The sequence below is a fragment of the Methylobacterium aquaticum genome (assembly GCF_016804325.1).
Lineage (GTDB): Bacteria > Pseudomonadota > Alphaproteobacteria > Rhizobiales > Beijerinckiaceae > Methylobacterium > Methylobacterium aquaticum_C.
This window is the reverse complement of record NZ_CP043627.1, coordinates 1,200,001-1,256,781: the sequence shown is the minus strand read 5'-3', so window position 1 is coordinate 1,256,781 and position 56,781 is coordinate 1,200,001. Positions and strand designations below refer to the sequence as shown.

45 protein-coding genes and 3 pseudogenes (2 of these 48 cut by a window edge) are annotated in these 56,781 nt (G+C 71.0%); 23 read left to right on the top strand and 25 right to left on the bottom strand.

Annotated elements, in window-relative coordinates; all coding sequences use genetic code 11:
* A pseudogene (locus tag F1D61_RS33890) lies at positions 1–665 on the top strand (ATP-binding protein); its annotated part reaches 694 nt to the left of the window's first position; the annotation flags it as partial.
* Positions 666–834: 169 nt separating this feature from the next.
* On the opposite strand, the gene F1D61_RS05505 reads toward F1D61_RS33890, so the two are convergent.
* Positions 835–1,554: a GntR family transcriptional regulator gene (locus F1D61_RS05505; RefSeq protein WP_203156838.1), complete on the bottom strand. Its 720-nt coding sequence runs from the start codon at positions 1,552–1,554 to the stop codon at positions 835–837.
* A gap of 151 nt (positions 1,555–1,705) precedes the next feature.
* Between F1D61_RS05505 and F1D61_RS05500 the strand changes: the two genes are divergently transcribed.
* The 3 genes from F1D61_RS05500 (at position 1,706) to F1D61_RS05490 (ending at position 6,690) form a co-directional block, all read left to right on the top strand.
* Entirely contained in the window at positions 1,706–2,758 is a 1,053-nt protein-coding gene (locus F1D61_RS05500; RefSeq protein WP_246775725.1) for a TRAP transporter substrate-binding protein, read from the top strand.
* A gap of 266 nt (positions 2,759–3,024) precedes the next feature.
* Positions 3,025–4,587: a class I adenylate-forming enzyme family protein gene (locus F1D61_RS05495; protein WP_203156837.1), complete on the top strand. Its 1,563-nt coding sequence runs from the start codon at positions 3,025–3,027 to the stop codon at positions 4,585–4,587.
* Between the two features lie 363 nt (positions 4,588–4,950).
* Positions 4,951–6,690, top strand: a complete 1,740-nt coding sequence (locus F1D61_RS05490) for a thiamine pyrophosphate-binding protein (protein WP_203156836.1) — start codon at positions 4,951–4,953, stop codon at positions 6,688–6,690.
* Between the two features lie 373 nt (positions 6,691–7,063).
* On the opposite strand, the gene F1D61_RS05485 is transcribed toward F1D61_RS05490, so the two are convergent.
* Positions 7,064–7,582 (bottom strand): GcrA family cell cycle regulator, encoded by a 519-nt coding sequence (locus F1D61_RS05485; protein WP_203156835.1) that lies wholly within the window; start codon positions 7,580–7,582, stop codon positions 7,064–7,066.
* A 529-nt stretch (positions 7,583–8,111) separates the two neighbouring features.
* Between F1D61_RS05485 and F1D61_RS05480 the strand changes: the two genes are divergently transcribed.
* Positions 8,112–8,966, top strand: coding sequence for a cell envelope integrity EipB family protein (locus tag F1D61_RS05480; protein WP_203156834.1), 855 nt, complete (start codon positions 8,112–8,114; stop codon positions 8,964–8,966).
* Between the two features lie 248 nt (positions 8,967–9,214).
* On the opposite strand, the gene F1D61_RS05475 is transcribed toward F1D61_RS05480, so the two are convergent.
* Positions 9,215–10,549, bottom strand: a complete 1,335-nt coding sequence (locus tag F1D61_RS05475; protein ID WP_203156833.1) for a DNA polymerase IV — start codon at positions 10,547–10,549, stop codon at positions 9,215–9,217.
* Positions 10,546–10,854, bottom strand: a complete 309-nt coding sequence (locus tag F1D61_RS05470; RefSeq protein WP_246775724.1) for a DUF3572 family protein — start codon at positions 10,852–10,854, stop codon at positions 10,546–10,548. Before F1D61_RS05470 ends, F1D61_RS05475 begins: the two co-directional genes overlap by 4 nt.
* A gap of 136 nt (positions 10,855–10,990) precedes the next feature.
* On the opposite strand from F1D61_RS05470, the gene F1D61_RS05465 reads away from it, so the two are divergent.
* On the top strand, positions 10,991–11,371 hold the full coding sequence (locus tag F1D61_RS05465) for a response regulator (RefSeq protein WP_203156831.1): 381 nt from the start codon (positions 10,991–10,993) through the stop codon (positions 11,369–11,371).
* A gap of 30 nt (positions 11,372–11,401) precedes the next feature.
* On the top strand, positions 11,402–12,766 hold the full coding sequence (locus F1D61_RS05460) for a PleD family two-component system response regulator (protein WP_203156830.1): 1,365 nt from the start codon (positions 11,402–11,404) through the stop codon (positions 12,764–12,766).
* Between the two features lie 231 nt (positions 12,767–12,997).
* On the opposite strand, the gene mtnA is transcribed toward F1D61_RS05460, so the two are convergent.
* The 3 genes from mtnA to F1D61_RS05445 form a co-directional block, all read right to left on the bottom strand.
* Positions 12,998–14,095, bottom strand: a complete 1,098-nt coding sequence (gene mtnA / locus F1D61_RS05455) for an S-methyl-5-thioribose-1-phosphate isomerase (RefSeq protein WP_203156829.1) — start codon at positions 14,093–14,095, stop codon at positions 12,998–13,000.
* Between the two features lie 82 nt (positions 14,096–14,177).
* A complete protein-coding gene (gene serA, locus F1D61_RS05450) occupies positions 14,178–15,776 on the bottom strand; it encodes a phosphoglycerate dehydrogenase (protein ID WP_203156828.1) in 1,599 nt (532 codons plus the stop codon).
* Between the two features lie 437 nt (positions 15,777–16,213).
* Positions 16,214–17,386 carry a phosphoserine transaminase gene (locus tag F1D61_RS05445; protein ID WP_203156827.1) on the bottom strand — a complete coding sequence of 391 codons (1,173 nt, stop codon included), beginning with the start codon at positions 17,384–17,386 and terminating at the stop codon, positions 16,214–16,216.
* Between the two features lie 169 nt (positions 17,387–17,555).
* On the opposite strand from F1D61_RS05445, the gene F1D61_RS05440 reads away from it, so the two are divergent.
* Positions 17,556–18,260, top strand: coding sequence for an ABC transporter permease (locus F1D61_RS05440; protein WP_203156826.1), 705 nt, complete (start codon positions 17,556–17,558; stop codon positions 18,258–18,260).
* A gap of 1 nt (position 18,261) precedes the next feature.
* Here F1D61_RS05440 and F1D61_RS05435 read toward each other — a convergent pair whose 3' ends face one another.
* From F1D61_RS05435 to F1D61_RS05415, 5 genes are all read right to left on the bottom strand, one after another.
* Positions 18,262–19,113, bottom strand: coding sequence for a substrate-binding domain-containing protein (locus F1D61_RS05435; protein WP_432443210.1), 852 nt, complete (start codon positions 19,111–19,113; stop codon positions 18,262–18,264).
* 79 nt (positions 19,114–19,192) lie between these two features.
* On the bottom strand, positions 19,193–19,459 hold the full coding sequence (locus F1D61_RS05430) for a hypothetical protein (RefSeq protein ID WP_203156824.1): 267 nt from the start codon (positions 19,457–19,459) through the stop codon (positions 19,193–19,195).
* Entirely contained in the window at positions 19,446–20,240 is a 795-nt protein-coding gene (locus F1D61_RS05425) for a Crp/Fnr family transcriptional regulator (RefSeq protein WP_203156823.1), read from the bottom strand. The genes F1D61_RS05430 and F1D61_RS05425 overlap by 14 nt, the downstream gene beginning before the upstream one ends.
* Positions 20,241–20,375: 135 nt before the next feature.
* Positions 20,376–21,107, bottom strand: a complete 732-nt coding sequence (gene trmD, locus F1D61_RS05420; protein ID WP_203156822.1) for a tRNA (guanosine(37)-N1)-methyltransferase TrmD — start codon at positions 21,105–21,107, stop codon at positions 20,376–20,378.
* A 170-nt stretch (positions 21,108–21,277) separates the two neighbouring features.
* The gene (locus F1D61_RS05415) at positions 21,278–22,663 is read right to left on the bottom strand and encodes a deoxyribodipyrimidine photo-lyase (protein ID WP_203156821.1); all 1,386 of its coding nucleotides are present in this window, start codon (positions 22,661–22,663) and stop codon (positions 21,278–21,280) included.
* Positions 22,664–23,042: 379 nt separating this feature from the next.
* Here F1D61_RS05415 and F1D61_RS05410 point away from each other — a divergent pair, with 379 nt between their 5' ends.
* Entirely contained in the window at positions 23,043–23,234 is a 192-nt protein-coding gene (locus tag F1D61_RS05410; protein WP_048429329.1) for a hypothetical protein, read from the top strand.
* 72 nt (positions 23,235–23,306) lie between these two features.
* Here F1D61_RS05410 and F1D61_RS05405 read toward each other — a convergent pair whose 3' ends face one another.
* A complete protein-coding gene (locus F1D61_RS05405; RefSeq protein ID WP_203156820.1) occupies positions 23,307–24,392 on the bottom strand; it encodes a TRAP transporter substrate-binding protein in 1,086 nt (361 codons plus the stop codon).
* Positions 24,393–24,626: 234 nt separating this feature from the next.
* On the opposite strand from F1D61_RS05405, the gene F1D61_RS05400 reads away from it, so the two are divergent.
* Positions 24,627–25,208: a tyrosine phosphatase family protein gene (locus F1D61_RS05400; protein ID WP_203156819.1), complete on the top strand. Its 582-nt coding sequence runs from the start codon at positions 24,627–24,629 to the stop codon at positions 25,206–25,208.
* A 250-nt stretch (positions 25,209–25,458) separates the two neighbouring features.
* Here the strand turns inward: F1D61_RS05400 and F1D61_RS05395 are convergent.
* Positions 25,459–26,540, bottom strand: a protein-coding gene (locus F1D61_RS05395) for an IS630 family transposase (RefSeq protein ID WP_203152705.1) whose coding sequence is annotated in 2 segments (ribosomal slippage) — positions 25,459–26,048 and positions 26,048–26,540 — 1,083 coding nt in all. Because the reading frame shifts where the segments join, the coding sequence is not laid out codon by codon here.
* A gap of 120 nt (positions 26,541–26,660) precedes the next feature.
* Positions 26,661–29,153 carry an ATP-dependent helicase HrpB gene (hrpB, locus tag F1D61_RS05390; protein ID WP_203156818.1) on the bottom strand — a complete coding sequence of 831 codons (2,493 nt, stop codon included), beginning with the start codon at positions 29,151–29,153 and terminating at the stop codon, positions 26,661–26,663.
* A gap of 203 nt (positions 29,154–29,356) precedes the next feature.
* Between hrpB and F1D61_RS05385 the strand changes: the two genes are divergently transcribed.
* The 4 genes from F1D61_RS05385 (at position 29,357) to F1D61_RS05370 (ending at position 32,227) form a co-directional block, all read left to right on the top strand.
* Positions 29,357–29,653 (top strand): hypothetical protein, encoded by a 297-nt coding sequence (locus F1D61_RS05385; RefSeq protein ID WP_203156817.1) that lies wholly within the window; start codon positions 29,357–29,359, stop codon positions 29,651–29,653.
* A 206-nt stretch (positions 29,654–29,859) separates the two neighbouring features.
* Positions 29,860–30,360, top strand: coding sequence for a YbaK/EbsC family protein (locus tag F1D61_RS05380; RefSeq protein ID WP_203156816.1), 501 nt, complete (start codon positions 29,860–29,862; stop codon positions 30,358–30,360).
* A 130-nt stretch (positions 30,361–30,490) separates the two neighbouring features.
* A complete protein-coding gene (corA, locus tag F1D61_RS05375; protein ID WP_203156815.1) occupies positions 30,491–31,486 on the top strand; it encodes a magnesium/cobalt transporter CorA in 996 nt (331 codons plus the stop codon).
* A 12-nt stretch (positions 31,487–31,498) separates the two neighbouring features.
* Positions 31,499–32,227 carry an SOS response-associated peptidase gene (locus tag F1D61_RS05370; protein WP_203156814.1) on the top strand — a complete coding sequence of 243 codons (729 nt, stop codon included), beginning with the start codon at positions 31,499–31,501 and terminating at the stop codon, positions 32,225–32,227.
* A gap of 82 nt (positions 32,228–32,309) precedes the next feature.
* On the opposite strand, the gene F1D61_RS05365 is transcribed toward F1D61_RS05370, so the two are convergent.
* From F1D61_RS05365 to F1D61_RS05350, 4 genes and pseudogenes are all read right to left on the bottom strand, one after another.
* On the bottom strand, positions 32,310–32,606 hold the full coding sequence (locus tag F1D61_RS05365) for a helix-turn-helix domain-containing protein (protein WP_203156813.1): 297 nt from the start codon (positions 32,604–32,606) through the stop codon (positions 32,310–32,312).
* On the bottom strand, positions 32,606–32,860 hold the full coding sequence (locus F1D61_RS05360; protein ID WP_246775723.1) for a type II toxin-antitoxin system RelE/ParE family toxin: 255 nt from the start codon (positions 32,858–32,860) through the stop codon (positions 32,606–32,608). The genes F1D61_RS05365 and F1D61_RS05360 overlap by 1 nt, the downstream gene beginning before the upstream one ends.
* Positions 32,861–33,228: 368 nt before the next feature.
* Positions 33,229–34,082 (bottom strand): annotated as a pseudogene (locus F1D61_RS05355) (prephenate dehydratase).
* Between the two features lie 22 nt (positions 34,083–34,104).
* Positions 34,105–34,848 carry a 3-deoxy-manno-octulosonate cytidylyltransferase gene (locus F1D61_RS05350; protein ID WP_203156812.1) on the bottom strand — a complete coding sequence of 248 codons (744 nt, stop codon included), beginning with the start codon at positions 34,846–34,848 and terminating at the stop codon, positions 34,105–34,107.
* 310 nt (positions 34,849–35,158) lie between these two features.
* Between F1D61_RS05350 and F1D61_RS05345 the strand changes: the two genes are divergently transcribed.
* The 4 genes from F1D61_RS05345 to F1D61_RS05330 all read left to right on the top strand — a co-directional run bounded on the left by F1D61_RS05345 (position 35,159) and on the right by F1D61_RS05330 (position 40,714).
* Positions 35,159–35,698, top strand: coding sequence for a c-type cytochrome (locus F1D61_RS05345; RefSeq protein WP_203156811.1), 540 nt, complete (start codon positions 35,159–35,161; stop codon positions 35,696–35,698).
* A gap of 153 nt (positions 35,699–35,851) precedes the next feature.
* On the top strand, positions 35,852–37,762 hold the full coding sequence (locus tag F1D61_RS05340; RefSeq protein ID WP_203156810.1) for an extracellular solute-binding protein: 1,911 nt from the start codon (positions 35,852–35,854) through the stop codon (positions 37,760–37,762).
* Positions 37,759–39,603, top strand: a complete 1,845-nt coding sequence (locus tag F1D61_RS05335; RefSeq protein WP_203156809.1) for an extracellular solute-binding protein — start codon at positions 37,759–37,761, stop codon at positions 39,601–39,603. The genes F1D61_RS05340 and F1D61_RS05335 overlap by 4 nt, the downstream gene beginning before the upstream one ends.
* A gap of 4 nt (positions 39,604–39,607) precedes the next feature.
* Positions 39,608–40,714, top strand: a complete 1,107-nt coding sequence (locus F1D61_RS05330; protein WP_203156808.1) for a microcin C ABC transporter permease YejB — start codon at positions 39,608–39,610, stop codon at positions 40,712–40,714.
* Between the two features lie 218 nt (positions 40,715–40,932).
* On the opposite strand, the gene grpE is transcribed toward F1D61_RS05330, so the two are convergent.
* Positions 40,933–41,529: a nucleotide exchange factor GrpE gene (gene grpE, locus F1D61_RS05325; RefSeq protein ID WP_203156807.1), complete on the bottom strand. Its 597-nt coding sequence runs from the start codon at positions 41,527–41,529 to the stop codon at positions 40,933–40,935.
* A 58-nt stretch (positions 41,530–41,587) separates the two neighbouring features.
* Positions 41,588–44,425, bottom strand: a complete 2,838-nt coding sequence (locus F1D61_RS05320) for a [protein-PII] uridylyltransferase (protein ID WP_203156806.1) — start codon at positions 44,423–44,425, stop codon at positions 41,588–41,590.
* Between the two features lie 250 nt (positions 44,426–44,675).
* Between F1D61_RS05320 and F1D61_RS05315 the strand changes: the two genes are divergently transcribed.
* The 4 genes from F1D61_RS05315 to F1D61_RS05300 all read left to right on the top strand — a co-directional run bounded on the left by F1D61_RS05315 (position 44,676) and on the right by F1D61_RS05300 (position 48,091).
* Positions 44,676–45,662: an aliphatic sulfonate ABC transporter substrate-binding protein gene (locus F1D61_RS05315; protein WP_203156805.1), complete on the top strand. Its 987-nt coding sequence runs from the start codon at positions 44,676–44,678 to the stop codon at positions 45,660–45,662.
* Between the two features lie 5 nt (positions 45,663–45,667).
* Positions 45,668–46,498 carry an ABC transporter permease gene (locus tag F1D61_RS05310; RefSeq protein ID WP_203156804.1) on the top strand — a complete coding sequence of 277 codons (831 nt, stop codon included), beginning with the start codon at positions 45,668–45,670 and terminating at the stop codon, positions 46,496–46,498.
* A 221-nt stretch (positions 46,499–46,719) separates the two neighbouring features.
* The gene (locus F1D61_RS05305; protein WP_203156803.1) at positions 46,720–47,502 is read left to right on the top strand and encodes an ABC transporter ATP-binding protein; all 783 of its coding nucleotides are present in this window, start codon (positions 46,720–46,722) and stop codon (positions 47,500–47,502) included.
* Positions 47,503–47,581: 79 nt separating this feature from the next.
* Entirely contained in the window at positions 47,582–48,091 is a 510-nt protein-coding gene (locus F1D61_RS05300) for an OsmC family protein (RefSeq protein ID WP_203156802.1), read from the top strand.
* A 229-nt stretch (positions 48,092–48,320) separates the two neighbouring features.
* Here the strand turns inward: F1D61_RS05300 and F1D61_RS05295 are convergent, their stop codons facing one another.
* Positions 48,321–50,387, bottom strand: a complete 2,067-nt coding sequence (locus tag F1D61_RS05295) for a M23 family metallopeptidase (RefSeq protein ID WP_203156801.1) — start codon at positions 50,385–50,387, stop codon at positions 48,321–48,323.
* Positions 50,388–50,730: 343 nt separating this feature from the next.
* On the opposite strand from F1D61_RS05295, the gene F1D61_RS05290 reads away from it, so the two are divergent.
* Positions 50,731–51,315, top strand: a complete 585-nt coding sequence (locus F1D61_RS05290; RefSeq protein ID WP_203158932.1) for a HupE/UreJ family protein — start codon at positions 50,731–50,733, stop codon at positions 51,313–51,315.
* A 49-nt stretch (positions 51,316–51,364) separates the two neighbouring features.
* Here F1D61_RS05290 and F1D61_RS34985 read toward each other — a convergent pair whose 3' ends face one another.
* From F1D61_RS34985 to F1D61_RS05270, 3 genes and pseudogenes are all read right to left on the bottom strand, one after another.
* On the bottom strand, positions 51,365–52,780 hold the full coding sequence (locus tag F1D61_RS34985; RefSeq protein WP_348649428.1) for a MucR family transcriptional regulator: 1,416 nt from the start codon (positions 52,778–52,780) through the stop codon (positions 51,365–51,367).
* A 216-nt stretch (positions 52,781–52,996) separates the two neighbouring features.
* Positions 52,997–56,152 carry an efflux RND transporter permease subunit gene (locus F1D61_RS05275; protein ID WP_203156799.1) on the bottom strand — a complete coding sequence of 1,052 codons (3,156 nt, stop codon included), beginning with the start codon at positions 56,150–56,152 and terminating at the stop codon, positions 52,997–52,999.
* Between the two features lie 14 nt (positions 56,153–56,166).
* Positions 56,167–56,781 (bottom strand): annotated as a pseudogene (locus F1D61_RS05270) (efflux RND transporter periplasmic adaptor subunit) (its annotated part continues 305 nt past the right edge of the window); the annotation flags it as partial.

The following is a 56,781-nucleotide window of genomic DNA, read 5'->3' as shown; positions in this document are numbered from 1 at the left end:
CTCGCGAGGTCGGCGTGCGGGCGGGGCAATATGTCTGCATCGGCGTGACCGATACCGGCACCGGCATGCCGGCGGACGTGATCGCCCGCGCCTTCGACCCGTTCTTCACGACCAAGCCCATCGGCCAGGGCACGGGTCTCGGCCTGTCGATGATCTACGGCTTTGCCAAGCAGTCGGAGGGCAACGTCAAGATCTACTCGGAGGCCGGGCAGGGCACGACGGTCAAGCTCTACCTGCCGCGCTACCACGGCGAGATCGAAGCCTCGTCGGACATCCGGGGCGAGGCGCCGCGGGCCGAGCGCGGCGAGACGGTGCTGGTCGTCGAGGACGACCCGACCGTGCGCGCCCTGGTGATCGAGGTGCTGCACGAGCTCGGCTACCGCACCCTCGAGGCCGGCGACGGGCCGGCGGGCCTGCGCCTGCTGCAATCGGCCTCCCACATCGATCTTCTGGTCACCGATGTCGGCCTGCCGGGCCTCAACGGCCGCCAGCTCGCCGACCAGGCCAGGCTGGTGCGGCCGCATCTGAAGGTGCTGTTCATGACCGGCTACGCCGAGAACGCCGCCTTCGGCAACGGGCATCTCGGTCCGGGCATGCAGATGATCACCAAGCCGTTCCCGGTCGAAGGGCTGGCGACCAAGATCCGGTCGATCATCGAGGGGTGATACCAACGGTCGTTGGAAACGACCTTTGGTTCCGTTCTCAAATTTTCGTCAAGCCTCTGGCTTGGCATAGAAAATTCGAGATGGCTCAATGGCCCGATGCGTCAGCATCTTGGGCCATTGGGATGAGAGGGCCGCTCGCGCGGTCCCCCGATCGCCCGGCGATTCCCCGCTACCGCCGCACCCGCCGGCTCCGCTCCTCCTGGGCGAAGGCATCCTCCTGCGCCTTGAGCCGGTCGACGAAGATTGTGGCGGCGCGCGCGATGTGCTGGCGCGACAGGCGGTCGGCGTCCTCGGCCTCGCCCGCGGCGATCGCGTCGAGGATCGCCGCGTGCTCGTCCCAGATGCGCGCCGGCATCGCCTCGTCCTCGCGCAGGACCTCGCCCATGATCCGCCGCAGGTGGTTGAAGTGCGGCGCCGCGGTCTCGACGATGATCGGATTGTCGGCGATCTCGCCGAGGAAGCGGTGGAAGGCGATGTCGGCCGCGATCAGCTCCGCGACCGAGCCGCTCTGTGCCGCCGCGCGCCCCGCCGCCACCAGGGGCGGGCCCTCCCGGCCGGCCCGGGCCGGGTTGCGCTCGGCGGCGAGACGGCTCGTCAGTCCCTCCAGCACGCCCCGTACCTCGTAGAGGTTGCGCACGAACGAGGCTTCGAGCGGCGCCACCACCAGCCCGCGGCGCGGCGCGTCGCGCACGATGCCGTGGTTGCGCAGCAGCAGCAGCGCCTGCTGCACCGGCTGGCGCGAGACGCCGTAGGCGTCGGCGAGCTCGTCCTGGATCAGCCGCGTGTTCGGCGCCAGCCGCCCCTCGGTGATTTCGCTGAAGATCGCGCCGTAGACCTGCTCGACGAGCCGGTGGCGCGTCGGGCTGCGGTCGTCCGTCTCGCCGGCCATGGCCGGATCCCCCTTCACGCAGAAAACTCGTCGCCGACGTGTTGCGCAAACCGGAGGCTCGTGCAATACCGAATTCGAAATTCGAATTCCGAATTCAATAACGGCAAGGCGGATAACGCCGCCGGCTCGGAATTCCCGAGGGAGAAACGCCATGACCGATCCCCGCCTCACGGGTCCTCGCCGGACGGGTCTCCACCGCCGGCACATGCTGGCCTCCGGCCTGGGCGCCGCCGCTTGCCTCGCCGCCGGCTTTCCGCGTCCGGCGCTGGCGCAAAGCCAGAAACTCACCTTCAAGCTCGGTACCGACCTGCCGGTGCCGCATCCGGTCAACGTCCGGCTGAAGGAGGCGATCGCCGCCATCGCCCAGGAGACGAACGGCGCGGTCGAGGTCAGCCTGTTCCCGTCGAACCAGCTCGGCAGCGATTCGGACATGCTGTCCCAGATCCGCTCCGGGGCGCTGGAACTCGCGACATTCCCGGGCACCGTGGTCTCGACCCTGGTGCCGGCGACCTCGCTCACCGGCATCGGCTTCGCCTTCACGAGCTACGACAAGGTCTGGGCCGCGATGGACGGCGAGGTCGGCGGCTACATCCGCAAGTCGATCGAGAAGGCGAACCTCGTCCCGTTCGCGACGACCTGGGACAACGGCTTTCGCCAGATCACCACCAGCACCAAGCCGATCCGCACGCCCGACGACCTCAAGAACTTCAAGATCCGCGTGCCGGTGGTGCCGCTCTGGGTCTCGATGTTCTCCGCGCTCGGCGCCGCGCCGGTCAGCATTCCCTTGAGCGAGGCCTATTCGGCGCTGCAGACCCGCATCGCCGACGGCCAGGAGAACCCGCTGGCGCTGATCAACTTCGCCAAGTTCTACGAGGTGCAGAAATACTGCTCGCTCACCAACCACGCCTGGGACGGCTTCTGGATGATGGCGAGCGGCCGCGTCTGGAAGGGCGTGCCGGCGGACGTGCGCGCCATCATGGAGAAGCACCTCAACGCCGCGGCCTTGAAGGAGCGCGACGACATCGCCGCGGCCAACCGCGACACGCAGAAGGAGCTTGAGGGGCGGGGACTGGTGTTCAACGCCACCGATCCGAACGCCTTCCAGTCGGCGCTGAAAGCAACGAAGTTCTACGGCCAATGGCGTGAGAAGTTCGGGCCGGAGGCCTGGGCGCTGGTGCAGAAATACGCCGGGGATATCGGGTAATTCTCACGGATCACAGTTTTCCCACCGCGAACCTGAGATCCACCGCGTCATTCCGGGGCCGCGGAGCGGAGCCCGGAATCCATAACCGCTGAGGGTTCAATCGAAGGCGGATAATGTGCCGCTTCATTCTCCTCCACCTGAGCGTCTGGATTCCGGGCTCCGCTTCGCGGCCCCGGAATGACGAGGGAGGGAGACGGACCGTCGGTGTGACCTGATCAGCGACATCACCCGAGCCCACGCAGAACGAGGAAGCGAGGACAACCACGATGAGGGATGTGCTCACCCCCGGGCAGATGCTCGCCGTCCAGGCGCGCCTGCAGCCCGACCGGATCGGCGCACGCGACCTCGAGCGCGCGATGACGTTCCGGCAGTGGAACGCCCGCGCCTGCCGGCTGGCCAACGGCCTCCTCGGCCTCGGTCTGCGCAAGGGTGAGCGGGTGGCGGTGCTGGCCTATAATTGCGTCGAGTGGTTGGAGATCTACGCCGCGATGGCGAAGGCCGGCCTCGTCGCGGTGCCGATCAACTTCCGGCTGGTCGGTGCGGAAGTCCGCTACATCCTGGAGGATGCCGAGGTCTCGGCCCTGATCCTCCAGGACGAGCTCGCCGGCACGATCGATGAGATCCGCGCCGACCTGCCGATCTCTGAATCCCGGGTGGTGTGGTTCGGGGCGACACCCTGCCCCGCCGGCTTCTGCGCTTACGAGGACCTGATCGGGAAGGCCCGCGAGGACGAGCCCGGACTGGCGATCGATCCGGCCGATCCGTGGATGCTGATGTACACCTCCGGCACCACCGGCAAGCCGAAGGGCGCGATCCGCTCGCATCGCGGTGCCGCCATGCTGTCGATGATCACCGAGATCGAGCTCGGCATCCACCGGCGCGATTCGGCCCTGCTGGTCATGCCGCTCTGCCACGCCAACTCGCTCTATTTCTTCGGGGCGTTCAGCTATTGCGGCGGCGTCACCAGCGTGTACTCGCGCAAGAGCTTCGATCCCGAGCATTGCGTGAGGGCTCTCTCTGAGGGCGGGGCGAGCTTCACCTCCCTGGTGCCGACCCACTACGCGATGATGCTGGGCCTGAGCGAGGCCGCGAAGGCGCGCTACGACCTTACCCGCATCACCCGGCTGATGATCTCCTCGGCCCCGGCCCGGCCCGACACCAAGCGGGCCGTGATAGAGTTCTTCCCGAATTCCGGGCTCTATGAATTGTACGGCGCCACCGAGGTCGGCTGGGCGACGATGCTGCACCCGCCCGAGCAATTCACCAAGCTCGGCTCGGTCGGCCGCGAATGCGTCGGCTCGGCGCCGATCAAGTTGCTGGATGAGGCCGGCAACGAGGTGCCGGATGGGGAGGCCGGCGAGCTGTTCTGCTCGAATCCCTACCTGTTCGACGGCTACTGGAAGCTGCCGGAGAAGACGAAGGAGGCCTTCCGCGGCGCGTACTGCACCGTCGGCGACATGGCCCGGCGCGACGCCGACGGGTTCATCCATCTCGTCGACCGCAAGAGCAACATGATCATCTCCGGCGGCGAGAACATCTACCCGTCCGAGGTCGAGGCCCTGCTCGGCGGCCACCCGGCGGTGCATGACGTGGCGGTGGTCGGCCTGCCGGACGAGACCTGGGGCGAACGGGTCCACGCCGTCGTCGTGCTGCGCGACGGGGCCTTTGCCAGCGAGGCCGACATCCTCGGCTGGTGCAAGGACCGCCTCGCCGGCTTCAAGCGCCCGCGCACGGTCTCGTTCATGGCCGACGAGGCGATGCCCCGCACGGCGACGGGCAAGAACCTGCACCGGAAGCTGAAAGAGCGGCTGGTGCGGGGGGAGGGGTAGGGCGCCGCAGTCTCCTACGGTTCACGACACAGCAGGTTGCGCGGTGTCGGAGTGACGGCCGAGAGCGTAACCCTCCCCCCTCTGCGGGGAGGGTGGCGAGCGGATGCGAGCCGGGAGAGGGGCGGCGCGACGGTGCCGAGCATGGCGCCCGTCAGAACGGTTCCGCCTCATCCGGAAGCGTGTTTCCCCTCTCCCGACCTGCTCCGCAGGCCACCCTCCCCCGCAGAGGGGGGAGGGGGTCACGCTCTCAGCCGTTGCGCTTGCACCCGCTCTGCAAGGATGCCCACCTTACCCGGAACAAGTTCCAAGGCGAGCACGACCCGCCGAAAGCGCGAACAACAACACGAACGGGAGGGAAACCCCATGAGCCAACCGGCCACCGTCCAGGACCTCAACGCCGACGCGCAATCCTGCGCCGCCTGGATCGCGCAGTTCCTGAAGGCGCGGGGCGTCGATCGGGTGTTCGGGCTCCAGGGCGGCCACATCCAGCCGATCTGGGACCATTGCGCCCGCCTCGGCATCCGCATCGTCGACGTGCGCGACGAGGGCGCCGCCGTCCACATGGCCCACGCCCATGCCGAGCTGACCGGGGAACTCGGGGTCTGCATGGCGACCGCCGGGCCCGGCGTCACCAACTGCGTCACCGGCATCGCCAACGCGTCGCTCGCCCGCGTCCCGGTGCTGCTGATCGGCGGCTGCACCTCGCGGCCGCAGGCCAATCTCGGGCCGCTCCAGGACATCCCCCACGTCGACATCCTGCGGCCCGTCACCCGCCAGTCGCGCACCGCCCGGGTCGCCGACCAGGTGATCCGCGAACTCGACGAGGCGGTCGCCCGCGCCATGGGCGATCTCGGCGAGCCGGGACCCGTCTACATCGAGATCCCGACCGACGTGCTGCGCGCCCACGTGCAGCCGCAACTGGTGCTCGACGACTGGATGACGCCGAAGGCGCCGCGGGTGCTGCCGCCCGATCCGGCCGGAATCGCCAAGGCCGTCGAGGTGCTGTGGAGAGCGAAGCGCCCGCTGGTGGTGAGCGGCCGCGGCGCCAGGAATGCCGGTCCCGAGCTGGTACGGCTCCTCGACGCGCTGGGCGCGGTCTATCTCGACACGCAGGAGAGCCGCGGCCTGGTGCCGGCCGACCATCCCGCCACCGTCGGCGCCATGCGGGCCGCCGCGATGACCGAGGCCGACGTCGTTCTCGTGATCGGCCGCAAGCTCGATTACCAGCTCGGCTACGGCTCGCCGGCGGTGTTCCCGAATGCCCGCTTCGTGCGGATCGCCGACACCGCAGGCGAACTCGTCGACAACCGCCGCGGCGAGCCGGAACTGCTCGCGACGCCCGCCCTGGCGCTGGCCGCGATCGTCGACGCCGCCGGCAACCGCGCGCCGGCCCTCGACCGTCCTTGGGCGGAAGGCCTGCGGGCGCGCCACGTCAAGCGCTCGACCGGCGCGGCGGTGCCGCAGACCGGCGAGGACGGCCGGATCCACCCGGCGGCGATCTTCGCGGCGATCCGGGAGGTCGCGGAGCCCGACTACATCGCGGTGGCCGATGGCGGCGATCTCCTGAGCTTCGCCCGGGTCGGCCTCGAGGCGCGGACCTACCTCGATGCCGGCGCCTTCGGCTGCCTCGGCGTCGGCGTGCCCTACGCCACCGCCGCCTCGCTCGCCTTCCCCGATCGGCAGGTGATCTGCGTCACCGGCGACGGCGCCTTCGGCATCAACGCGATGGAGATCGACACCGCTTCCCGCCACGGGGCGAAGCCCGTCATTATCGTGTCGAACAACGCCGCCTGGAACATCGAGCGCTACGACCAGGAGTTCAATTACGGCGGCCGGGTCGTCGGCACGCTGCTCGCCGATTCCGATTACGCCGCCATGGCCCGCGCCCTGGGTGCCCATGGCGAGCGGGTCGAGCGGCCGGAGGACCTGCCCGCCGCGATCGCGCGGGCGCTCGCCGCCAACGGTCCGGCGCTGATCGACGTCGCCACCTCGCAGGTCGCGGTATCGTCGGATGCCCGCAAGGGCCTCGGCTTCGTGCCGGATTACCAGCCGCTCACCGCCTGGGACGACGCGGAGCGGCGGCGGCGCGGCGAGACGGCGTGAGGGACGGGCGCCACGGCGCGGCGGCGGGCCGAAGCGCGTCCGCTGCCGCGCGCGACAGGGGCATGAAACCCCTGGCGATCCCCTGTCCTGCCCAGGACACCATCCTGAGAAGCGGACGAAGTGAGCCTCGAAGGAGGGCTCCAGGGACCACGGCGATCCCTGGAGCCCTCCTTCGCGGTCAGTCCATCGTCGATGGACCGACACCTCGGGATGATGTCGCGGGCGGGAAAATCCCGATGCCCGCAGGCCTCATGCCACGGTCCTGCTCCGCGCCCGGGCGGCGGACAGGATTCGTTAGGATTTGACCGATATCGTCAATCCGGTTGAAGGGACCTGTGGAGACGAGCCGCGACGCGCCGCGCAGACCAAGACCCTAGCGGAAGCCGACGACCTTGCGCTCGCGCTTGCGCTCGGCGGCGGGCTGGTAGGCGATGCGGCAGTGATGGGTGCAGTACGGCAGGCCGGCGATCGCGCGGTCGCCGCAGAAGCGAAAGTCCGGCGTGGACGGGTCGCCCATCGGCCAGCGGCACATGAATTCCCGCAGCTCCATGATGGTGACGCGGGCGCTCTCCGGCAACGCGACCGTCGCGGAGGACGAGGCGGGCTGGACCAGGGCGAGGGCCGGCGGTGGGGGGGCGAGCATCGACGGGGCGTCGGCAACGGGCGCGGCGGCGTCGGAATCGGCCCGGGCACGACGGCCGCCGGCCGGCGCGGTCCCGTTGGCCTTCAGCACGCGCCCGGCCAGGCCGAGGCGATGGACCTTGCCGATGACCGCGTTGCGGGAGACGCCGCCGATCTCCGCAGCGATCTGGCTGGCGCTGCGGCCGTCGCTCCACAGCCGCTTGAGAAGCTCGACGCGTTCCTTCGTCCAGCCCGGACCCGCATCCACCATCGCCGCCTCCACTCCCCCGACATCACCCATGGAATCGGCACGCAGCCGCGAGCGGTCCGCCGCTCGACCGCGCGTTCAATCCATCCGATCCTGCTGGTGATCGCCGCCACGCCTGGGGCGGTGGCGACGGGGGTGAACCTACAGGACGGCCTAACATCCGCGCAAGAGTCCGGCTCCCGCCGAGTTGGTTTTTCCCCGCGCCGGAACCGGCCTCCGGACCCGTCGATATCGGGGTGCGGATCCATCCAGCGGCCTCGCCGGAACGCCCGGAGACCAAAGCAATATCCTTGAAATTCAATAGCTTGACGGATTTCTCGGAAACCGCGCGCGCCGTGGCGCACGCCACCGCCCCGGGTTGAAACGGCCCCGCAACCTCGACCAACTCCCGGTTGTCGCGACGGTCCCGGCCAAGCGTGGCAGCGATGCCACGGCATCGGCGGCCGGCACGTTGCCGGGGACCGGGGCGGGGCCTATCTTGAGACGACCAACAGGGCCGACGCCAGCACCGACGGCCGCCCCGGGAGACCTCATGCGACCACTCCTCGCGTGCGTCCTGCTCGCGCTCTCCTCGCCCGCGATGGCGGCGGAGGCGGTGCATCTCGCGCCCCATCGTGCCGTCTACGACCTGTCCCTGTCCGGCAGTTCCGGCACCCGCGCGGTCGAGAGCGCCCGCGGCCGGATCGTGTTCGATTTCACCGGCGATTCCTGCAAGGGCTACGCCCTGCAATATCGGCAGGTGACGGTGCTGGAGAGCTCGGAGAGCGGCACCCGCACCTCCGACCTGCGCAACACCACCTTCGAGAGCGGCGACGGGCGCAGCTTCCGCTTCCGCACCCAGTCCGACCTCAACGGCAAGATCGCGGCCCCCGTCGACGGCAACGCCGAGCGCGGCGACAAGGGCATCGACGTCACCCTCAAGCAGCCCAAGCGCGGCGAGATGGCGGTGCCGGGCGAGGTGCTGTTTCCGGCCGCCCACATGCGGCGGCTGGTCGAGGCCGCCCGGGCCGGGCAATCCACCGTCTCCGTCAAGGTGTTCGACGGCTCGGATGACGGCCGCAAGGTCTACGACACCCTGGCGGTGATCGGCCCGCAGCGCGTCGCCGCCAAGCCCGGGGCGACGCCGGAGCCCGGCGCGGCGCAGAAGCCCGCCGCCCCGGTCGAGGCGGCGTTGCGCGACGGCGCGATGGCGGCGATGCCGCATTGGCCGGTGACGCTGAGCTATTTCTCGCCGGGGGAGGGGGAGCGGACCCCGGTCTACGTCCTCGCCTTCGATCTCTACGAGAACGGGGTCAGCGGCGCGTTGCGCCTCGATTACGGCGAGTTCTCGCTGAAGGGCGAGCTGTCGCGCATCGACCTGTTGCCCGGGAGCAAGGACTGCAAGTAGGGCGCGGCCGAGGGCGACGGGGACACCGGCGCCTGTTTGTGCTCATCGACAGTCCTGACCCCCTCCTCGTCATTCCGGGGCCGCGAAAGCGGAGCCCGGAATCCAGAACCGCGGATGGTTCAGAACAGAGCGGCCGGCGTCCCGCTTTATTCTGCACCAACTGAGCGTCTGGATTCCGGGCTCCGCTTTCGCGGCCCCGGAATGACGCGGCGGGTTTGATGATCCGAAGAGACCAATCAAATTTCTTCTTATCGCGGCTCCCGCTCCGGCGGGGCCTTGCTCCCGCGATCGTTGTCCCGACCCCTCGCTTGATCCCTGGCCTGCGGCGCGAAGCCGAGCCCGCGCTGCACCGCCGCCGCGCCGAATCGGTCGCGCAGGGCATCGATCGCGGCGGCCCGGCTCGCCTCCCGGACCGCCGAGACGTCGGCGAGGTCGCCCCGGTCGGCATGGGCGGCGCCGCAGAGGTCGCCGGCCCCGATCCCGATCAGCCGGAAGGCGGTGCCGTCGCAGGAATCGCGCAACAGCGCCTCGGCCGGGCGAAACAGCCGCTCGGCGACCTGCGTCGGCGCCAGCCCCGAGCGGGTGCGGGTCCGCAGGCGAAACTCCCGGTCCTTGAGCTTTAGGGTGACGCTGCCGGCGGCGAGTTCCGCCCGCTTCAGGCGCCGTGCGACCTTCTCGCAGAGTTGCCACAGCACCGGCCGCAGGGCCTCGAAGGCGCGCAGGTCCTCCGTGAAGGTGGTCTCGCCCGAGATGCTCTTGGTCTCCCGTCGCGGCTGGACCGGGCGCCGGTCCTCGCCGCGGGCGAGCGCCAGGAGGCGGACGGCATCGCGCCCGAGCGCGGCGTGCAGCCGCTCCGGCGCCACCCGGCCGATCTCGCCGATCCGCTGGATGCCAAGCGCCGCGAGACGCTCGCCCGCGGCCTGGCCGATGCCGGGCAGGATCCGTACCGGACGCGGCGCGAGGAACGCCTCGGCTTCCGCCCGGCCGATGATCGAGAAGCCGCGCGGCTTCTCGAGGTCGGAGGCGATCTTGGCCAGGAACTTGTTGGGCGCGAGCCCGACCGAGACGGTGATGCCGACCTCCGCCTCCACCTTCCGGGCGAACCCCGCCAGCGTCACGGCGGGCGAGGCCCCGTGCATCCGCTCGGTGCCCGAGAGGTCGAGGAAGGCCTCGTCGATCGAGACCGGCTCGACGAGCGGCGTCAGGTCCTGCATCATCGCCCGCACCTGGCGCCCGACCCGGGCGTATTTCTCCATGTCGGGCCGCAGCACCACCGCGTCCGGGCAGGCTTCGAGCGCGCGGAACATCGGCATCGCCGAATGCACGCCGCGGATGCGGGCGATGTAGCAGGCGGTCGCGACCACGCCGCGCTTCCCCCCGCCGATGATCAGCGGCCGGTCCCGCAAGGCGGGGTCGTCGCGCTTCTCGACCGCGGCGTAGAACGCGTCGCAATCGATATGCGCGATCGACAGCGCGTCGCGCTCCGGATGGGCGAGCAGGCGCGGCGAGCCGCAGGCCCGGCAGCGGACCGCGTCGGCCGGCGGGCGCGCCCCGCAATCGCGGCAGAGCGGTTGTCCGCTCACGCCCCGAACTCGCCAGGCGTCTCGCTCGGCTGGTCGTCGAAATCCGGCGGGCCGAGGCGGCGCCAGGCCTGGGTGATCCGCTCGGGCGGCACCTCCAGCGCCGCGGCGCAGGCCAGCAGCAATTCCTCGTCCGCCACCACGTGGTCGAGGAGGCCGGCGACAAGATCGGGGCTGTCGGCCGCCTGCCGCAGCGCATCCGGCGAGAGGCCGGAATTCTCCATGAACCGGAGCAATCGGCCGGGCTCGCCGGTCACGTAGGCGAAGACCCGGCCGCCCAAGGCCGCCGCGGCGGATTCGCTCAGCACTCCGCCACGGGGATCGCGCCCCCTGGCCAATCCTTCGAATTTGCGTTTCATCAACATGTGCCGCTTAACAGTGTTGCGGGTCCGGTTTTCTGCCGGGGTGTGACGCGGGCCGCCGGGGCGCCGGAGACAGTGAGCCATGACGAAGACGGTGCTCATCGTCGAGGATAACGAGCTGAACATGAAGCTCTTCAACGACCTGTTGGAGGCTCACGGCTACGCGACCCTCAAGACGGCGAACGGGATCGAGGCGATCGAGCTGGCGCGCCGGCACCGGCCGGACCTGATCCTGATGGACATTCAGCTCCCCGAGGTGTCGGGCCTCGAGGTGACTAAATGGCTCAAGGAGGATGACGAGCTCAAGGCCATCCCGGTGATCGCCATCACGGCCTTCGCCATGAAGGGGGACGAGGAGCGCATCCGCGAGGGTGGCTGCGAGGCCTACCTGTCCAAGCCCATCTCGGTCGCGAAGTTCCTCGCGACGGTCCGCACCTATGTCGGCGACGAACGCCAGAGCTGATCCAGAGCTTGCGAGAGGCCTGATCGTCCCATGTCGGCACGTGTTCTCATCGTCGACGACCTGTTTCCCAATATCAAGTTGCTCGAGACGAAATTGACCGTCGAGTATTTCGACGTCGTCTCGGCGATGAACGGGCCGGACGCACTGGCGGTGTGCGAGAAGGGCCTGTGCGACATCGTGCTGCTCGACGTGATGATGCCGGGCATGGACGGGTTCGAGGTCTGCCGCCGGATCAAGTCGACGCCGACCATGGCGCACCTGCCGGTGGTGATGGTGACCGCCCTCGACCAGCCGAGCGACCGCCTGCGCGGGCTCGATGCCGGCGCCGACGACTTTTTGACGAAGCCCATCGACGACACCGCCCTGATGGCCCGGGTGCGCAGCCTGGTGCGCCTGAAGGCCGTGACCGACGAGTTGCGCAGCCGCGCCATGTCGTCGCGGGTCGGCGATCCCCTGGCGGCGGCCACCGCCGAGACCGGGCACAATGCCAATGTGCTCGTGGTCGAGGACCGCCCGGCTTCCGCCGACCGGCTGATCGCGGCGCTCGGCCAATACCATTGCGTCGAGGCGGTGGCCTCGCCCCAGGAGGCCCTGGAGCGGGTCAAGGCCGGCGATTACGACGTGGTGCTGGTGAGCCTGGACCTCCAGGACCATGACGGTCTGCGCCTGTGCAGCCAGCTGCGCTCCCTCGACCGCACCCGCACCGTGCCGGTGGTGATGATGGCCGATCCGCACGATCGGGCCCGCATCATGCGCGGCCTCGATCTCGGCGTGCACGATTACCTGGTCCGGCCGATCGACCGCAACGAGCTGATCGCGCGCGTGCGCACCCAGGTGAAGCGCAAGCGTTTCTCGCATTCCTTGCGCGAATCGGTCCAGGCCTCGATGGATCTCGCCGTCACCGACGGGCTCACCGGCCTGCACAACCGGCGCTACCTCGACAGCTACCTCGCCGGGCTGTTCTCCGAGCCTTCACTGCGGGATCGCTCGGTGGCCCTGCTGATCCTCGACATCGACCGCTTCAAGTCGATCAACGACCGCCACGGGCACGATGCCGGCGACGAGGTGTTGAAGGAATTCGCCAACCGCATCCGGGCCCAGACCCGCGGCATCGACGTGGTGGCGCGCTACGGCGGCGAGGAGATCGTGGTGGTGGTGCCCGATACCGGACTCGACGCCGCCCGCCAGGTCGCCGAGCGCATCCGCGAGCGGATCGAGGCGGCGCCGTTCCAGGTCCAGCGCGGCACCAGCGCCATCGACGTCACGGTCTCGATCGGCGTCGCCGCCCGCCAGCCCGCGGACGACGACCCGGGCCTCATCCTCAAGCGCGCCGACCTCGCGCTCTACCGGGCCAAGCAGGACGGCCGGAACCGGGTGGTGGCGGCGGCAGCGTGAGGGGCCGGGGGGGCGAATCCGCAGCGGGTGAGGCCTGTCCCTGGGACCCCGATCGCATGGGCCGATCGTGTCGACGCCCTCCATGCCATCCCGGGGCCGCGCAGCGGAAACCGGGATCCACGAGCGCTGACGAGACGGGATGAAGCGGAACATCGGCCGCCTCGTCGAGGCACGACAGCGGTCATGCATCCCGGGGTCTCGGTCTTTGGCGAGCCCCGGGGATGCCGGCTCTCAGGCGGCTTTCCGCCGCTCCGGATAAAGCCCGAGCAAGCCTTCCGGCGTCGCCTCCGCCACGCCGCGCTCGGTGATGATGCCGGTCACGAGGCGCGCCGGCGTCACGTCGAAGGCCGGGTTCGCCACCGGGCTGCCGGGCGAGACCACCGCCACGGTGGCGAAGGCCCCGTCATCGGTGCGGCCGGTGAGGTGGGTCACCTCGCGGGCGTCGCGCTCCTCGATCGGGATGCCGGCGACACCGTCGGTGAGCGTCCAGTCGATGGTCGAGAAGGGCAGGGCGGCGTAGAACGGCACGCCGCAATCGCGGGCGGCGAGCGCCTTCAGGTAGGTGCCGATCTTGTTGCAGACGTCGCCGGTCGAGGTGGTGCGGTCCGAGCCGACGATGCAGAGATCGACCCGCCCGTGCTGCATCAGGTGCCCGCCGGCATTGTCGGCGATGACGGTGTGCGGCACGCCGTGGGCGTTGAGCTCGAAGGCGGTGAGCGCCGCGCCCTGGTTGCGCGGGCGGGTCTCGTCGACGAAGACATGGACCGGCAGTCCGGCATCGTGCGCGACGTAGATCGGCGCCAAGGCTGTGCCCCAGTCGACGGTGGCGAGCCAGCCGGCATTGCAATGGGTCAGCACGTTGACCGGCCCGGGCTTCCTGCGCGCAATCTCGGCGATCAGCGCCGCGCCGTGCTCGCCGATCGCCCGGCAGCTCGCGACATCCTCGTCGGCGATGCGGGCGGCCTCGGCGAAGGCGGCGGCCTCGCGCTCGGTCGGGTTCAGGGGGTGCAGCAGGCCGGCGACCCGGTCGAGGGCCCAACGCAGGTTGATCGCGGTCGGCCGCGTCGCGGCGAGCCGCGCCTGCGCCCCGTCGAGGTTGCGGTCCGACGGGTCTTCCCGCATCGCCAGCGCCAGGCCGTAGGCGGCGGTGGCGCCGATGAGCGGCGCGCCCCGCACGATCATGGTGCGGATGGCGATGGCCGCCTCCGCCTCGCTCCCCAGCGTCCTCGTCTCGAAGGCGAAGGGCAGGCGGGTCTGGTCGATCACGCAGATCCCCTCGCCGTCGGGCGCGGGGAAGATGGTGCGGTAGTGGCGGCCGTCGATCTTCATGGTCGGGGTTTTAGCACGAGCATGATGCGCCGCGCGACCGTGTCGAGGGGCGGGACGAGGCTCTCATCCCGCCCCGGTCCCCTCAGAAGCGCACCGCCCGCGCCCGCTTCACCTGCGGGATCGCCTCGATCGCCTGCAGGAGATCGGGCGAGACCGCCTCGTCGATGGCGGCAAAGCAGATCGCGTCGCCGCCCGGCCGGTCGCGACCGAGATGGAAGGTGGCGACGTTGACGCCGGCCTCGCCCATCAGCGTGCCGAAGCGGCCGATGAAGCCGGGCTGGTCGGCGTTGCGGATGTAGAGCATGTGGGGGGCCACCGCGGCCTCGAGCGCGATGCCGCGAATCTCGACGAAGCGCGGGCGGCCGTCGCCGAACACCGTGCCGGCGGCGTCGCGGGGCATGTCCTCGGCCTCGACCGTGACGTGGAGGCGTGAGGCGTAGGGGCCCTCGACCGCGGTGCGGGTCGCGGTCTCGACCTGGATGCCGCGGGCCCGCGCCACCTCGATCGCCGAGACCATGTTGACGCCCTCCAGGAACGGCCGCAGCGCGCCGGTCACCGCCGCCGCCGTGAGCGCCTTGGTGTTCAGCTCCGCCGCCTCGCCCTCGTAGACGAGGCGGATGCCGCGGATCGGCGCCTCGGTGAGCTGGCCGAGGAACGAGCCCAGTTGCTCGGCCAGCGTCACGTAGGGCCGCAGGCGCGGCGCCTCCTCAGCGGAGATCGACGGGAAGTTGACCGCGTTGCGGATCGCGCCGTGGAGCAGGTAGTCGCTCATCTGCTCGGCGACCTGGAGCGCCACGTTCTCCTGCGCCTCGGTGGTCGAGGCGCCGAGATGCGGGGTGCAGACCATGTTCGGATGGCCGAACAGCACGTTCTCCTTCGCCGGTTCCTCAGTGAACACGTCGAAGGCGGCACCCGCGACGTGGCCCGAATCGAGCGCGGCCCGGAGCGCCACTTCGTCGACGAGGCCGCCGCGGGCGCAGTTGACGATCCTGACGCCGGGCTTCGCGCGTGCCAGCGCATCCCCCGAGAGGATGTTGCGGGTCTTGTCGGTCAGCGGGACGTGCAGGGTGATGACGTCGGCCCGGCGCAGCAGCTCGTCGAGCTCGACCTTCTCGACGCCGAGCGCCACGGCGCGCTCAGGCGTCAGGAACGGGTCGTAGGCGATGACCCGCATCCGCAGGCCGATGCCGCGATCGGCGACGATGGCGCCGATATTGCCGCAACCGATGACCCCGAGGGTCTTGGCCGTCAGCTCGATGCCGAGGAAGCGATTCTTCTCCCAGCGGCCCGCTTGCGTCGAGGCGTCGGCCTGCGGGATCTGGCGGGCGAGCGACAGCATCAGCGCGATGGCGTGCTCGGCGGTGGTCACGGCGTTGCCGTGCGGCGTGTTCATCACGATCACGCCGCGGGAGGTCGCGGCCGGCACGTCGATCGTGTCGACGCCGATGCCGGCCCGGCCGATCACCGTCAGCTTGCCCGCGCGCTCCAGGAGCGCGGCGGTGACCTTCGTGGTCGAGCGGACGGCGAGGCCGTCATACTCGCCGATGGCCGCGGCGAGCGCCTCCTTGTCCTTGCCGAGCTCGGGGCGGAGATCGGCCTGGATGCCGCGCTCGCGGAAGATCGCGATCGCCGCGGGGGAGAGGGTGTCGGAGATCAGGACTTTTTTGATGGGGTTGGGCATGGCGGCCTCGAACGGGGTCGCGCCATCGCCCCGCTGGGGGAGCGGGTCGGCCGGGGGCTCGCGTGGGTCGCGGCGTCATACGTCTCCGTTCACGCCGGCCTTCAAGGCTCGCGCGATTCCCCTCTCCTGGCGATGCCGGGCTTGCCCGGTATCGCTGCAAGGTGTGGGAGAGGGGTCAGGGGTGAGGGTGCTGCGGTTCCGCAGAATATGGAACCGTCCAGCTGCCAGCACCACGCTCAGCGATTCACACTGAAGCGTGTCACCCTCACCCCTACCCCTCTCCCACACGGGAGAGGGGATCCCGCGCCTAACTCACGAAAGGCTGCGCGGGCGGAGATAGTTGATAGTCGTTGTCCCGCGAGGAAGAATACGGCCGACGCCGGCTCCTGCTCATGCGGGGGTCCGGCGCCAAGATACGGCGATGATGGGCTTAGGCGTCAGGCCGCCTTCGTCAGGCGGGCCTTCTCCTGGGCGAAGGCCCAGTCGAGCCACGGCGTCAGGGCCTCGAGGTCGGAGGCCTCGACGGTCGCGCCGCACCAGATCCGCAGGCCGGGAGGCGCGTCGCGGTACGAGCCGATATCGAGGGCGACGCCCTCGCGCTCCAGAGCGGTCGTGATGCCCTTGGCCACGGCGGCCACGGCCTCGGGGCCGCGCCCGACCACGTCGGGATCGCTCACCACCAGGCAGACGCTGGTGTTGGACGCGGTCGCGGCGTCCTCGGCGAGGCTGGCGATCCAGGGGGTGCGGGCGACCCAGTCGGCGATGACGCCGGCATTGCGGTCGGCGCGCGCGCGCAGGGCCGGCAGCCCGCCGAGCTTGTCGGCCCAGAGCAGCGCGTCGATGTAGTCCTCGACCGCCAGCATCGAGGGCGTGTTGATGGTCTCGCCCTGGAAGATGCCCTCGATCAATTTTCCGCCCTTGGTCATGCGGAAGATCTTCGGCATCGGCCAGGCCGGGACGTGGCTCTCCAGCCGCGCGACGGCGCGGGGCGAGAGGATCAGCATGCCGTGCGCCGCCTCGCCGCCGAGCACCTTCTGCCAGGAGAAGGTGACGACATCGAGCTTGGCCCAGTCGAGGTCCTGCGCGAAGGCCGCCGAGGTAGCGTCGCAGATCGTCAGCCCCTCGCGGTCGGCGGCGATCCAGTCGGCATCCGGCACGCGCACGCCCGAGGTGGTGCCGTTCCAGGTGAAGACCACGTCGCGGGTGCGGGTATCGACGGTCGAGAGGTCGGGCAGGCGGCCATAGGGCGCCTTGACGACGCGGGCGTCGAGCTTGAGCTGCTTGATCGCGTCGGTGACCCAGGTCTCGCCGAAGGATTCCCAGGCCAGCATGTCGACCGGGCGGGCGCCGAGCAGCGACCACATCGCCATCTCGACGGCGCCGGTGTCGGAGGCCGGCACGATGCCGATGCGATAGTCGGCCGGCACCTGCAGCACCGTGCGGGTGAGGTCGATGGCCTGCTTGAGCTTGGCCTTGCCGAGCTTCGCCCGATGCGAGCGGCCGAGCGCCGCATCGGAGAGGGCCTCGGGCGTCCAGCCGGGGCGCTTGGCGCAGGGTCCGGACGAGAAGAAGGGCGCGCGCGGGCGGGCCGCGGGGCGGGTCGTCGTCATGCTGTGTCCATCCTTCCAGATGGGCGCCTCCCGGTGGGGGAGGTGTCCCGCCGACGGGGATGCGCCGCGCCGGCCCCGGCGTCAAGCCCGGCGCGACGGCGAGGCCCGGTCAGCCCTGGTCTGGCGCCCGCACCCCGGATACGAGGAGCCCGGGTGAGACGGGGGTGACATGGACGAGTTCGGGCGCGCCCTGGGGCTGGCGGTCGCGATGATCCTGCGGGCGGATCCCGATCTCGTCGCCATCGTCGGCCTGTCGCTGCGCGTCAGCCTCACGGCGGCCGGCCTCGGCTTCGTCCTCGGCGCACCGCTCGGGGCGCTGCTCGCCGCGACCCGGTTTCCCGGCCGCGGGGCGGTCCTCGTCCTCGTCAACGCGCTGCTCGGCCTGCCGCCGGTGGTGGTCGGGCTGGTGCTCTACCTGCTGGTCTCGCGCGCGGGGCCGCTTGGGAGCCTCGGCCTGCTGTTCACCCCCGGCGCGATGGTGATCGCGCAAGGGGCGCTCGCCCTGCCGATCGTGGCGGCGCTCTCGCACCGCACCTGCGAGGCCCTGTGGGCCGAGTACGGCGATGCCTTGAGGGTCGACGGGGTGGGCACGAGCCACGCGGCCCTGATCCTGCTCGCCATGGCGCCGGCCCCCCTCGTCACCGCCTTCCTGGCGGCGTTCGGGCGGGCCATCGCCGAGGTCGGCGCCATCCTGATGGTGGGCGGCAACATCCGCGGCTACACCCGCACCATGACGACCAGCATCGCGCTCGAGACGAGCCGGGGCGACCTGGCGCTGGCGCTCGGCCTCGGGCTCGTCCTCGTCACCCTGACGCTGGTGGTGAGCGCCGCCGCCTTCGGGATCAACCGGATGGCGGCGTCGCCGCGGGGATGAGCTATTGGCTCGGCATCGTCCCGGTCGGGAAGAACAGCTGCTCGCCGTTGATCTTGAACGAGGCGATGGCCGCCCGGCCGCGCTCCGAGGTCAGCCATTCGTGCCAGATCTTCGCATCCGCCGCGTGGATCTGCGGGTTCTTCGACGGGTTCACCAGGATCGAGCCGTAGGGGTTGAACAGGGCTTGGTCGCCCTGCACCAGGATCACCAGGTTCTGGCGGTTCTTGAAGTTCGCCCAGGTCGCCCGGTCGGTGAGGGTGTAGGCGTCCATCGCGGCGGCCGCGTTGAGCGTCGGGCCCATGCCCTGGCCGAGCTCGCGGTAGCCGCTGCCTAGGCTCCGGGCCTCGATCCCGGCCTTCTTCCACAGCCGCAGCTCGGTGCGGTTGGTGCCGCTGTCGTCGCCGCGGCTGGCAAACGGCGCCTTGGCCTTGGCGATGCGGGCGAGCGCCTCCGTGGCGTCGCGCCCGCCCTTGATGCCGGCCGGGTCGGCGGCAGGCCCAACGATCACGAAGTCGTTCGCCATCACGTCGCGGCGGTCGAGGCCGTGGCCTTCCGCGACGAACTTGTCCTCGCCGGCCCGGTCGTGGACGAGGAGGGCATCCGCATCGCCCTTGGCGCCGATGGCCAGCGCCTGGCCGGTGCCGACCGCGACGACGCGCACCGCGATGCCGGTCTCGCGCTGGAAGATCGGCAGCAGGTGGCCGAACAGGCCCGATTGCTCGGTGGAGGTCGTCGAGGCCAGCGTGATCGCCCGCTCCTGGGCGGCGGCGGGCTGCCGGAGGGCGGGCGCCAGGGCGAGGGGGGCGGCCAGAAGGGCGAGAAGGGCGAGGCGGCGCGGGATCGGGCGGCTCACGGACTTGGCTCCGGTGGATGCCGGGCGAGCGATACCCCGCGGCACCGGTGCGGCGCCAGGGTGTATCGGCCCCCCGGCATCAACCCTTCGTCGCCGGCCCCGACGCCGCGAGGCTGTTGGCGATGCCGGCCAGCATCGCGGCGGCGCGGGCCGCGATCTCCGGCTCGTGCCCATCCTCGGCCAGACGGCGCTTGGTCTCGATCACGGTCTCCACCGCCTCGACCAGCTCGGCCGCCGGCATCACCCCGCGCTCGACGAGGGCGAGCATCAGGCTCTCGACCAGCATCAGGGCGGCCTGACCCGCGGCGGCGTGGGACCGGTCCATCCCGTCCTCACCGGCCGGCATCGTCGCCGTCCCGTCCCGCCTGGCCGGCTTCCGCCTCCCGCTGCCCGACGAAGTCCGGGGCGCCGCGCTCGGAGATGTCGAGGAGCGGCCCGGCGATCCGCACCAGGGCGTCGAGGTCGCCGATCGTCACCCGCCGCCCCCGCATGGCGACCACGCCGTCCTCCCGCAGGGCCCGCAGCACCCGGTTGACGTGCACGTTCGAGATGCCGAGATGGTCGCCGATCTGCTCCTGCGTCATCGGCAGGTCGTAGGCCGTCGCCCCCGCCGGCAGGCCCCCCGAGCGGATCAGGCGGCCGCGGAGGTCGATCAGCAGCATCGCCAGGCGCTCGTCGGCGCTGCCGCGGCCGAGACCGACGACCCAGTTGTGCAGCCGGCGCTCCTCCTCGATCACCTGCCACATGCAGCGGGTCGCGAGATCGGGGTCGCGCTCGTAGGCCTCGCGCAGGGTGCGGTGGTCGACCTGCTCGACCAGGACCTCGGACAGGGCCTGGATCGCATCCGGACTGTGGGTGACGAACAGGCTCTTTACCGCGAACAGGTCGCCGGGCAGGAAGATCAGGATGAACTGGCTGCGCCCGTCCTCCAGGGTACGCAGGCGGCCGACCCAGCCCTTGCGCAGGCGGAAGATCGTGGTGTTGGCGCTGTCGGCCTCCACCAGCAGCCGTCCGGCCGGGTAGAGGCGGCCGGTCCCCTCCATCACCCGGTCGAGGGCCGCCTCGCCCCGGCGCAGGGGCTCCAGGATCTCGGGCCGGTGCAGCAGGTAACGGGCGGAATCGGGCATGGCGACGTGGCGGTCCGGGCGGGGGGCGAGGCAGGCGTCGCCGGGACGACGCGACCAGGCGACGGACCGGCTCTAGGAAGGACCGGCCGCGCGGACATTTACCTGGGTTGTTTTTCCCTTATACTCCACTGGGGTTTATTTCCGGCTGCGGTCCCGCGCCCCGAGGTCCGGGACGAGGTCCGGGCGCCGCTCCCGGGTGATACGGGCCGATTCCGCCGCCCGCCAGCGGGCGATCGCCGCGTGGTTGCCGCCGGTCAGCACCTCGGGGATCTCCCGTCCCTCCCAGTCCCGCGGCCTCGTGTAGTGCGGGTATTCGAGGCCGCCGCTCTCGAAGCTCTCCTCGACGCCGGAGGCGTGCTTGCCCATCGTCCCCGGCAGGAGCCGCACGCAGGCATCGAGCAGCACCAGGGCCGCGGGCTCGCCGCCCGACAGGACGTAATCGCCGATCGAGACCTCCTCGAGGGCGCGTCCCGCGATCACCCGCTCGTCGACGCCCTCGAACCGGCCGCAGACCACGACGACGCCCGGCCCCTCGCTGAGCGCCCGGACGCGTCCCTGGTTCAGCGGCCGGCCGCGCGGGCTCATCAGCAGGCGCGGGCGCGGGTCGTCGGGGGGGCAAGCCGCGTCGATCGCCGCGGCGAGCACGTCGCAGCGCAACACCATCCCGGCTCCGCCGCCGGCCGGCGTGTCGTCCACCGCCCGGTGCCGGCCGATTCCGTGGTCGCGGATGTTGCGCGCCTCCAGGGTCCACGCCCCGCGGGCGAGGGCGTCGCCGGCAAGCGACAGCCCGAGATGGCCGGGGAACATCTCGGGATAGAGGGTCAGGATCGTGGTGCGCCAGGGCGCGAGGGGGGTGGGGGAGGTCATGCGGGTTGATGGCGCCGGCGCGTAGGGCGGTCAACCGTGCGGGGTCTCGGACGCTTTCCGAGCGATCGCGTCGCGATGCGGAACGCGGCTTCGCTCGAGCGTGGGAAGCCTACGGCTTCACCGTGCGGGCTGGTGATACGAGATCCGAAAGTGATCGTCCGGATGTCGTATCACTCCTCCGCCTCGCACAATTCGTCGACCGCCTTCAGATAGGCCTTGGCGTCGAATTTCTTCAGCGTGTTCGGCCCGAGATAGCGCACGGTGCCGAACATCTTGCGCCGGCCCCACGGCCGGTCGTGCAGGCCGAACAGCCAGCCGATATTGGTGAAGGAGTTCGCGTCGCGCCCGTCGAGGAAGTAGCGGTTGTTGAGCCGCAAGCTCACCGAGAACGCCTCTTCCGGCGAGGGCGACCATTCGAGGATCTTCTTGCCCCAGTACATGCGCAGATGGTTGTGCATGTAGCCGGTGACGCGCATCTCGCGCATCGCGGCGTTCCAGTACTCGTCGTGGGTGCGGCCTTCGGCCAGCGTCTCCTCGTCGTAGAGGTGCGGGCGCGGATCGTCGGCGTGTTCCGCCAGAGCCTTGCGGGACCAGTCCGGCAACGCCGTCTCGTAGCGGTCGTAGCCGGGATTGGTGTGGACGTGGTTCATCGCCAGTTCGCGCCGGACGATCAGCTCCTCCAGGAACGCCGCCCGGTCCTCCGGTCCGCCGGTCTTGGCCGCCTGCACCTTGAGGGCGGCGGCCACCGGCGAGATCTGGCCGAAATGCAGGTAGGGGCTCAGGTGCGAGGCCGCCCCCGCCTCGGGCCGGTTGCGCACCGTGCCGTAATCGGCGAAGGGCCCGGCGAGATAGGCCTCCAGCCGGCGATAGGCTTCCGTCTCGCCGCCGCGGAAGCGGCGCACCGGCGGCACGGAACGGTCGAGCGTCATCGCGGCGAGCGCCGCCTCGGGATCCGAGACGTCGATGTCGCTCGCCAGATCGAGGTCGTCGGCCGGATGCTTGACCTTTCGTGCCCGCAACGGCGCCAGATAGGGCTCCCAGGTCTTGTGGAGCTTGGGCCGCAGGGTCCGGGCGGCGAATTCGTGCTTTTGCGACGCGACCTCGACCGGCACCACCACGTCGCCCTCGACCTGGACCAGCCGGCCGTCGAACCGCTTCTCGATCTCGGCGTACCAACTCTTCTGGATCGTCAGGTAGCCGCGATCCAGCACCAGCATCGCGGCGTTCTTGCCGAGGGCGAGGGCCGCTTTCGCCGGGGTGGCGCGGCGCAGGACGAAGGCGATGCCGCGGCGTTCCAGCCCGGCCTTGGCGTCGGCGAGGCCCTGGAGCAGGAAGGCGTAGTGCCGGGCGTTGGCCTCGGGGAAATGGGCGCCGCCGTCGAGGAGCCCGAACCCGGCCACCACCGGCAGCCCGAGGCGGTTGGCCTCCTCGACGGCGAATTCCAGGGCCGGGTTGTCGCGGCTGCGCATGCCCTGCTGCATCAGGTAGAGCACGTAGGCGCCCTCCCGCGGCGCCACGTCCTTCAGAACCTTGATCCGCCCTGCCTGAATCGCCATTCCCACGCCCCCGTCCACCCGGCGCAAACTAGGCCGTGGCGGGGCCCGATCCAGCGCGGCGCGCCGCCGCTGCCCGCGAAAGTGGCAACGCTGCCGACAATCGCGCCTTGCCATCCGGCGGCGCGGATTTATGGTGTTGCGGTGCGGTATCGCGATGACGTCGCGATACCGCTGCCCTTCTTGGGCGTTTCCTCCCTAGACTTCGGGCCGCTCGCAAGGGCGGCCTTTTTTCTTGGCCCGATGCTTCGGTGACGGGATTCCGGCCGGCTTCCTCTTCGGCCGGCGGAGCTTATGGCCGCGCTCCGCGTTGTTCCCCTGCGCTGGCCCGCCTCGTGCATCGCGGGGCGATCGGAGCCGGGCGTAAGGGAGCGGTCGAGCGATGCGGCAATTCACTTTGCGGGTCGAGGAGAGCGGGGAAGGCCTCGTCTGCATCACCAGCCCGGAGATCAAGAGCCTGTTCGTGGCCGACGAGACCCTGGCCGGAGCCCTGGAGGCGGTGCCGAGCGTCGTGCGGGCGCTGATGCGGGAAGAAGGCCGCGGCACCCTGCCGGGCGAGGAGGCCGCCGAATAGGCGGCCCCGGCCCGGGCAGGCCGTCTTCTGGCAAGTCGTCCTCTTGCAAGTCGTCTTCCGGCGGATCGTCGATCAGCCCCGGGCCCTGGCCCGGATCATGAAGTTGTCGTAGGTGTACTCGGCAACCTGGAACCAGAGGTATTCCTCGTTGCGAAAGGTCTTCAGTGCGTCGTAGAGGCGCTTGAAGTCCGGGTTCCTGGCGCCGAGATCGGCGTAGATCTCGTTCGCGGCCTTGAGGGCGGCCTCCATCACCTCCTGGGGGAACGGGCGCAGCTGCGCGCCGCCGCCGACGAGGCGCCGCAGGGCCGCCGGGTTGCGCGCGTCGTACTTGGCCTGGAGGTCGACGTTGACGGTCGCCGCCACGGCCTGCACGATCGCCCGGTAGGCCTTGGGCAATTCGGCCCATTTCTGGGCGTTGAACCAGAAGTGCAGCATCGTGCCGCCCTCCCAGAAGCCCGGATAGTAGTAGAACGGCGCCACCTTGTTGAGGCCGAGCTTCTCGTCGTCGTAGGGGCCGATCCACTCGGCGGCGTCGAGGGTCTTGCCTTCGAGGGCGGGGTAGATGTCGGCGCCCGGCAGGGTCTGGGTCGCGACGCCGAGCTTGGCCATAACCTGCGCGCCGAGGCCGGCGATGCGGAAGCGCAGGCCCTGGAGATCGGCGACCGACTTCACCTCGCGCCGGAACCAGCCGCCCATCTGGGTGCCGGTATTGCCGCCGGGGAGCGCGTAGAGCTTGTTCTTGGAAAAAATTTCGTTGAACAGGTCGAGCGCCCCGCCCTGGATCATCCAGGCATTCTGCTGGCGGGCATTGAGGCCGAAGGGGATCGCGGTGGCGAGCGCGTAGGTCGGATCGCGGCCGACCTCGTAATAGGCCGCCGAATAGGCCATCTCCAGGGTTCCAGCCCCGACCGAATCGAGCAGGGCGCCGGATTCGCCCGCCGGTGCCGCGGCGACCTCGATCTGGAAGCGGTTGTCCGTCGCCTCGGCGACGAGGCGGGAGAACAGCTCGGCGGCGCCGTAGAGCGCGTCGAGATTGCGCGGGAACGCCGATTGCAGCCGCCAGCGCAGCTCGGGCGCGCCCTGCGCCACGGCCGGGGCCGCGATGGCGGCGCTTCCGGCGAGGCCGATGCCGGCCGTCAGGATGTCGCGACGCTTCATGCTCTCCTCGATCGGCACCGATGCCCTCGACCTGCCCACAGGTAGCGCGCTTCCGATGAAAGCGCACCTCAGGCCCGCGCGTCGTGCCGCGGTGCAAGGCGTTCGTGCGGGCAAGACGCTTGGGTGGGCAAGACGCGGGTGGGCAAGTCTCTCGTGCCGGAGCCAGCCCCATGGTAAGCCCGGCCGATCCCGCGGCGCCCTCGCGCGCCACCCCTCGCCGGAGCGCGACCCGCCGTGAAGCCCGAACCGATCTCCCTGCACACGGTCTGCGGCCTCGAGGAACTGGGCCACCACTCGACCCGCGGCGTCACCCACGTGCTGTCGATCCTCGATCCGGCCTGGCCCGAGCCCGAGGCCTTCGGCGCCTACGACGCGCATCACCGCACCACCTTACGCTTCCACGACATCATCGAGCCGACCGACGGCCAGATCCTGCCCGAGCGCCGGGACGTCGAGGCGATCCTGCGCTTCGGCGAGGACCTGGCGGCCGAGCGGGCGGCGCGCAAGACGCATCTCCTGATCCACTGCCATGCCGGCATCTCCCGCTCCACCGCTGCGATGACGATGCTGCTCGGCCAGTCCCATCCCAACCTCGACGCGGAGGCGGTCGTCGCCAAGGTTCATGATCTGCGCGAAAAGGCCTGGCCCAATGCCCGGATGATCGCCTTCGCGGACGAGGCTTTGGGCTATGACGGCAGCCTCACGGAAGCCGTGCGGCGGCTCCACGCCGAGCAGCTGCGGGTGCGCCCGCATCTCGTCGAGCTGATGCGGGGCTTGGGGCGCGGACGGGAGGTGGATGCGGCGTTGGCAGCTTAGATCGTCTTGCGACGAAGCAATAATGGTTCGTCGCAAGCCATGCGGCTCAAGAACAGGTGCCGAGCGGCGTCTGAGCTCAACGCTGCAATTCACGATAGGACCGCTCGTCTGCTGCTCCAGCTTCACCATCCGCGACCTCATCCTGAGGTGCGAACGAAGTGAGCCTCGAAGGAGGGCTCCAGGGGTCGCCGAGACTTCTGGAGCCCTCCTTCGAGGTCAGTCGATCTGCGATCGACTGATACCAACGGCCCTAAAGTTTGACCTGTGCCCAGTCCCGCGCGGTGATGGAGGTGACGAGGTCTGGGTCGTTGGCGAAGAAGTTCCAGGCGTCGCAGCAGGCGTCGACGATCTGCTGGTAGGTGCGGTAGACCCGGTGGGCGAGCTTGTTCTGGCGCAGGTACTGCCAGACCAACTCGATCGGGTTCAGCTCTGGAGACGAGGCCGGCAAGTGTAGCAACGTGATGTTGTCCGGCACCACCAGGCCGCGCGGGCGAGGCTTCTTGGCGGTGCCGTGATAGCCAGCCCCGTCCAGCACCAGGATCGCGTGCGCGCCAGGCGCCACCTGCCGGCTGATCTCGGCCAGATGCAGCGACATCATCGCGGTGTTGACCGTCGGCAGCACCAGAGCCGCGCTGGTGCCCCGCGCCGGGCAGGCCGCTCCGAACAGGTATGTCCACTTGTAGCGCTGGTCGCGCGGCGCTCGCGGGCGTGTCCCCTTGCGCGCCCAGACCCGCGTCAGCGTGCCCTGCTGGCCGACGCGGGCCTCGTCCTGGAACCAGATCTCGAGCGGCTTGCCGTGGGCGGTCTCGGGGAGGAGTTCCGTCACCCGCGAGGCGAAGGTTTTTTAAAAGCCTTCTGTGCCGCCTCGTCGGCCTTGGGATGCTGCGGGCGCACCGAGAGCCGCACGAAGCCGAGCTTGGCCAAGTGCTTGCCGACCGTACGCTCGTGCATCTCGACCCCGAACAGCTCCCTGATGCGCGCCTGCAGGTCGACCCGGCGCCAGCGCACCACGCCATCCGTGTCCACGTCCGGCCCCGCCTCGACCAGGGCGGCGAGTTGCTGCATCTGCTCGGGCGTCAGCTTGGCGGCGCGGCCCGGCGCCTTACGGTCGCGCAGACCCGCCAGACCCTCGGCGTTGTAGCGATGCACCCAGTCGCGCAGGGTCTGGCGGTCCATCCCACAGGAGCGGGCCGCTCTGGTGCGGTCGGCGCCCTCCAGCACCAGAGCGAGCGCCAGCATCCGACGGGCCGCCGGAATGCTCGGTGCCTTGGAGGAGGCCGCGCGCAACTCCTCGGCGGTCAAATCCGTGCGGGTGATAGCGATCCCGGCCATGGCGATCTCTCCTGATCCGGCAACCGAATCAGAAGCCAAGCCGCGGAGCAACACGCCGAGTCACACTCACCGGCCGTTGGTATAAGTTGGTTCGGCTTCCCTGCCGGGTCGGATTCCGCTTCACGTCCCCCTCGGCTTCGCCCGCCGGGTCGGCGGGGCGGTGGTCGGATCCTCGGGCCAGGGGTGGCGGGGATACTGCCCGCGCATGTCGGCGCGCACCGCGCCCCAGGAGCCGCGCCAGAAGCCCGGCAGGTCGCGGGTGATCTGGATCGGGCGCTGGGCCGGGGAGAGCAGGTGCAGCACGAGCGGCACGCGGCCGCCGCCGATGGTCGGGTGGCGGGTGAGACCGAACAGTTCCTGCACCCGCACGGCGACCGCCGGACCGCCCTCGGCGGCGTAATCGACCGGGATGCGCGAGCCGGTCGGCACCTCGAGATGGGTCGGCGCCTCGGCGTCGAGGCGGGCGCGAAGGTTCCAGGGCACGAGGTCGTGCAGGGCCTCCGAGAGCCGGTCGGCGCCGATCTCGTCGAGGCGGGTGAGGCCGGTCAGATGCGGCCCGAGCCAGTCGGGCAGGGTCTCGGCGAGGGAGGCATCCGAGAGGTCGGGCCAGGGCTCCCCCTCGGCGCCGCGCAGGAACATCACCCGCTCGCGCCATTGCTGTGCCGCCTTCGACCAGGGCAGGGCGCCGACCCCGAGGCCGGCAAGCCCGCGGGCGAGGATCGCGGCGCTGTCGGCATCGGTCGGGACCGGCAGGATCCGCTCGGCGAGCGAGACGGCGCCGAGGCGGCGCTGGGCGCGGGCGCGCAGGGCGCGGGCCTCGGAATCGAACTCGACCCGGGTGCGGGCCTCGATCCGGTCGGAAAACAGCGCCTCGATGGCCGACAGCGCGATCGGCGCGGCGGCCAGGATGCGCGCCGACGAGGCCTTGCCGACGATCTCGGCCACCGCCAGGAACGGCTCGCGGGCGAGCGCGGCGGCCGGATCGAGGGCGCCGCCGCGGCCGTTGGCCAGCACGTAGTCGCCCGGCTTGCCGCGAGCCCGGGCGATCCGGTCCGGATAGGCCAAGGCCAGCAGCGTGCCGGTGTCCGGAGTATCGGCCGGCCCCGCCGGGGCGACCATGCCGGTGGCAATTCTGGCCCAGCCGGCGGCGAGGCGGCGCATGTCCTCGGCCCGGGCCGAGCGGTCGCGGCGGTAGCGCTCGACCCGGTCGGTGAGGTCGACCGCGTCGCCGCCGAGGCCGCGTTCCACCAGCACCGCCGCCAGGTCGGCGGCGGCGCGGGCCGCGTCCCGCCCGCGCTCCGCCGCGCTCACCACCATCCGGGCGAGGCGCGGCGGCAGCGGAAGGGCGCGCAAGGCCCGGCCCGACGCGGTCAGGCGGCCGTCGCCGTCGAGGGCGTCGAGGCCGGCGAGCAGCGCGCGGGCTTCCGCAAGCGCCGGGGCCGGGGGCGGATCGAGGAAGGGCAGGGTGGTCGGGTCGGCGACGCCCCAGGCGGCGCAATCGAGGACCAGCCCCGCGAGGTCGGCGGCCAGGATCTCGGGCCGGGTGAAGGGGTCGAGGGCGCCGGTGGCCGCCTCCGGCCACAGCCGGTAGCAGATGCCCGCCTGCGTGCGGCCGGCGCGGCCCCTGCGCTGATCGACGGAAGCGCGGGAGGCGCGCTGGGTGACGAGGCGGGTGAGCCCGAGATCCGGCTCGTAGACCGGCACCCGGGCGAGGCCGGAATCGACCACCACCCGCACCCCCTCGATGGTGAGCGAGGTCTCGGCGATCGCGGTGGCGAGCACGACCTTGCGCCGCCCCGCCGGGCTCGGCCGCACCGCCCGGTCCTGCTCGGCCCGGTCGAGGGCGCCGTAGAGCGGGGCGAGGTCGATCTCGGGGAAATCGGTCAGGCGCTCGCGCAGGCGCTCCTCGGTGCGGCGGATTTCGGCCTGTCCCGGCAGGAAGGCCAGGACCGAGCCCGGCTCGGCCCGCAGCGCCCGCATCACCGCGTCGGTCACCGCATCCTCGATGCGCTCCCGCGGGTCGCGATCGAGATGGCGGGTCTCGACCGGGAAGGCCCGGCCCTCGGACAGGATCACCGGGGCGTCGCCCATGAGCGCCGCGACCCGGGCGCCGTCGATCGTCGCCGACATCGCCAGGAGCCGCAGGTCCTCCCGCAGGGCCCCTTGCGCGTCGAGCGCCAAGGCCAGGCCGAGATCGGCATCGAGCGAGCGTTCGTGGAACTCGTCGAACAGAACCGCGGCGATGCCGTCGAGCTCGGGGTCGTCCAGGATCATCCGGGCGAACACGCCCTCGGTCACGACCTCGATCCGGGTGCGGGCCGAGACCTTGGAGCCGAGGCGGACCCGCAGGCCCACCGTTTCGCCCAAAGCCTCGCCCAGGGTCGCGGCCATGCGCTCGGCCGCCGCCCGGGCGGCGAGGCGGCGCGGCTCCAGCAGGATGATGCGGCGGTCGCCGCGCCAGGGCGCCTCCAGCAGGGCGAGCGGCACCCGGGTGGTCTTGCCGGCGCCGGGTGGGGCCACCAGCACCGCGTTGGGCCGGCCGGCTGGGGCCGCGAGGGCGGCCGCGAGGTCGCCGAGGACGGCATCGATCGGCAGGGAGGGGACGGAGCGCATGGGCGCCGGGATGGCGGAGCGGACCGGACCGCGCAAGCCCCGCATGGGCCGGCCGCGGGACCCCGGTCGGGCCACCCATTCCGCCCGGACGGGACGACGCGGAAGTTTTCCCGGTCATTTCCGGTACCGCTGGGGAACCGGTTGCACGCCGGACGATTGACGCACGGGTTGGCCGCGAGGGCCACCGGCTGGAGAATACCGCGATGAAGTCTCTGACCCTGGCGCTGGCGGCGAGCGTTCTGCTGGGCGGTCTCGCCATGACACCGGCCTCGGCTGCCGTCACTGCCCCGGCCCCGGCCGTCGCCGGCGCCGAGTCGACGGTCGAGCACGTCGCCATGCGCCGCCACCACCACTATCACCGCATGAAGCGGCACGACCGCCACATGCGTCGCCACATGCGCCGTCACCATATGCGCGCCGGCAATCCGAATGCCCGCAACCCGTCGCGTCCGGGCTACCAGCAGCAGCTCGGCAACACCACGGGCGGCCCGCGCTACTGACCGTCGGCGTCGCCCGACCGTGCGGCGCGTGCCGCTCTCCCGTCCGGGGGAGCGGCACGCGCTTCGTGCCTTTCGCAGGCGCGGGTTCCCGCAAGGGGCTTGCGCCCGCTGCCCCGACGGGCGAGGGGAGGCGGATCGACTTCCGTCGCCAACCCAGAGGCCCTGTCCGTGACCGCTTCCGTCCGTCTGAGCGGGACCGCCCGCCGATGAGCCTCGCGTCCGTCAAGGCGGATCTCGCCGCCCGCGCGCCCGACCTCGCCGTGCTGGAGACCGAGGCCAGTTCTGCCACCGTGGCGCTTGCGGCGGCGGCCCACGGCGTCGAGCCGGCCCGCATCGCCAAGACCCTGTCGTTGCGCCTCGGCGAGAGCGTGGTCCTGCTGGTGGCGCGCGGCGATGCCCGCCTCGACAACCGCAAGGCCAAGGCCGCCTTCGGGGTCAAGCCCCGGATGCTCGGGCCCGACGAGGTCGAGGCGATCACCGGCCATCCCGTCGGCGGCGTCTGCCCGTTCGGCCTCGCCACGCCGCTGCCGGTCTATTGCGACGTCAGCCTGAAGGCCTTCGACGAGGTGGTGCCGGCCGCCGGCTCCCCCAACAGCGCCGTGCGGGTGAGCCCCGAGCGGATGGCGGCGCTGACCGGGGCCGAATGGATCGACGTCTGCCAGCCGCCGGCCGGCGAGACCGAGGCCGCGCCAGCCGCCGCGCCCTGACGCCACGCGAAACACCGGACGGCTGTGGACCGGGCGTCATCGACAAGCGGGGCGCCCATGACCTAGCTGTCACGGAGCCTTCAAGCGGACGGGCCAGAAGGCCTTTCCCGCCCTCGCCAGAGACCGTCCCTTGATCTTCGTCCATCAGCCGAATGCCTGCGCCAGCACCGGTCAGCCGCTCCTCGAGCGGCGCCTGCTCGAAATGTCCGAGCCGATCCCGCCCGACGCGCTCTGGATCGACCTGATCGAGCCGACCCGCCAGGAAGACAACAAGGTCGAGGCGTTCCTCGGCATCTCGATCCCGACCCGGGAGGAGATGCAGGATATCGAGCCCTCGGAACTCCTCTACGTCGAGAACGGCGCCCGCTACATGACCGGGCGGCTGCTGTGCCGGGTCGATACCGACGACGCCATGCTCACCGGCGTCACCTTCATCCTGCGCGACAACAAGCTCGCCACGGTGCGCTACGACGATCCGCAGGCATTCCGGATGTTCGTCCACCGGGCGGCGCGGCCGGCCGGGGTGATGCTGGCCGGCGAGGCGATCCTGGCCGGCCTGATCGAGACCATCATCGACCGCGCCGCCGACGTGCTCCAGCTCCAGGGCGAGCGCATCGACCGGCTCTCGCGCCGCATCTTTGCCGAGCATTCCGATCCGAGCGCCCGCAACGCGGAGCTGCAGGACACCCTGCGGGCGCTCGGGCGCCACAACGAGCTGCTGTCGCAGCAGCGCGAGAGCCTGGTCTCGGTCGAGCGCATCCTGCTCTCGCTCTCGGCGAGCTACCGGGCCAGCAAGGCCCCGCGCGAGGTCCGCGAGGAAGTCCGCTCGACCCTGCGCGACCTTCAGTCGCTCGAGGAGCATGCGAGCTTCCTGTCGGGCAAGATCCAGTTCCTGCTCGATGCCACACTCGGCCTCGTCAACCTCGAGCAGAACAACATCATCAAGCTGTTCTCGGTCATGGCGGTGGTGTTCATGCCGCCGACCCTGATCGCCTCGATGTACGGCATGAACTTCAAGGTGATGCCGGAGCTCGACTGGGGCTTCGGCTACCCGATGGCGGTGGTGATGATGGTGGTGGCGGCGATCCTGCCCTACGCCTTCTTCCGCTGGAAGCGCTGGCTGTAGGGGGGCAGGGGCATGTGCGGCCGCTTCTTCGTCACCTCCTCGCCCGAGACGTTCCGCGAGGCCTATGGTTACGCCGAGCAGCCGAACTTCCCGGCTCGCCACAACGTGGCGCCGACACAGCCGGTGGCGGTGGCGACCTCCGAGCACGGGCGGCGGCGCTTCGTGCTGATGCGCTGGGGGTTCCTGCCGGCCTGGGTCAAGGACCCGGACGATTTCCCCCTCGTCATCAACGCCCGGATCGAGACCGCGTCCGAGAAGCCGAGCTTTCGCAACGCCCTGCGCTACCGGCGCTGCATCTTCCTGGCGGACGGCTTCTACGAGTGGCGCCGCGGCGGCCCCCGGGGGCAGGCGCCCTACGCGATCCGCCGCGCCGACGGCCGGCCGATGGCGCTGGCCGGCCTGTGGGAGACCTGGAGCAGCCGCGACGGCTCGGAGATCGACACCGCGGCGATCGTCACCTGCGGCGCCAACGGGCTCTTGGCCGGCATCCACGAGCGCATGCCGGCGATCCTGTCGCCGGAGGGGGTCGATGCCTGGCTCGACATGCGCGACGTCGATGCCGGGCGGGCGGCCGCCCTGTGCCGCCCGGCGCCGGAGGAGTGGCTGGATCTGGCGCCCGCGAGCCGGCGGGTGAACGACGTGCGCAACGACGAGGCGGGGCTGCTGCGGCCGGACGAGGATGGGCCGGTGACGCCGAAGCCGCCGGAGCGGAGGAGCGAGGCGCAGGGATCGTTGTTCTGAACTTTTCACACGACTCGGATCGGTTCAAGACCGGCCGCGAATACCCGCTCCGATGCTCCGCGCGTCCATCGCCACGGGCCGCTTACGTGGCGACGCTCGACAGGGCCCGCTCGACGGCGGCAGGCTCCTTGTCGATGACGATCAGGAGCGTGCGAGCCGCAGCGTCCGGATTGCGGCGCTGTTGCTCCCAGTCGCGAATGGCGGCCGGCGAGAAGCCGAAGCGCTGCGCGAACCTCTCTTGCGAAAGGCCTGTCTTCTTGCGGATACCCGCCACGTCGACGGACGGAGGCGTGAAAATCCGGACCGGCTCCATCTCGCCGCGGGTGATCGCTCTCGCTTCCTGGGCGCTCTTGAGGAGACGTTCGCCGAGCTTCGTCATCAGATCCTCCGTTTCAACGTCGCCAGCCTCGCCGCCACGCCCGCGCGGTAGTCGTCCGCTAAGCACGAAAGCTCAGCTGCAAGGGCGTTCCGCTCCGCCTTGCTCAGGTTCTCGCGATCACCTTTGTCGATGAGGGCCAGGAGGAACAGGGGAACATCGTCGCCGCCGTAATAGTGGATCGTGCGATAGCCGCCGCGCTTTCCTTTGCTCTTCCCGGCGAACCGGACCTTGCGGGCTCCGCCCGTGCCCGCCATCACGGCCCCGGCACGCGGGTTATCCGCAAGCCAGGCCCCGAGATGGCCTGGATCTCGTCGTCGCCGAGTCCGGCTTCCGCTGCGTCCGCCTCGAAGGTGGGCGTGGTCAAGACCGCATGCATGCGCATCATATACGGCAATGCCGTATATGATCAATGCAGGTGCCTGCACAGCCACGGATCCGGCTCGGTGGGAAGAGGACGCCGGATCGGAAGAGTGAGGGACAGGGGTCGTTGTGTTGAGGGGCGAGCGTCCTTCAAACCCCGGTTCTGCCACCCTCCGCGTCATCCCGGGTTCTCGCCTTCGGCGAGCCCCGGGATGACCCTGTGGGTGTGATCGAGGGGTGTCGGAAGCCGACCCCGCTCGCCTTACTCCGCCGGCGGCCGCGCGCTCTCGCGGAACGGATGGGCCGGGTACGTGCCGATGATCCGGAACGCGCTGGAGAAATACGCCAGCTCGTCGAGCGCCCGGCGCAGGGACGGCTCCTCCGGGTGGCCGTCGACCTCGGCGTAGAACTGGGTCGCGGTGAACTGGCCCTCGACCATGTAGCTCTCGAGCTTGGTCATGTTGACGCCGTTGGTGGCAAAGCCCCCGAGCCCCTTGTAGAGCGCGGCCGGGATGTTGCGGACCCGGAACATGAAGCTCGTCACCGTCGGGCCGCTGCCCACCGGCGGCACCGCCGGCTCGCGGGAGAGCACGACGAAGCGGGTGGTGTTGTGCTCCTCGTCCTCGACGTTCTCGGCCAGGATGTCGAGGCCGTAGATCTCGGCGGCGAGCCGCGGCGAGAGCGAGGCACGGGTGCGGTCGCCGGCCTCGGCGACCTGGCGGGCGGCGCCGGCGGTGTCGGGCGCCACGACCGCCTTGAGGCCCAGCCGCCGGATGATCTTGCGGCACTGGCCGAGCGCGTGGACGTGGCTGTGGACGGTGCGGATCTCCTCGAGCTTCACCCCCGGCAGGGCCATGAGCTGGAAGCGGATCGGCAGGAACTGCTCGCCGATGATGTGGAGCCCCGAGGCGGCAGCATGTGGTGGATGTCGGCGACGCGGCCGGCGATCGAGTTCTCGATCGGGATCATGCCGAGGGCCGCCGCGCCGTCCTGCACCGCCGTCAGCGCGTCCTCGAAGGTGGCGCAGGGCAGCGGCGTCCAGTCCGGATAGGCCTCGTTGATGATGATGTGCGAGTTGGCGCCGGGCTCGCCCTGGTAGGAGATCGTTCGGTTCATCGTGAAAAGACTTTCGGGGGGATCAGTTCAGGCGCCGGGCGGCCAGGATGGCCCGGGCGCGGTCGAGGTCGTGCGGCGTGTCGACGCCGAGCGGCACGTCGTCGACCACCACGGCGTCGATCCGCATGCCGGCTTCCAGCGCGCGGAGCTGCTCCAGCTTCTCGCGCAGCTCCAGCGGGCTCGGCGGCAGCGACACGAAGCGCTCGAGCGCCCGGCGGCGATAGGCGTAGAGGCCGATATGGTGCAGGAGCGGGCCGTCGCCGTAGGGCGCGGTGGCGCGGGTGAAATAGAGCGCCCGCAGCCGTCCGGGGGCGATCTGGGAGCCGATCAGCTTGACGACGCTGGGCTCCGTCCGCTCTTCCGGCCGTGTGATGACGGCGCAGAGCGTCGCGATGTCGACCGCCCGGTCGGCGAGCGGCGCGACCGCGGCGGCGATCGCCGCCGGATCGATGGTCGGCAGGTCGCCCTGCACGTTCACCACCACGTCGTGGCGCCCCTCCGGGTCGATCACCTCCAGGGCCTCGGCCAGGCGGTCGGAGCCGGACGGGTGGTCGGGCCGGGTCATCACCGCGAGGCCGCCCACGGCTTCCACCGCCTGCACGATCTCGGCGGTGTCGGTGCAGACCACCACCGGCCCGATTCCGGCCTCGATCGCCCGGCGCCAGACATGCACGATCATCGGCGCGCCGGCGATGTCGGCCAGCGGCTTCTCGGGCAGGCGGGTCGCCGCGAGGCGGGCGGGGATCAGGACGAGCGGATCGGACATGGGCGGATGATTCTGGGCGGAGGATTCGAGGCCGGGCGGGATGTGGTCTTCGAGGATGACGGGTCGTGCGGCAAGCCGCGGCTCTTAGCAGCGCCGGCGGGGCTTGTCATGGCGGGGGCCGGCGGGCGCAGCCTGGCCCGGCACCGTGGCACTGTCCACACGCTGGCGCTCTGCGACGATCCGATGATGTTTAGAGCCATTGTCAACGGTGTCGCAGAACGGCTAAGCACCGGCGGACCTTCAGAGCGGCGTGGGGACGGGCCGCTTCTCGAACCGCCCCTGCTCACCGGAGCATCGGAGCTGCCGACACATGGATTCCTTCGAGCTTAACAAGATCGCCGGCGCAGTGCTCGGCGCCCTGCTCCTCGCGATGGGGACGGGGTTCCTGGCCGAGCTGATCTACAAGCCGAAGCCGGCGGGTGATCGCGGCTACGCGCTGCCGGCCGCAGAGGAGAACGCCGGCGCCGCGGCGCCCGCCGCCGCCAAGGAGGAGCCCCTGCCGGTGCGCCTCGCCAGCGCCGACGCCGCCAAGGGCCAGGCCGCCGCCAAGAAGTGCATGGCTTGCCACAGCTTCGAGAAGGGCGGCCCGAACAAGGTCGGCCCGGACCTCTATGGCATCGTCGAGCGCCCGAAGGGCAGCCACGAGGGCTTCAACTACTCGGCCGCGATGAAGGCCAAGGGCGGCAACTGGACCTACGAGGACCTGGATCACTTCATCCACGGGCCGAAGGCCTTCGTGCAGGGCACCATCATGGCCTTCGCGGGCGTGCCCTCGGGCGCCGAGCGAGCCGACATCCTGGCCTATCTGCGCACCCTGTCCGACAAGCCGGTCGACTTCCCGAAGCCCTGAGCGGCGTCGCGATCACCACGTGACCGAAAAGGCCGGGCGAGAGCCCGGCCTTTTTGCGTGCGGGCCCCCTGCGCCGACGCGCCCGGGTTGGCGGAGCCGCACCCCGCGACCTAGAACGGGGGGAGACCTGTCGCCACCGGAGGATCGCCCCGCGTGATCGCACGCCCCTTCACTCGCCGCTCCGCCCTCGCCCTCCTCGGCCTCGCCGCCCTCCCGGCCGGGGCTCACGGGGACCGCGCACACGCGCAGGGAGCGCCTGCGGCCGGCACCACCGCCGGAGACGGGTGGCGCCACGGCCTGTCGCTGCTGGGCGAGCCGAAATACCCGGCGGGCTTCACGCATTTCGACTACGCGAACCCCGACGCGCCGAAGGGCGGGCTGGTGCGGTTCGGCTCGCAAGGGTCGTTCGACAATTTCAACATGATCGTCGCCGGGGTGAAGGGCGACCTCGAGAGCCAGATCCCGCTGATCTACGACACCCTGCTGGCCCAGGCGCAGGACGAGGCCTCGACCTATTACGGCCTGATCGCCGACGGCGTGAAGCCGGCCGAGGATCTCGGCAGCGTCGTCTACCGCCTGCGGCCGCAGGCGCGCTGGCACGACGGCAAGCCGGTGACGGCGGAGGACGTGGTGTTCTCGTTCGACGTGCTGAAGGAGAACAGCCCGCAATACGCCGCCTACTACCACAACGTGACCAAGGCCGAGGCGACCGGCCCGCACGAGGTGACCTTCACCTTCTCGGAGAAGGGCAACCGCGAATTGCCGCAGATCGTCGGCCAGCTGCCGGTGCTGCCCAAGCACTGGTGGCAGGGCAAGGACGCGAGCGGCAAGACCCGCAACCCGACCGAGACGACGCTGGAGATCCCGCTCGGCTCCGGGCCCTATCGGCTTGCCCGCTTCGATGCCGGCCGCTCCGCCACCTACGAGCGGGTGCCGGATTACTGGGGCCGCGACCTTCCGGTGAACCGGGGGACGAACAACTTCGACACCCAGCGCGCCGAGTATTTTCGCGATGCGACGGTGATGATCGAGGCGTTCAAGGCCGACCAGTTCGACTGGCGCACCGAGAACATCGCCCGCAACTGGGCGACCGCCTATGACGGCTTTCCGGCCGTGCGCGAGGGCCGGATCGTCAAGGAGGAGTTCCCGCAGGCCGGCATGGGCATGATGCAGGCCTTCACCCTCAACCTGCGGCGCAAGAAGTTCACCGACGCGCGGGTGCGCCGGGCCTTCAACCTCGCCTTCGACTTCGAGGAGATGAACCGCACCCTGTTCTACGGGCTCTACAAGCGGGTCGATTCGTACTTCTTCGGCACCGAGCTGGCCTCGTCCGGCCTGCCCGAGGGGCGCGAGAAGGCGATCCTGGAGAGCGTGAAGGACAAGGTCCCGGCTTCCGTCTTCACCACGCCCTACAGGAACCCGGTCAACGGCTCGCCTGAGGCGGTGCGCGCCAACCTCCGGGAGGCGGTGCGCCTGTTCCAGGAAGCGGGCTACGAGATCCGCGGCAACCAGCTGGTCGAGAAGGCTTCGGGCCAGCCCTTCACGGTCGAGTTCCTGGGCTACGACAACTCGGCCGAGCGGGTGGTGCTGCCCTATCGCGCGGCGCTCGAGCGCATCGGCCTCAAGGTGTCGTTGCGGGTGGTCGATCCGGCCCAGTACCAGAACCTCGCCCGCAGCTTCGACTTCGACGCCCTGGCGCTCAGTTCCTGGGCCGAATCGCTCTCGCCCGGCAACGAGCAGCGCGACTACTGGGGTTCGGCCGCCGCCGACCGGCCGGGCTCGCGCAACCTTGCAGGGATCAAGGATGCAGGCGTCGATGCCCTGATCGACAAGGTGATCTATGCCGGCGACCGCGAGGAGCTGGTGGCGGCGACCCGCGCCCTGGACCGGGTGCTGCTTGCCCACGATTTCGTCGTGCCGCAATGGTCCTCGCCGGTGTCGCGGACCCTGCGCTGGAACCGCTTCGCCCATCCGGCCACGCTGCCGAAATACGGCGCCTCGGGCTTTCCGACGACCTGGTGGTACGACAAGGACCTGGCCGCCAAGACCGGGGCGGCGCGATGATGCGCCGTCGCAGTTTCCTGGTGGGGAGCGGGGCGGCCTTGCTCGCCGCCCGCCTCCCGGCCCGCGCGCAAGCCGCGGAACGCCACGGCCTGTCGAGCTTCGGCGACCTGAAATACCCGGCCGACTTCCCGCGCTTCGACTACGTCGAGCCCATGGCGCCGAAGGGCGGCACCTTCTCGGCGCAGCTCTCGACCACCACCGGCAACCAGGCCTTCGAGACCTTCAACACCCTCAACATCTACGTGCTGAAGGGCGACGGCGCCGCCGGCATGGACCTGACCTTCGACAGCCTGATGGTCCGGGCCCTCGACGAGCCGGATGCCGTCTACGGCCTCGTCGCGCGCAGCGTGTCGGTGAGCGACGACGGCCTGGCCTACCGCTTCGGGTTGCGGCCCCAGGCCCGGTTCCATGACGGCTCGCGGCTCACCGCCCGCGACGTCGCCTTCTCGATCATGACGCTCAAGGAGAAGGGCCATCCCCAGATCGCCGCGGTGCTCCGCGACGTCGCCGGCGCGAGCCCGGACGGCGACGATGCGGTGGTGGTGCGCTTTTCCCCCGGCCGCAGCCGCGACCTGCCGCTGATCGTCGCCGGCCTGCCGATCTTTTCCGAAGGCTACTATCGGAATCGCGACTTCGAGGCCTCGACGCTGGAGCCGCCACTCGGCTCCGGGCCCTACCGGGTGGCCCGGTTCGAGGTCGGCCGCTTCATCGCCTTCGAGCGCGTCGCCGATTATTGGGGCGCCGACCTGCCGGTCACCGTCGGCCAGAACAATTTTTCGGAAATCCGCTACGAGTATTTTCGCGACCGCGACGTGGCCTTCGAGGCGTTCAAGGCCGGCACCTTCACCTGGCGCGAGGAATTCACCTCCCGGGTCTGGGCCACCGGCTACGATTTTCCCGCCGCATCGGAGGGCCGGGTCAAGCGTGAGACGGTGCCGGATCACACGCCGTCCGGCACGCAGGGCTGGTTCCTCAACACGCGCCGGGCGGTCTTCCGCGATCCCCGCATCCGCGAGGCGATCGGGCTTGCCTTCGACTTCGAATGGTCGAACCAGAACCTGATGTACGGCGCCTACAAGCGCACCGCGTCGTTCTTCGAGAATTCCGACCTGAAGGCCGAGGGGCTGCCGAGCCCGGGCGAGCTGGCGCTCCTCGAACCGTTCCGGGGTCGGATCCCCGACGAGGTGTTCGGCGAGCCGGTCTCGCCGCCGCGCTCGGACGGGTCGGGCCAGGACCGGGCGTTGCTGCGCCGGGCCGACACGCTCCTGCGCCAGGCCGGCTGCACCCGCGACGGCGGGGTGATGAAGCTGCCGGACGGCCAGCCGCTCGCCTTCGAGTTCCTGGATTCCTCGCCGGTCTTCCAGCCGCTCCTGCAATCCTACATCAAGAACCTGAGCCTGCTCGGCATCCGGGCGAGCTCGCGCCTCGTCGACGCGGCGCAGTACCAGGCGCGGCTCAAGGATTTCGACTTCGACGTGGTCTCGACCCGGTTCGGCGGCTCGGTCACCCCGGGCGCGACCTTGCGCGAGGTCTATGGCAGCCGGGCCGCCAAGGTGGCGGGCTCGCAGAACCTCGCCGGCATCGAGAACCCGGCCGCCGATGCGATGCTCGACCGCATCGCCGATGCCGCCTCGCGCGCCGACCTCACCACCGCCTGCCGGGCTCTCGACCGGGTGCTGCGCGCCGGCCGCTACTGGGTGCCGATGTGGTACGGCGCCCAGCACCGGCTCGCGCTCTGGGACCTCTACGGCCGGCCGCGCGACCTGCCCAAATACAGCCTCGGCGTGCCCGCCCTGTGGTGGCACGACGCCGACAAGGCCCGCAAGATCGGACGGACCTGACGCGATGGCCGCCTACCTCATCCGCCGCCTGCTCCTGATGATCCCGACGATCCTCGGGATCATGCTGATCTCCTTCACGATCGTCCAATTCGCCCCCGGCGGCCCGGTGGAGCGGGTGCTGGCCCAGCTCCAGGGCCAGAACACCGCCATGTCCCGGATCACCGGCGGCGGCGGCGACCTCGCCGGGCGCGGCGGGTCATCGACCGGCGGGGGAGGGGAATCGAATTCCCGCTACCGCGGCGCGCAAGGCCTCGATCCGGCCTTCATCAAGCGCCTGGAGCAGCAATTCGGCTTCGACAAGCCGGCGCCCGAGCGCTTCGTGAAGATGCTGTGGGACTATGCCCGCTTCGATTTCGGCAAGAGCTACTTTCGCGATGTCTCGGTGCTCCAGCTGATCCGCGAGAAGCTGCCGGTCTCGATCAGTCTCGGCTTATGGATGACGCTGATCTCCTATGCGATCTCGATCCCGCTCGGCATCCGCAAAGCGGTGCGCGACGGCTCGCCCTTCGACGTCTGGACGTCGGGCGTCGTCATCATCGGCTACGCGATTCCCGGCTTCCTGTTCGCGATCCTGCTGATCGTGCTGTTTGCCGGCGGCTCGTTCTGGCAGATCTTTCCACTGCGCGGGCTGACCAGCGAGGGCTGGTCGCAATTCTCGCTCGGGCACAAGGTGACGGACTACCTCTGGCACATCACGCTGCCGATCATCGCCATGGCGATCGGGGCGTTTGCCACCTCGACCCTGCTCACCAAGAACTCGTTCCTCGACGAGATCCGCAAGCAATACGTGCTGACCGCCCGGATGAAGGGCCTGTCCGAGCGCCAGGTGCTCTACGGGCACGTCTTCCGCAACGCGATGCTGATCGTCGTGGCGGGCTTTCCGGGCGCCTTCATCTCGGCGTTCTTCGCCGGCTCGCTCTTGATCGAGACCATCTTCAGCCTCGACGGGCTCGGGTTGCTGTCGTTCGAATCGATCGTGAACCGCGACTACCCGGTCGTGTTCGCCAACCTGTACATCTTCTCGCTGCTCGGCCTGGTGGTGAACCTCATCTCCGACCTGACCTATAGCTGGATCGATCCCAGGATCGATTTCGAGGCGCGGGCGGCCTGAGGCGAGATGCGCCCTCCTGAACCCTCCCCCCTCTGCGGGGGAGGGTGCCCGGCGGAGCCGGGCGGGAGAGGGGCAGCGCGACGCTGATCTAGCTGGCGCCCTTCAACGAGGTTGCGACCTCTTCGGAAGCGGCGTCCCCTCTCCCGGCCTGCGCCGCAGGCCACCCTCCCCCGCAGAGGGGGGAGGGTTCGGGCGTCGCGCCCGTTACAGGCGGCGCTTCACGCCTCCGCCGGCTTCGCCTCGGCCTTCGGGCCGCCCTTGGCGACGCCGACCAGGGCCGGGCGCAGGACGCGCTCGCCGATGACGTAGCCCGACTGCACCACCTGCACGACCGTGCCGGAGGTCACGTCGGGGTTGGGCACCTCGAACATCGCCTGGTGCAGGTTGGGGTCGAAGCGCTGGCCCTGCGGCTCGACCCGCTTCACGCCGTGGCGCTCCAGGGTCTTGAGCAGGTCGCGCTCGGTCAGCTCGATTCCGTCGACCAGCGCCTTGAGCGAGCCCTCGGCGCTCGCCCGGGCCTCGGCCGGCACGCTTTCCAGCGCGCGGCGGATGTTGTCGGCGGCGTTGAGCATGTCGCGGGCGAAGTTCGTCACCGCGTAGGTGCGGGCATCGGCCACCTCGCGCTCGGTGCGCCGGCGCAGGTTCTCCATGTCGGCCAGGGTGCGCAGGAGCTTGTCCTTGAGGTCGAGCTTCTCGGCCTCGAGCGCGGCGATCGCGTCAGCGGTGCGCGCGGCCTCCGGCGCGGAGGTGGGAGCGCCCTCGGCAGCCGTGGATTCGTGCGCCCGCGCGGCGTTCTCCGTGTCGTTCGGCGTCATTGTCATTCCGAAAATGGGTCGGGGAGTGATCCCGATATCAGGTGAGAGGCCGGCGAAATCAAGCTTCGCCGGCGGTGGGGGCCGGCTGGCTGCGCTCGTCCTTAAGGGCGGCCTTGCCGGTGCCGCGCCGGCCCTGCCCGGAACGGGGCAGGTCGGCCTCGAACACCGCCATCACGGCCCGGCGGATGGTGGCCTGCCGGTCGGGCTGGGTCACCTTGGTGCCGGTGAGGTCGGTGACGTAGAACACGTCGACCGCCCGCTCGCCGAAGGTCGCGACATGGGCCGAGGTGATGTTGAGGTTGAGCCGGCCGAGCGCCGAGGTGAGATCGAACAGCAGGCCCGGCCGGTCGAGGCCGGAAATCTCCAGCACCGTTTCGCGGGCCGAGAGCGCGTTGTCGATCGACAGGTCCGGGGCGACCTGGAAGGTCCGCGGCCGGTCCTTGATCGGGTGCTTGTCGGCGACGAGGTCGGCGATGCGGATCTCGCCCTTCAGCGCCCGCTCGATCGCCGTGGCGATGCGGCCGGTCCGGCGCATCTCGTCCTCGTCGCGCTCGAAGGCCCGCGACAGGGTGATGGTGTCGAGGACGAAGCCGTCGGCGGTGGTGAAGATCTGCGCGTCGACGATGTTGCCGCCGGCCGCCGCGCAGGCGCCGGTGAGGATCGCGAGCAGCCGCGGATGGTCGGGGGAGTAGACGCAGAGTTCGGTGACGCCCCGCGACGGATCGGTCTCGAACACGGTGGCGACGGTGTTGCCGGCCTCGGCCGCCGCCTTGATGAAGCGGGCATTCTTGAGCTGGCGCCCGGCATCGACCTTGAGCCAGTAATGCGGATAGTGCCGGGCGGCGTAAGCATCGAATTCCTCGGCGCTCCAGTCCGTCAGCTGCTCGCGCAGGCGCATCTGGATCAGCCGGACGCGATCGGTGCGGGCGATCTCCGAGCGCCCGCCCGACAGGACCATCTCGGTCTCGTAGTAGAGGGTGCGCAGGAGCGTCGCCTTCCAGGCGGTCCAGGTGCCGGGGCCGACCGCCTTGATGTCGGCGATGGTGATGACGAGGAGCAGCTTCAGCCGCTCCAGGCTCTGCACCACCCCCGCGAAGGTCTCGATGGTCTTCGGGTCCGAGAGGTCGCGGCTCTGGGCCGTCATCGACATCAGGAGGTGGTGCTCGACGAGCCAGGCGACGGTGCTGGTCTCGGCGGCGTCCAGCCCGAAGCGCGGGCCGAGCTTGCGGGCCACGGCCGCGCCGGCGATCGAGTGGTCCTCCTTCCGGCCCTTGGCGATGTCGTGCAGGAACATCGCCACGTAGAGGGCGCGGCGGTTCTGGATCGTCCCGACGATGCGGTGGGCCAGCGGATGCTCGTCCTCCAGCTCCCCGGCCTCGATCTTCGCCAGCACGCCGAGGGACCGGATCAGGTGCTCGTCCACCGTGAAGTGGTGGTACATGTTGAACTGCATCATCGCGACGATGCGGCCGAAATCCGGCACGAACCGCCCGAGCACCCCGGTCTCGTTCATGTGCCGCAGGACCGTCTCGGGGGCGTTCTGCGAGGTGAGCAGCTCGACGAACAGGCGGTTGGCTTCCGGATCGACCCGCACCATCGGGCCGATCAGGGCGAGCGAGCGGGTCGCGAGGCGGCTGGCATCGGGGTGGATCGGCAGGTCGTGCCGGTCGGAGAGCCAGAACAGCCGGATCAGGTTGATCGGATCGCGCTCGAAGGCGGCGTCGTCGCGCACGTCCAGGCGGCCGGTATGGATGCGGAAATCGTCCGCCTCCAGGTCGGGGGCGCGGAAGTGCTGCTTGAAGCGGCGCAGCCAGCGGTCGAGCACCGGCGGGCGCTTGGCGTGGCGCGCCTCCATCTCGGCGCAGACGATGGCGGTGAGGTCGCCGACATCCTTGGCGATCAGGAAATACGCCTTCATGAACCGCTCGACCGCGGCCAGCCCGCCGCGGGCGCCGTAATCCAGCCGCTCGGCGATGCGCGGCTGCAACCCGAAGGACAGTCTTTCCTCGGAGCGCCCGGTGACGAAGTGCATGTGGCAGCGCACCCGCCACAGGAACTCGTCGCAGCGCTCGAACAGGCGCAACTCGTCGGGGGTGAACAAGCCGGCCTCGACGAGGTCGGCCGCCTCCTTGACCCGGAAGGTGTACTTGGCGATCCAGAACAGGGTGTTGAGGTCGCGCAAGCCCCCCTTGCCGTCCTTGACGTTGGGCTCGACGAGGTAGCGCGAGGCGCCGCTCTTCTGGACCCGGGCGTCGCGCTCCTTGAGCTTGGCCTCGACGAACTCGGCCGCCGTGCCCTGCACCACCTCGCGGTCGAAGCGGGTCTCCAGCTCCTCGAACAGGGCGCGGTCGCCGAACAAGAACCGCGATTCCAGCAGAGCCGTGCGGATCGTCATGTCGCCGCGGCCCTCGCGCAGGCACTCGGCGACCGAGCGGGTGGCGTGTCCCACCTTCAGCTTGAGGTCCCACAGCACGTAGAGCATCGCCTCGACGACGCTCTCGCTCCAGGCGGTCTGCTTGTAGGGCAGCAGGAACAGGAGATCGATGTCGGAGCCCGGCGCCAGCAGGCCGCGGCCGTAGCCGCCGGTCGCCACCACGGCGATCTGCTCGGCCGCGGTCGGGTTGTCGGAGCGATACAGCCGCTTGACCACCGCGTCGTAGATCGCCCGGATCACCGCATCCATCTGGGCGCAGATCAGCCCGGCGCAGGCATGGCCGTCGCGCTCGGCGAGCAGGCGCCGCTCGGCCTCGGCGCGGCCGGCCTCGATGATGCGGCGCAGTTCCGGCACCAGCCGCTCGCGCAGGCGGACGGGATCGCTGAGCGACTGGTCGATGCTGGCGAGCAGTGCCTTGAGGGCGGCGTCGGTGTCGGACGGGTCGATGACGGGTTCGGACATGGCTGCCGGAATCGGGCCTGGAGCGTGGGAGAAAGCGCGCGGCCGGGTTCCGTCGCGTCGCTCCCTGTTTCGCATCACGGCCGGCGGAAAGCCAACGCTTCCGCGTAAAGCACAGGTCCCCACAGGACGAAGCGTTCGGTCCGAAAGGCTGATCCGCTTCATCGGCCGGATCGTTTGACACTCCGAACGGCGCGCCCTAGCTTCCCCACCGTCCGGCCGGGATCGCCGTCCGGGCAGCCAGGGAGAGACGATGCGCATCCATCGCCGCGCACTGATCGGCGCCGCCCTCGGGGCCGTCGGCCTCGCCGCCGCCGGCATTCCGGCCTTCGCGCAAGGGGCCAAGGAGCCCGCGAAGGAGGTGCGCCTCGACTGGGCGACCTACAATCCCGTCAGCCTCGTCCTGAAGGACAAGGGCCTCGTCGAGAAGGCGCTCGCGCCCGATGGCGTCACCGTGCGCTGGGTCCAGTCGCTCGGCTCGAACAAGGCGCTCGAATTCCTCAATGCCGGCTCGATCGATTTCGGCTCGACCGCCGGCGCCGCGGCCCTGCTGGCGCGGATCAACGGCAACCCGATCAAGGCGGTCTACGCCTATTCGCGGCCGGAATGGACCGCTTTGGTGACGCGCCCCAACACCGGCATCACGGCGGTGAAGGACCTGAAGGGCCGCCGCATCGCCGTCACCCGCGGCACCGACCCGCACATCTTCCTGATCCGGGCGTTGCGCGGCGCCGGCCTGACCGAGCGCGACGTGAAGCTGGTGCTGCTCCAGCACCCGGACGGCCGCACGGCGCTCGACCGCGGCGACGTCGATGCCTGGGCCGGCCTCGACCCGATCATGGCGGCGGCCGAGATCGAGAACGGCGACGTGCTGTTCCACCGCGATCCCGCCGCCAACACCTGGGGCGTGCTCAACGTCCGCGAGGATTTCGCCAAGCAGAACCCCGAGCTGACCCGCAAGGTGCTGGCCGCCTACGAGGAGGCGCGCAAGGCGGCGCTCGCCGACCCGCAGGAGCTGAAGCGGATCCTGGTGGCGGCGACCAAGCTCCCCGAGCCGGTGGTGGCGCGCCAGCTCGAGCGCACCGACCTGTCGCAACCGGCCATCGGCAAGCTCCAGGCCGAGACGATCCTGGATGCCGGCACCGCGCTCCTCGATGCCGGGGTGATCCCGGCGGGCACCGATGTCGGCGCCGCGGTGCAGGCCCTGATCGATCCGCGCTTCGGGCCGGCGGCGCGCTGACGCCGATGGCGAGCCCGTTGCCCCTCGCGGCCGCGCCGGCCGCTCCCGTGCCGCGTCGGTCGTTTCGCCTGCCCGGCGGCCGGATGCTCACCGGGCTCGTCCTGCCCCTGGCGCTGGCGCTGGGCTGGGAAGCGGCGGTGCGGGCGGGGCTGGCGCAGGGGCGGCTGGTGCCGCCGCCGAGCCGGGTGCTCGGCACCCTGTGGGGCCTGGCGGAGAGCGGCGAGCTCTGGACCCACGTGCTTGCGAGCCTCACCCGGGTCGCGGCCGGCTTCGGCTTCGGCGCGCTCGCCGGCATCCTGGTCGGTGCGCTCACCGGCACCCTGCCGCTCGTGCAGCGCCTGATCGATCCGAGCCTCCAGGCCCTGCGGGCGATTCCCTCGATCGCCTGGGTGCCGCTGTTCATCCTGTGGTTCGGCATCTTCGAGGCCTCGAAGATCACGCTCATCGCCGTCGGGGTGTTCTTCCCGGTCTATCTCGGGGTGGCGGGCGCCATCGCCGGCGTCGACCGCAAGCTCGTCGAGGTCGGGCGGGTGTTCCGGCTCTCGCAGGCCGCGCTCGCCCGGCGCATCCTGCTGCCGGCGGTGCTGCCCGCGACGCTCGTGGCGCTCCGCACGGGCCTCGGGCTCGGCTTCATGTTCGTGGCGGCGGCCGAGCTGCTCGGCGCCTCGGAAGGCCTCGGCTACCTCCTCCTCGACGGCCAGCAGCTCGGCAAGCCGGACCAGATCGTCGCGGCGATCCTGGCCTTCGCCGCGTTGGGCAAGCTCTGCGACGCGCTGCTCGTCGGGCTGACGCAGCCGCTCGCGCGCTGGCAGGATACTGCGCGGGATACGCTCTGATAGGCTGGTTACGAGAGACCGTTCGCCGTGATCGATCCGTTCACTCCCACCCACGACCTCATCCCGATGTGCTCCGCAGCAGCCTCGAAGGAGGGCTCCCGTTCGCGCAGAGACTTCTGGAGCCCTCCTTCGAGGCTCCTTCCAGTCGCACCTCAGGATGAGGTCGCGAATGGGAGGGGCAAGGTTTTCGTGATGCTGCCGTCGCAGGCCACGCAGGCGCCATGCTGATCCTCGACCGCCTGGCGAAGACCTATGCCGACGGCACGCGGGCGCTCGCCGATCTCTCGCTCGAGGTCCGGGCCGGCGAGATCGTGGCCCTGATCGGCGGCTCGGGCTGCGGCAAGACCACCTTGCTGCGCCTGATCGCCGGGCTCGACCGGGCGAGCGCCGGGGCTATCCGCCTCGACGGCGAGGACATTGCTTCGCCGCATCCGGGCGTCGGCATCGTGTTCCAGGAGCCGCGGCTCCTGCCCTGGCTCAGCGTCGCCGACAACGTCGCCTTCGGCCTCGACGGCCTGCCGAAGGCGGAGCGCCGAACCCGGGTGGCCCACGCCCTGGAGCGCGTCGGCCTCGCCGAGCATGCCGGGCGCTGGCCCCGCGACCTGTCGGGCGGGCAGCAGCAGCGCGTGTCGATCGCCCGCGCCTTCGTCGCCGCCCCGAAGGTGCTGCTCCTCGACGAGCCGTTCTCGGCCCTCGATGCCCTGACCCGGGCCGGGCTGCACCGCCACCTCCTCGCCCTGTGGGAGGAGAGCCGGCCGACCGTGATCCTCGTCACCCACGACGTCGCCGAGGCGGTGGCGCTCGCCGACCGGGCGGTGGTGCTGCGCCCGAAGCCCGGCCGGATCGACGACGCGATCCCGCTGCCCTTGAGCCGCCCGCGCCAGCCCTCGGCGCCGGGCAGCGAGGCCGCCGCCCGCACGATCCTGGCGAGCCTCGACCGCTCCCTGCGACCGGAGGGCGAGCCCGCCCGCGCGAAGCCGGACGCCGCCGCGATGTGGTGGTGAGACCTTCGCCCAGGGCGCTGGCAGGCGACCGGTGCGGGATGCTAAGCCGTTCGCCCATAAACAGGGAGAGACCCACGCCATGGACGCCACCGAACTGCGCTCGCTCCAGGCCCCGATCAAGGATCGCTACCGCAGCGATCCGGACGCGGCCGTCATCACCCTGAAGGCGCAGGGCTCCCTCGACGACGGCGGCATCGCCTGCAAGGTCGAGACCGGCCGGGCGCTGGCGGTGGCCGGCCTGCATCCGGCGAGCGGCGGCTCGGGCGCCGAGCTCTGCTCCGGCGACATGCTCCTCGAAGCCCTGGTGGCCTGCGCCGGCGTGACCCTGAAGGCGGTGGCGACCGCCCTGGAGATCCCGTTGCGCAAGGGGCTGGTCAAGGCCGAGGGCGACCTCGATTTCCGCGGCACGCTCGGCGTCGACAAGGGCGCGCCGGTAGGCTTCCGGGCGATCCGGCTCAGCTTCGAGGTCGACGCGGATGCGCCGCAGGAGAAGCTCGACCAGCTGCTCAAGCTCACCGAGCGCTACTGCGTGGTATTCCAGACCATCAACCAGAAGCCGCAGCTCGACGTGGTGATGACGCGGGGGTGAGGGGAGGCGTGGCGGGTATCCGGGGCCGGGCGCCCGTCCTCACACGTCTCTGTTTCATCCCATCTGCGACCTCATCCTGAGGTGCGAACGGAGTGAGCCTCGAAGGAGGGCTCCAGGGACCTGAGCGAGTACTGGAGCCCTCCTTCGAGGTCAGTCGATTGTCAATCGACTGACACCTCAGGATGAGGGTGAGAGTGGGACAGGAAGGCATGTCCCGTCGAACAATCTGTCAGCGCATCGCCTCGCGCTGCGCCAGGGTCGTCGGCGCGCCCGATTTCTGGATCAGCCCGTCGATCTGGTCGCGCTGGCGGCGGAACTCGGCGAGCAGCCGCCCGTCGAGCTCGCGGCCGCGGGGCACGCGGATCTTCATCGGGTCGACGAAGTGGCCGTTGATGATCACCTCGTAGTGGAGATGCGCGCCGGTCGAGAGGCCGGTGGAACCCACGTAGCCGATGATCTGGCCCTGGCGCGCCTTGGCGCCGGCGCTGACGCCGCGGCCGAACCGCGACATGTGGTTGTAGGTGGTGACGTAGCCGTTGGCGTGCTGGATCTCGACCCGGCGGCCGTAGCCGGAATCCCACTCCGCCTTGATGATCGTGCCGTTGCCGGCGGCGAAGATCGGGGTGCCGATGCGGATCGACCAGTCGACGCCAGTATGGAGCTTGGCGTAGCCGAGCACCGGGTGACGGCGGTAGCCGAAGCCGGAACTCATGTTGCCGTCGGCCACCGGCTTGCGGATCAGGAACTTCTTCAGCGAGCGGCCGGCCTCGTCGAGATAGTCGACGCTGCCGTCGTCGGGCGACTGGAAGCGGTAGATCCGCCGCGATTCGCCGCCGAGATTGAGCGCCGCGAAGAGGATGTCGGGCCGCTCGGACGAGCCGCCGGATTCCTCGTCGTAGGTATAGAACAGCTCGATCCCGTCGCCGGTGGCGACGCGGCGCTGGAAGTCGACGTCGTAGCCGAAGATCCGCACCAGGTCCTCGACGGTGGAGCGCGGCAGGTCGTGGCGCGCCGCGGTCTCGTAGAGGCTGGCATAGAGGCGGGCTCCCGTGCCGCCCTCGTCGTCGTCGTCGGCCTCGGGCTTGGCGGCCGGCTTCTGCGCGGCCCCCTCCGGCACCGGCGGGGCCACCGACACGAAGGCGCCGCGGTCGTTCATGGCGGCGATCGCCTCGACGCCGGATTCGCCGTAGAGAATCACCCGGGTGAGCTGGCGCGGGTCGCCGGCCCGGGGGCCGGGGCCGACCTGGAGCCGCATCTGCTGACCCTCGCCGACCGCGCCCGAGCGGACGCGGGTGCCGAGCGCCGCCAGGATCGGGCGGATCTGCTCGTCGAGGCCGCCATTGGCCCTCAGCACGCCCTCCAGTGTCTCGCCGCGCTTGATCGCGACGTCGCGATCCTCGACCAGCGGCGCGTCGCGCTCGCGCTCCATCTTGGCGAGATCGGTGACGTTCTCGCGCATCACCCGGACCTCGATCGACTTGAACGGGCCGGACGAGCCGCCGAAATCGCCGCCGCCGTCGAGGCCCGGCAGGGTCGCCATGCTGCGCAGGGTCCGCGAGAGCATCAGCTGCGGGGCGATGGGGAGCGCGGCGCGGCGCCCGGCCTCGGCGGCGAGCCGCCGCTCCTCCTCGATCTGCGCCGCCACGTCCTCGTCCGAGAGGGCGGGGGAACCGGCCGGCACCGCGAGGTCGCCGAGGTCGCGCTTGACCACCGACACCTCGGCATCCGGCGCCTCGGCCGTCGTCGCGGCCTGCGCCTCCGGGGCCCGGTCGTTGCCCGGATCGGAGAAGAAGCGCATCGGATCGAAGGCCGGGATGTCGGTCGCCGCCATCCCGGCGGTGGCCGAGAGCGCGGTGGCGATCCGCACGAAGGGCCGGACCTTGATGATCTCGCGCTCGCCGGCCCGCAGGGTCACCGGGGCCTTGAAGCTCTGCTTGGCGAGCGCCACCATCGGGTTGCGCACCAGCCGGTCGCCCTTGCGGGCGAGGTTGGTGCCGCCCTCGCTGGCGACCGGGCGGGGCGCCACGGTCACCGCCTGCGGCGATTCCGCGAAGGTGATCTCGCCCTGCAGCGAGACCCAGATCGCCGAGCCGATCAGGCCGGCGCCGGTCATGCCGGTGAGCACGCAGGCCGTGAGCCAGCGGAGGTTCACGTCGCGCCGGTCGGCGCGGGGCGAGGCGGCGCCCGACAGGTCGAGCGGCGGTTCGCGGCCCGGATCGGCGGACCGGCCGCGGGGCGCCTGCTGGGATCCGACCGGGTCGAGCCGCGCGCGCTTCACCGTCTCTCCTTCGCTCATCCGTTCCGGCGCCGCCGCGGACGAGCCACGGCGGCGGAAGGACGCTCCGGCCCGCTTCCGCAGCGCCGCGACCATGCGTGGCCGAGGCAGGGAAATCAACGGCGGGCGGGGGGCCTTCCCCAACCGGCGTCACGCTCCGGTGCGGTCCTTGTGCGAGGCTGTCTCTCCGGTGCCAGCATGTCAGGATTGAGGCGTCGAGGCGCGCTGCGCGGACGGGCTCGTTATGCCGCATGGACGCCGCCCCGGACCGGACCAGTTTCGGTCCCGGTCGCGCCTGCGGTACGGTTCCTGCAAGACGGTCCCTGCAAGACGGTTCCGCCACCCGCCCCGGGAGTTCTCCATGATGCGTCGTCACGCCGGCCTCGCCGCCGCCTTCTTGCTCCTCTCCTCCCAGGCCGCCCTGGCGCATCCGGGCCATGGCGGCGCCGCCGGGCTCGCGCAGGGCTTCGCCCATCCCCTGAGCGGGGCGGACCACCTGCTCGCCATGGTGGCGGTCGGCCTGCTGGCGGCCGCGCGGGGCGGGCGGGCCCTCTGGGCGGTGCCGCTGGCCTTCCTCGGCATGATGGCCGTCGGCGGGGCGCTCGGCGCCGCCGGCATCGCGCTGCCCTTCGTCGAGACCGGGATCGGCCTGTCGGTCGTCGCCTTCGGCGTCGCGGCGGCGTTCGGCGCCGGCCTGCCGCTGGCAGCGGCGCTCGCCCTGGTCGGGGCCTTCGCGGTGTTCCACGGCCATGCCCACGGCGCCGAGATGCCGGAGACCGCCTCCGGCCTCGCCTACGGTCTCGGCTTCCTCGCCGCGAGCGCGCTCCTGCACCTCGCCGGGATCGGCCTCGGGCTCGCCGCCGGCCGTGTCGCCCGAGGCCGCGCGCTGCCCTTCGCGGGCGCCGCGGTCGCGGTAGCGGGCGTGGCGGTGCTGGCCGGCGGCGCCTGACGAGCGAAACGGCAGATCGAGGATCGGGGCCGCGCGGCGGCTCCCGGTGTCAGCCCGGATTGACCGCGGTCGCGAGCCAGCAGGCGCCGCCGAGGCGCACCGGGCGTTCCGCCGGCATCGCCTGCCGCAACGCCGCCAGGGCCCGCTCGCGCAGGGCGGGATCCTCGACCTCGCGCAGGAGCCCGGCGATCGGCCCGACGGTGGCGGAAAAACGCGTGGCTTCCTCCTGATCGGCCCCGATCTCCAGCAGTCGGTCGACGCGCGCGACCGCGGCGCTCGCGAAGCCCGCCTGCCGGAGGAGGTCCACCAGCGCGTCGCCATCGGCGAACCGGAACGGCCCCGGACCGCCCGGCGGCGACGGGGCCGGCTCGGGCAGCACGGTCAGCACCGCGTCGCGCGGCACCGTCACCCAGGCATTCTCGGCGAGCGAACGCCAGCACAGGACGGCGACGCGACCGCCCGGTCGCAGGGCCCGCCGGATGTTGGCGAAGGCCGCGCGCGACTCCTCGAAGAACATCACCCCGAAGCGCGACAGCGCGATGTCGTGCTCCGGCGCGAAGGGATGGGTCTGGGCGTCGGCCTCGATCCAGGTGACCGCCGCGCCGGCGGCCGGCCGGGTGCGGGCCCGGGCCAGCATCGGCCGGGACACGTCCACCGCTGCGACGGCCCCGTCCGGTCCCGTGCGCGAGGCCGCGAGCAGGGCGGTCTCGCCGCAGCCGCAGCCGATATCGAGCACCCGCTCGCCGGGCCGCAAATCCGCGCCGTCGATGAGGGCCGCGGTCAGGGGCGAGAAGACCCGGTCGAGCTCCGCCTGCATGTCGGCCCAGCGGGTGCCGACATCGCCGTTCCAGTACGCGGTCTGGGTGATCGGCTCCGGCATCGGGTCCCTCGTCGTCTCTCGGCTGTCGCCCGACAAGCGGTACACCGGCGCGGGGCGGCAGGCGAGACGGGACCATCCGTCAGGCCATCTCGCCTCAGGTCGTATTGGGTCAGGTCGTCTTTCTCGGACGTCCGCGCCGCCCGGGCGGGGCGGGGGCATCATCGCGGCCTCGGCCCCGCGCAGGCGGCGCCGGCCGAGCCCGCTGTTCTTGGCGAGCTCCGAGCGCTGCGAGGCGTAGTTGGCCGCGACCATCGGGTAGTCGCGCGGCAGGCCCCACTTCTCGCGGTACTGGTCCGGCGTGAGGCCGCGGCCGGCGAGGTGGCGCTTGAGCGTCTTGTAGGGCTTGCCGTCCTCGAGGCTGATGATGTGGTCCGCCGTCACCGTCCGGCGGATCGGGATCGGCGGCTCGGGTTTCGGCGCCTCGGGCGGCGGCGGTGCCATCAGCTGGGTCAAGGTGGAGTGAATGGCACCGATCATCGGCGGCAATTCGTTCGGCGGCACCGCGTTGTTGGATACGTAGGCCGTGATGATCGCGGCACATAGATCGACGACGCGGTCACCGGAACCATTCTCCTCGACGTTCATCACCCCACCCCGTCTGCATCCCCCATCAAGAATGCATGACGACGATCGAACGTCAAACAGACTGCGTGATCACGGCGCTTCATCCTGTGGGCGTAACCGCTCTTCATCAGTCAACATCTATGCGCGACGGCTAACTTATGTTTATGGATGTGGCTACGCTCTTCGATGTAGGCCGCCGTGCCGGGACGGCCGGCAGGCCCGCCACCGGACCTGCCCTCACATGCCCCGGCGGCGAGGGAAACGCGCGAACCGCTCCGCCAGGACCGGCAGGACCGTGAGGTTCAGGAGCGTCGAGCTGGCGAGCCCGCCGAGGATCACGATCGCCATCGGCCCCTCGATCTCGCGGCCGGGCTCGCCGGCGCCGAGCGCCAGGGGCAGGAGGCCGAGGCCGGTGACGAGCGAGGTCATCAGGATCGGCACCAGCCGGTCGGCGGCGCCCTCGATCGCCGTGGCCCGGGTCCAGGGCCGCCCCTCGGCGAGCACGAGATGCTCGTAATGGGCGATCATCATGATGGTGTTGCGCAACGAGATGCCGAACAGCGTCACGAAGCCGACGATGACGCCGAGGGACACGAGCCCACCGGTCGCCGCCACGGCCAGCACCCCGCCGACGACGGCGAAGGGCAGGTTGACGAGGATCAGCAGGAGGTTGGCGAGAGACCCGGTGACGACCGCCAGCAGGAGCAGGATCCCGAGCCCCGCGAGGCCGGCATGAAGCGCGAGGTCGCGGCGGGCCTGTCCTTGCGCCTCCGCCGCGCCGCCGATCCCGACATAGACGCCCGGCGGCAGCTTCACCTCCCGGTCGATCTTCCGCTTCACCGCCTGCGTGAACGAGGCGATGTCCCGTCCCTCGACGTTCGCCGTCACCACCCGCACCCGCTGCGCGCCGTGATGCGCGATGGCGTAGCGCCCCATCGTCTCGTAGACGTCGGCGACCTGCGACAGGCGGATGGTGCTGCCGCCGGGCGTGCGCAGCGGCAGGTCGCCGAGGCTCGTCAGCCGGGAGCGGGCGGCGGGGTCGAGGACGACCACGACGTTGAAGACCGCGTTGCCCTCGTAGGACTGGCCGACCGTGTCGCCCTGGAAGGCGGTGCGGGCGAGTTCCAGCACCTCGATCGCATCGAGGCCCCAGTGGCGCAGGTCGACGGGGCGCAGGGCGATGGTGATCTGCGGCAGTCCGGTGGCCAAGCGGAGCTGGATGTCGGCCGCGCCCCTCACCTCCGCCAGTTCCCGCGCCACGTCCCGGGCCGCCGCGTCGATCCGGTCGAGATCCGCCCCGTAGACGCTGACCACCACCGGCGCGGTGAAGCCCGACACCACCTCCTCGATGCGCTCGGTGAGGAAGGTCTTGAGCGAGAAGGTCGCCCCCGGCGTCGCCGCCATCAGCGCGCGGATCCCGGCCTCGGCCCGCTCCTGGGCCGCGCCGTCGAGGCCGGGGGCGAGGTCGACATGGATCTCGCTCTCGTGCGTCCCGCCGAGATCGTAGCCGGCCTCGGCCCGGCCGACCTGCTGGGCGACCGCCCGCACTCCCGGAATCGCCTTGAGCCCGGCGGTGACGTGGCCGCCGAGCCGCAGCGTCTCCTTCAGGGAGGTGCCGGGCGCGCTCGCCATGTGCAGGATGAAGTGCCCCTCCTTGAGATCGGGGAGGAACGCGCCGCCGAAGGAGGGCACCGGGACCGCGCTGCCCAAGACCACGAGCAGGCCCGCCAGGCCCACGAGGACCGGGTGTCGTGACAGACCTTCGAGCAGCCGGACATAGACGTGGCGCACCGCCCGGGTGACCGGCGGCTCCCGGGCCGGCAGCGCCTTGCGCCCGGCGAGCAGCAGGCGCGCGAGCGCCGGCGTGACCGTGAGCGCCACGACCAGCGAGGCCAGCACCGCCAGGATGTAGGCGAGGGCGAGCGGCCCGAACAGGCGGCCCGGCACGCCCGAGAGCGCCAGCACCGGCAGGAAGACCAGCAGCACCGCGAAGGTCGCGTAGGCGACCGAGACCCGGACCTCCAGGATGGCGTCCAGCACCACCCGGGCTTCGGGCCGGGGCAAGGCGAGGCGCCGGTTCTCCCGCAGGCGGCGCATCGCGTTCTCGACGCCGATCACCGCGTCGTCGACCACCTCGCCGATGGCGATGGCGAGCCCGCCGAGCGTCATGGTGTTGAGGCTCTGGCCGAACGCCCCGAGCACCAGGACGGCGCCGATGAGCGAGAGCGGGATCGCCGTCGCGCTGATCAGCGCCGTGCGCCAGTCGAACAGGAACACCACCAGCACGACGACGACGAGAAGGCCGCCGAGCGCCAGGGCCTGGAGAACGTGGCCGGTGGCCTGCGCGACGAACCCGGCCGGGCGGAACAGGTCCTTGCGCAGGGTGATCCCGTCCCGGGCGAGGCCGGGCTGCAACTCGGCGAGCGCCGCCTCGACGCCTGCCGCGACCTCGACGGTGTTGGTGCCGTATTGGGCCCCGATCATCATCAGGATTCCGGGCTTCCCGTCGACCAGGGCGGCGCTGATCGCCGGTTCCGGGCCGGCGACCACGTCGGCGACGTCGCCGAGCACGACGCTCGCGCCGCCTTCGTTGATCAGCACCGTGCGGGCGACCGCCGCCGGAGTCACCGACTGCCCCTCGGTCTGGAGGGTGATGCGCTGGTTGGCCGTATCGATGAAGCCGGCCCCGCGCACGCCCGTCGCCTTGCGGCCGGCGGCGAGCACGTCGTTGAGACCGAGGCGGAAGCGGATCAGGTCCTGCGGCCGGACCTGGATGCGGATCGACCGGATGTCGCCGCCATAGACCAGCACCTCGCCCACGCCGGGCGCCGCGAGAAGGCGCAGGCGCACCCGCCAATCCGCGACCGTCCGCAGGTCCATGAGCGAGCGGGTGTCGGAGGTGAGGCCGATCAGCAGGATCGCGCTCGTCGAGGAGGTCAGCGCCGTCATCGCCGGCGCCGCCACGCCCTGGGGCAGCCGGCCGGCGAGCCCGGCCAGACGCTCGCCGACGAGCTGGCGTGCCCGGTAGATGTCGCTGCCCTGCCGGAAGGTCGCGGTCACCACCGAGACGCCCTGGATCGAGTTCGACCGCAGGGTGGCGAGCCCGGGCAGGCCGTTGACGGCCCCCTCGACGGCCTGGGTGACCAGCACCTCGACCTGTTCCGGGTTGAGGCCGGGCGCCTCGGTCTGCACCGTGACGGCGGGCGGGGCGAATTCCGGAAAGACGTCGTACTTGGCCGAACCCAGGGAGAGGAGGCCGTAGACGACGAGGGCGAGCGCGAGGACGACGACGACGCCTGACCGGCGCACGGCGAAGGCCACCAGGGCGGCCTGCAGACCGGCGGGCGCGCCGGCCGGCGGCGGCGCGGTCGGGATCGGATCGGGGATGCTCACTCGTCCGGCTGCTTCTAATCGTCGTCCGCGTCGCCGGAGGCCTGGACCTGGCCCTTCAGCTCCTCGCTGAGCACCGCCTGGGCCCGGCCACCACGATATCCGCCTCGGGGCCCAGGTCGTCGACGACGTAGCGGTCGGCGGAGATCGCCGCATCGGCCTTGAGCGGGTGGCGGGCGAAGGTGTCGGGGCCGACGCCGCGATAGATCCAGGCGCCGCCCTGCCAGTGGATCACGGCACTCTCCGGCACCGCGATCCCGACGCTCTCCCGGGGCGAGGTGAGGAAGGCCTGCACGCTCATGCCGGGCAGGAGGCCGGCCTCGCCGGCGACGAGGTAGTAGTAGCTGACGCCCTGGATGCGCTGGTCGGTCCGCGTCGCCGGCGAGACGAGGCGCAAGGGGACCCGCTCGCTCTGGGGCGGCACCTCGGCGGAGGCCGTGGCCGGGGGCGGCTTCATGGCCTCGCCGGAGGGCAGCGTCACCTGCACCAGGAGGTCCGCCCGCTCGATCAGGCGGGTGACGAGGGGCGAGCGCTCGACGATCGCCCGGCCGAGCACCGGCCCCCATTCCTGCTGCGCGGTGGCGGCGAGGGTCCGCAACTGCGATTCGGCGGCCGCCACCGCCGCCTCGTCG

Excerpts from the sequence above, each read along its gene's own strand:
- F1D61_RS05505 (WP_203156838.1), bottom strand. The coding sequence starts at position 1,554 with ATGGCCGGCGAGACGGACGACCGCAGCCCGACGCGCCACCGGCTCGTC.
- F1D61_RS05500 (WP_246775725.1), top strand. The coding sequence starts at position 1,706 with ATGACCGATCCCCGCCTCACGGGTCCTCGCCGGACGGGTCTCCACCGC.
- F1D61_RS05495 (WP_203156837.1), top strand. The coding sequence starts at position 3,025 with ATGAGGGATGTGCTCACCCCCGGGCAGATGCTCGCCGTCCAGGCGCGC.
- F1D61_RS05490 (WP_203156836.1), top strand. The coding sequence starts at position 4,951 with ATGAGCCAACCGGCCACCGTCCAGGACCTCAACGCCGACGCGCAATCC.
- F1D61_RS05485 (WP_203156835.1), bottom strand. The coding sequence starts at position 7,582 with ATGGTGGATGCGGGTCCGGGCTGGACGAAGGAACGCGTCGAGCTTCTC.
- F1D61_RS05480 (WP_203156834.1), top strand. The coding sequence starts at position 8,112 with ATGCGACCACTCCTCGCGTGCGTCCTGCTCGCGCTCTCCTCGCCCGCG.
- F1D61_RS05465 (WP_203156831.1), top strand. The coding sequence starts at position 10,991 with ATGACGAAGACGGTGCTCATCGTCGAGGATAACGAGCTGAACATGAAG.
- F1D61_RS05460 (WP_203156830.1), top strand. The coding sequence starts at position 11,402 with ATGTCGGCACGTGTTCTCATCGTCGACGACCTGTTTCCCAATATCAAG.
- mtnA (WP_203156829.1), bottom strand. The coding sequence starts at position 14,095 with ATGAAGATCGACGGCCGCCACTACCGCACCATCTTCCCCGCGCCCGAC.
- serA (WP_203156828.1), bottom strand. The coding sequence starts at position 15,776 with ATGCCCAACCCCATCAAAAAAGTCCTGATCTCCGACACCCTCTCCCCC.
- F1D61_RS05445 (WP_203156827.1), bottom strand. The coding sequence starts at position 17,386 with ATGACGACGACCCGCCCCGCGGCCCGCCCGCGCGCGCCCTTCTTCTCG.
- F1D61_RS05440 (WP_203156826.1), top strand. The coding sequence starts at position 17,556 with ATGGACGAGTTCGGGCGCGCCCTGGGGCTGGCGGTCGCGATGATCCTG.
- F1D61_RS05430 (WP_203156824.1), bottom strand. The coding sequence starts at position 19,459 with ATGCCGGCCGGTGAGGACGGGATGGACCGGTCCCACGCCGCCGCGGGT.
- F1D61_RS05425 (WP_203156823.1), bottom strand. The coding sequence starts at position 20,240 with ATGCCCGATTCCGCCCGTTACCTGCTGCACCGGCCCGAGATCCTGGAG.
- trmD (WP_203156822.1), bottom strand. The coding sequence starts at position 21,107 with ATGACCTCCCCCACCCCCCTCGCGCCCTGGCGCACCACGATCCTGACC.
- F1D61_RS05415 (WP_203156821.1), bottom strand. The coding sequence starts at position 22,663 with ATGGCGATTCAGGCAGGGCGGATCAAGGTTCTGAAGGACGTGGCGCCG.
- F1D61_RS05410 (WP_048429329.1), top strand. The coding sequence starts at position 23,043 with ATGCGGCAATTCACTTTGCGGGTCGAGGAGAGCGGGGAAGGCCTCGTC.
- F1D61_RS05405 (WP_203156820.1), bottom strand. The coding sequence starts at position 24,392 with ATGAAGCGTCGCGACATCCTGACGGCCGGCATCGGCCTCGCCGGAAGC.
- hrpB (WP_203156818.1), bottom strand. The coding sequence starts at position 29,153 with ATGCGCTCCGTCCCCTCCCTGCCGATCGATGCCGTCCTCGGCGACCTC.
- F1D61_RS05385 (WP_203156817.1), top strand. The coding sequence starts at position 29,357 with ATGAAGTCTCTGACCCTGGCGCTGGCGGCGAGCGTTCTGCTGGGCGGT.
- F1D61_RS05380 (WP_203156816.1), top strand. The coding sequence starts at position 29,860 with ATGAGCCTCGCGTCCGTCAAGGCGGATCTCGCCGCCCGCGCGCCCGAC.
- F1D61_RS05370 (WP_203156814.1), top strand. The coding sequence starts at position 31,499 with ATGTGCGGCCGCTTCTTCGTCACCTCCTCGCCCGAGACGTTCCGCGAG.
- F1D61_RS05365 (WP_203156813.1), bottom strand. The coding sequence starts at position 32,606 with ATGACGAAGCTCGGCGAACGTCTCCTCAAGAGCGCCCAGGAAGCGAGA.
- F1D61_RS05360 (WP_246775723.1), bottom strand. The coding sequence starts at position 32,860 with ATGGCGGGCACGGGCGGAGCCCGCAAGGTCCGGTTCGCCGGGAAGAGC.
- F1D61_RS05350 (WP_203156812.1), bottom strand. The coding sequence starts at position 34,848 with ATGTCCGATCCGCTCGTCCTGATCCCCGCCCGCCTCGCGGCGACCCGC.
- F1D61_RS05345 (WP_203156811.1), top strand. The coding sequence starts at position 35,159 with ATGGATTCCTTCGAGCTTAACAAGATCGCCGGCGCAGTGCTCGGCGCC.
- F1D61_RS05335 (WP_203156809.1), top strand. The coding sequence starts at position 37,759 with ATGATGCGCCGTCGCAGTTTCCTGGTGGGGAGCGGGGCGGCCTTGCTC.
- F1D61_RS05330 (WP_203156808.1), top strand. The coding sequence starts at position 39,608 with ATGGCCGCCTACCTCATCCGCCGCCTGCTCCTGATGATCCCGACGATC.
- grpE (WP_203156807.1), bottom strand. The coding sequence starts at position 41,529 with ATGACGCCGAACGACACGGAGAACGCCGCGCGGGCGCACGAATCCACG.
- F1D61_RS05320 (WP_203156806.1), bottom strand. The coding sequence starts at position 44,425 with ATGTCCGAACCCGTCATCGACCCGTCCGACACCGACGCCGCCCTCAAG.
- F1D61_RS05315 (WP_203156805.1), top strand. The coding sequence starts at position 44,676 with ATGCGCATCCATCGCCGCGCACTGATCGGCGCCGCCCTCGGGGCCGTC.
- F1D61_RS05310 (WP_203156804.1), top strand. The coding sequence starts at position 45,668 with ATGGCGAGCCCGTTGCCCCTCGCGGCCGCGCCGGCCGCTCCCGTGCCG.
- F1D61_RS05305 (WP_203156803.1), top strand. The coding sequence starts at position 46,720 with ATGCTGATCCTCGACCGCCTGGCGAAGACCTATGCCGACGGCACGCGG.
- F1D61_RS05300 (WP_203156802.1), top strand. The coding sequence starts at position 47,582 with ATGGACGCCACCGAACTGCGCTCGCTCCAGGCCCCGATCAAGGATCGC.
- F1D61_RS05295 (WP_203156801.1), bottom strand. The coding sequence starts at position 50,387 with ATGAGCGAAGGAGAGACGGTGAAGCGCGCGCGGCTCGACCCGGTCGGA.
- F1D61_RS05290 (WP_203158932.1), top strand. The coding sequence starts at position 50,731 with ATGCGTCGTCACGCCGGCCTCGCCGCCGCCTTCTTGCTCCTCTCCTCC.
- F1D61_RS34985 (WP_348649428.1), bottom strand. The coding sequence starts at position 52,780 with ATGAACGTCGAGGAGAATGGTTCCGGTGACCGCGTCGTCGATCTATGT.